General features: G+C 66.6%; 58 protein-coding genes and 1 pseudogene (2 of these 59 cut by a window edge). 11 read left to right on the plus strand and 48 right to left on the minus strand.

The window, feature by feature from the left end; genetic code table 11:
* The 3 genes in view from IEY14_RS05005 to IEY14_RS05015 are tightly spaced (at most 11 nt apart) and all read right to left on the minus strand, a layout consistent with a single transcriptional unit that may run on beyond the window.
* Nucleotides 1-153, minus strand: partial view of a hypothetical protein gene (locus tag IEY14_RS05005; protein ID WP_188907067.1) — the beginning only. The gene continues 243 nt to the left of window position 1, outside the view; the window shows 153 of its 396 coding nt (coding positions 1-153); its start codon is at nt 151-153; its stop codon lies beyond the left edge, outside the window.
* Nucleotides 132-545 (minus strand): HEPN domain-containing protein, encoded by a 414-nt coding sequence (locus IEY14_RS05010; RefSeq protein ID WP_188907068.1) that lies wholly within the window; start codon nt 543-545, stop codon nt 132-134. The genes IEY14_RS05005 and IEY14_RS05010 overlap by 22 nt, the downstream gene beginning before the upstream one ends.
* An 11-nt stretch (nt 546-556) precedes the next feature.
* Nucleotides 557-2,221: an electron transfer flavoprotein-ubiquinone oxidoreductase gene (locus tag IEY14_RS05015; RefSeq protein WP_188907069.1), complete on the minus strand. Its 1,665-nt coding sequence runs from the start codon at nt 2,219-2,221 to the stop codon at nt 557-559.
* Nucleotides 2,222-2,416: 195 nt separating this feature from the next.
* Here IEY14_RS05015 and IEY14_RS05020 point away from each other — a divergent pair, with 195 nt between their 5' ends.
* Entirely contained in the window at nt 2,417-3,289 is an 873-nt protein-coding gene (locus tag IEY14_RS05020) for a uracil-DNA glycosylase (RefSeq protein ID WP_188907070.1), read from the plus strand.
* 119 nt (nt 3,290-3,408) lie between these two features.
* On the plus strand, nt 3,409-4,656 hold the full coding sequence (locus tag IEY14_RS05025) for an MFS transporter (protein ID WP_188907071.1): 1,248 nt from the start codon (nt 3,409-3,411) through the stop codon (nt 4,654-4,656).
* Between the two features lie 51 nt (nt 4,657-4,707).
* Here the strand turns inward: IEY14_RS05025 and IEY14_RS05030 are convergent, their stop codons facing one another.
* Complete coding sequence (locus IEY14_RS05030; RefSeq protein WP_188907072.1) at nt 4,708-5,136, minus strand: GNAT family N-acetyltransferase; 429 nt, start codon at nt 5,134-5,136, stop codon at nt 4,708-4,710.
* 10 nt (nt 5,137-5,146) lie between these two features.
* The gene (locus IEY14_RS05035) at nt 5,147-6,100 is read right to left on the minus strand and encodes a DMT family transporter (RefSeq protein ID WP_188907073.1); all 954 of its coding nucleotides are present in this window, start codon (nt 6,098-6,100) and stop codon (nt 5,147-5,149) included.
* 193 nt (nt 6,101-6,293) lie between these two features.
* Between IEY14_RS05035 and pepN the strand changes: the two genes are divergently transcribed.
* Together pepN and IEY14_RS05045 are read left to right on the plus strand one after the other, a co-directional pair.
* Nucleotides 6,294-8,942 carry an aminopeptidase N gene (gene pepN / locus IEY14_RS05040; RefSeq protein ID WP_188907074.1) on the plus strand — a complete coding sequence of 883 codons (2,649 nt, stop codon included), beginning with the start codon at nt 6,294-6,296 and terminating at the stop codon, nt 8,940-8,942.
* A gap of 204 nt (nt 8,943-9,146) precedes the next feature.
* Nucleotides 9,147-11,438, plus strand: a complete 2,292-nt coding sequence (locus IEY14_RS05045; RefSeq protein WP_188907075.1) for a sensor histidine kinase — start codon at nt 9,147-9,149, stop codon at nt 11,436-11,438.
* Between the two features lie 4 nt (nt 11,439-11,442).
* Here IEY14_RS05045 and IEY14_RS05050 read toward each other — a convergent pair whose 3' ends face one another.
* The 18 genes and pseudogenes from IEY14_RS05050 to IEY14_RS05135 all read right to left on the minus strand — a co-directional run.
* Nucleotides 11,443-14,406: a bifunctional [glutamine synthetase] adenylyltransferase/[glutamine synthetase]-adenylyl-L-tyrosine phosphorylase gene (locus IEY14_RS05050; protein ID WP_188907076.1), complete on the minus strand. Its 2,964-nt coding sequence runs from the start codon at nt 14,404-14,406 to the stop codon at nt 11,443-11,445.
* The gene (locus IEY14_RS05055) at nt 14,369-15,823 is read right to left on the minus strand and encodes a sensor histidine kinase (RefSeq protein WP_188907077.1); all 1,455 of its coding nucleotides are present in this window, start codon (nt 15,821-15,823) and stop codon (nt 14,369-14,371) included. Before IEY14_RS05055 ends, IEY14_RS05050 begins: the two co-directional genes overlap by 38 nt.
* Nucleotides 15,824-15,840: 17 nt before the next feature.
* Entirely contained in the window at nt 15,841-16,554 is a 714-nt protein-coding gene (locus IEY14_RS05060; RefSeq protein WP_280515016.1) for a response regulator transcription factor, read from the minus strand.
* Nucleotides 16,555-16,667: 113 nt separating this feature from the next.
* A complete protein-coding gene (locus tag IEY14_RS05065) occupies nt 16,668-18,203 on the minus strand; it encodes a Do family serine endopeptidase (RefSeq protein ID WP_188907079.1) in 1,536 nt (511 codons plus the stop codon).
* Nucleotides 18,204-18,418: 215 nt separating this feature from the next.
* Nucleotides 18,419-18,847 carry a hypothetical protein gene (locus IEY14_RS05070; RefSeq protein WP_188907080.1) on the minus strand — a complete coding sequence of 143 codons (429 nt, stop codon included), beginning with the start codon at nt 18,845-18,847 and terminating at the stop codon, nt 18,419-18,421.
* A 166-nt stretch (nt 18,848-19,013) separates the two neighbouring features.
* On the minus strand, nt 19,014-19,460 hold the full coding sequence (locus IEY14_RS05075) for a hypothetical protein (protein WP_188907081.1): 447 nt from the start codon (nt 19,458-19,460) through the stop codon (nt 19,014-19,016).
* Nucleotides 19,461-19,862: 402 nt separating this feature from the next.
* Nucleotides 19,863-20,297 carry a hypothetical protein gene (locus IEY14_RS05080; protein WP_188907082.1) on the minus strand — a complete coding sequence of 145 codons (435 nt, stop codon included), beginning with the start codon at nt 20,295-20,297 and terminating at the stop codon, nt 19,863-19,865.
* A 121-nt stretch (nt 20,298-20,418) separates the two neighbouring features.
* On the minus strand, nt 20,419-21,252 hold the full coding sequence (locus tag IEY14_RS05085) for a hypothetical protein (protein ID WP_188907083.1): 834 nt from the start codon (nt 21,250-21,252) through the stop codon (nt 20,419-20,421).
* A gap of 100 nt (nt 21,253-21,352) precedes the next feature.
* Nucleotides 21,353-21,826, minus strand: a complete 474-nt coding sequence (locus tag IEY14_RS05090) for a cytochrome c-type biogenesis protein (protein ID WP_373288928.1) — start codon at nt 21,824-21,826, stop codon at nt 21,353-21,355.
* 44 nt (nt 21,827-21,870) lie between these two features.
* Nucleotides 21,871-23,850: a heme lyase CcmF/NrfE family subunit gene (locus IEY14_RS05095; protein ID WP_188907085.1), complete on the minus strand. Its 1,980-nt coding sequence runs from the start codon at nt 23,848-23,850 to the stop codon at nt 21,871-21,873.
* Nucleotides 23,847-24,323: a cytochrome c maturation protein CcmE gene (gene ccmE, locus IEY14_RS05100; RefSeq protein WP_188907086.1), complete on the minus strand. Its 477-nt coding sequence runs from the start codon at nt 24,321-24,323 to the stop codon at nt 23,847-23,849. Before ccmE ends, IEY14_RS05095 begins: the two co-directional genes overlap by 4 nt.
* Nucleotides 24,320-25,474, minus strand: a complete 1,155-nt coding sequence (gene ccmI, locus IEY14_RS05105; protein WP_188907087.1) for a c-type cytochrome biogenesis protein CcmI — start codon at nt 25,472-25,474, stop codon at nt 24,320-24,322. The genes ccmE and ccmI overlap by 4 nt, the downstream gene beginning before the upstream one ends.
* A 102-nt stretch (nt 25,475-25,576) precedes the next feature.
* Nucleotides 25,577-25,984, minus strand: coding sequence for an RT0821/Lpp0805 family surface protein (locus IEY14_RS05110; protein ID WP_188907088.1), 408 nt, complete (start codon nt 25,982-25,984; stop codon nt 25,577-25,579).
* 59 nt (nt 25,985-26,043) lie between these two features.
* The gene (locus IEY14_RS05115; RefSeq protein WP_188907089.1) at nt 26,044-27,432 is read right to left on the minus strand and encodes an ATP-binding protein; all 1,389 of its coding nucleotides are present in this window, start codon (nt 27,430-27,432) and stop codon (nt 26,044-26,046) included.
* On the minus strand, nt 27,419-28,090 hold the full coding sequence (locus IEY14_RS05120; RefSeq protein WP_188907090.1) for a response regulator transcription factor: 672 nt from the start codon (nt 28,088-28,090) through the stop codon (nt 27,419-27,421). The genes IEY14_RS05115 and IEY14_RS05120 overlap by 14 nt, the downstream gene beginning before the upstream one ends.
* A 40-nt stretch (nt 28,091-28,130) precedes the next feature.
* Complete coding sequence (locus tag IEY14_RS05125; protein WP_188907091.1) at nt 28,131-28,400, minus strand: hypothetical protein; 270 nt, start codon at nt 28,398-28,400, stop codon at nt 28,131-28,133.
* 96 nt (nt 28,401-28,496) lie between these two features.
* Nucleotides 28,497-28,703: a hypothetical protein gene (locus tag IEY14_RS05130; protein WP_188907092.1), complete on the minus strand. Its 207-nt coding sequence runs from the start codon at nt 28,701-28,703 to the stop codon at nt 28,497-28,499.
* A gap of 11 nt (nt 28,704-28,714) precedes the next feature.
* A pseudogene (locus IEY14_RS05135) lies at nt 28,715-32,206 on the minus strand (baseplate multidomain protein megatron); the annotation flags it as partial.
* 785 nt (nt 32,207-32,991) lie between these two features.
* Between IEY14_RS05135 and IEY14_RS05140 the strand changes: the two are divergent.
* The 3 genes from IEY14_RS05140 (at nt 32,992) to IEY14_RS05150 (ending at nt 34,559) form a co-directional block, all read left to right on the plus strand.
* Entirely contained in the window at nt 32,992-33,234 is a 243-nt protein-coding gene (locus IEY14_RS05140; protein ID WP_188907094.1) for a hypothetical protein, read from the plus strand.
* A gap of 489 nt (nt 33,235-33,723) precedes the next feature.
* Nucleotides 33,724-33,972: a hypothetical protein gene (locus IEY14_RS05145; RefSeq protein WP_188907095.1), complete on the plus strand. Its 249-nt coding sequence runs from the start codon at nt 33,724-33,726 to the stop codon at nt 33,970-33,972.
* On the plus strand, nt 33,972-34,559 hold the full coding sequence (locus tag IEY14_RS05150) for a hypothetical protein (RefSeq protein WP_188907096.1): 588 nt from the start codon (nt 33,972-33,974) through the stop codon (nt 34,557-34,559). Before IEY14_RS05145 ends, IEY14_RS05150 begins: the two co-directional genes overlap by 1 nt.
* A 114-nt stretch (nt 34,560-34,673) precedes the next feature.
* Here IEY14_RS05150 and IEY14_RS05155 read toward each other — a convergent pair whose 3' ends face one another.
* The 5 genes from IEY14_RS05155 to IEY14_RS05175 form a co-directional block, all read right to left on the minus strand.
* Nucleotides 34,674-35,171, minus strand: a complete 498-nt coding sequence (locus tag IEY14_RS05155) for an HGGxSTG domain-containing protein (RefSeq protein ID WP_188907097.1) — start codon at nt 35,169-35,171, stop codon at nt 34,674-34,676.
* Nucleotides 35,172-35,325: 154 nt separating this feature from the next.
* On the minus strand, nt 35,326-35,619 hold the full coding sequence (locus IEY14_RS05160; protein WP_188907098.1) for a helix-turn-helix domain-containing protein: 294 nt from the start codon (nt 35,617-35,619) through the stop codon (nt 35,326-35,328).
* Between the two features lie 11 nt (nt 35,620-35,630).
* Entirely contained in the window at nt 35,631-35,957 is a 327-nt protein-coding gene (locus IEY14_RS05165) for a hypothetical protein (protein ID WP_188907099.1), read from the minus strand.
* A gap of 246 nt (nt 35,958-36,203) precedes the next feature.
* Nucleotides 36,204-38,297 carry a hypothetical protein gene (locus tag IEY14_RS05170; protein ID WP_188907100.1) on the minus strand — a complete coding sequence of 698 codons (2,094 nt, stop codon included), beginning with the start codon at nt 38,295-38,297 and terminating at the stop codon, nt 36,204-36,206.
* Nucleotides 38,297-38,563 (minus strand): hypothetical protein, encoded by a 267-nt coding sequence (locus IEY14_RS05175; protein WP_188907101.1) that lies wholly within the window; start codon nt 38,561-38,563, stop codon nt 38,297-38,299. The genes IEY14_RS05170 and IEY14_RS05175 overlap by 1 nt, the downstream gene beginning before the upstream one ends.
* A gap of 186 nt (nt 38,564-38,749) precedes the next feature.
* On the opposite strand from IEY14_RS05175, the gene IEY14_RS05180 reads away from it, so the two are divergent.
* Nucleotides 38,750-39,799, plus strand: a complete 1,050-nt coding sequence (locus IEY14_RS05180; RefSeq protein WP_210318274.1) for an HWE histidine kinase domain-containing protein — start codon at nt 38,750-38,752, stop codon at nt 39,797-39,799.
* A gap of 19 nt (nt 39,800-39,818) precedes the next feature.
* Here IEY14_RS05180 and IEY14_RS05185 read toward each other — a convergent pair whose 3' ends face one another.
* The 19 genes from IEY14_RS05185 to IEY14_RS05270 all read right to left on the minus strand — a co-directional run bounded on the left by IEY14_RS05185 (nt 39,819) and on the right by IEY14_RS05270 (nt 51,681).
* On the minus strand, nt 39,819-40,214 hold the full coding sequence (locus tag IEY14_RS05185; RefSeq protein WP_188907398.1) for a response regulator: 396 nt from the start codon (nt 40,212-40,214) through the stop codon (nt 39,819-39,821).
* Nucleotides 40,215-40,219: 5 nt separating this feature from the next.
* Nucleotides 40,220-42,160: a GAF domain-containing protein gene (locus tag IEY14_RS05190; RefSeq protein ID WP_188907103.1), complete on the minus strand. Its 1,941-nt coding sequence runs from the start codon at nt 42,158-42,160 to the stop codon at nt 40,220-40,222.
* A gap of 212 nt (nt 42,161-42,372) precedes the next feature.
* Complete coding sequence (locus IEY14_RS05195) at nt 42,373-42,627, minus strand: hypothetical protein (RefSeq protein ID WP_188907104.1); 255 nt, start codon at nt 42,625-42,627, stop codon at nt 42,373-42,375.
* An 8-nt stretch (nt 42,628-42,635) separates the two neighbouring features.
* Entirely contained in the window at nt 42,636-43,262 is a 627-nt protein-coding gene (locus IEY14_RS05200) for a hypothetical protein (protein WP_188907105.1), read from the minus strand.
* A complete protein-coding gene (locus IEY14_RS05205) occupies nt 43,255-45,921 on the minus strand; it encodes a DUF927 domain-containing protein (protein ID WP_188907106.1) in 2,667 nt (888 codons plus the stop codon). The genes IEY14_RS05200 and IEY14_RS05205 overlap by 8 nt, the downstream gene beginning before the upstream one ends.
* Complete coding sequence (locus IEY14_RS05210; RefSeq protein WP_188907107.1) at nt 45,918-46,202, minus strand: hypothetical protein; 285 nt, start codon at nt 46,200-46,202, stop codon at nt 45,918-45,920. The genes IEY14_RS05205 and IEY14_RS05210 overlap by 4 nt, the downstream gene beginning before the upstream one ends.
* Complete coding sequence (locus IEY14_RS05215) at nt 46,199-46,495, minus strand: hypothetical protein (RefSeq protein ID WP_188907108.1); 297 nt, start codon at nt 46,493-46,495, stop codon at nt 46,199-46,201. The genes IEY14_RS05210 and IEY14_RS05215 overlap by 4 nt, the downstream gene beginning before the upstream one ends.
* Entirely contained in the window at nt 46,492-46,713 is a 222-nt protein-coding gene (locus IEY14_RS05220) for a hypothetical protein (RefSeq protein WP_188907109.1), read from the minus strand. Before IEY14_RS05220 ends, IEY14_RS05215 begins: the two co-directional genes overlap by 4 nt.
* Nucleotides 46,713-47,195 (minus strand): RuvC family protein, encoded by a 483-nt coding sequence (locus tag IEY14_RS05225; RefSeq protein ID WP_188907110.1) that lies wholly within the window; start codon nt 47,193-47,195, stop codon nt 46,713-46,715. The genes IEY14_RS05220 and IEY14_RS05225 overlap by 1 nt, the downstream gene beginning before the upstream one ends.
* Nucleotides 47,196-47,409: 214 nt before the next feature.
* Complete coding sequence (locus tag IEY14_RS05230; RefSeq protein WP_210318276.1) at nt 47,410-47,607, minus strand: hypothetical protein; 198 nt, start codon at nt 47,605-47,607, stop codon at nt 47,410-47,412.
* A gap of 5 nt (nt 47,608-47,612) precedes the next feature.
* Nucleotides 47,613-47,804: a helix-turn-helix transcriptional regulator gene (locus tag IEY14_RS05235; RefSeq protein WP_244639295.1), complete on the minus strand. Its 192-nt coding sequence runs from the start codon at nt 47,802-47,804 to the stop codon at nt 47,613-47,615.
* Nucleotides 47,805-47,887: 83 nt separating this feature from the next.
* Nucleotides 47,888-48,640, minus strand: coding sequence for a hypothetical protein (locus IEY14_RS05240; RefSeq protein ID WP_188907112.1), 753 nt, complete (start codon nt 48,638-48,640; stop codon nt 47,888-47,890).
* 619 nt (nt 48,641-49,259) lie between these two features.
* Nucleotides 49,260-49,424 carry a hypothetical protein gene (locus IEY14_RS05245; protein ID WP_188907113.1) on the minus strand — a complete coding sequence of 55 codons (165 nt, stop codon included), beginning with the start codon at nt 49,422-49,424 and terminating at the stop codon, nt 49,260-49,262.
* Complete coding sequence (locus tag IEY14_RS05250) at nt 49,421-49,693, minus strand: hypothetical protein (protein ID WP_188907114.1); 273 nt, start codon at nt 49,691-49,693, stop codon at nt 49,421-49,423. Before IEY14_RS05250 ends, IEY14_RS05245 begins: the two co-directional genes overlap by 4 nt.
* Entirely contained in the window at nt 49,690-50,253 is a 564-nt protein-coding gene (locus tag IEY14_RS05255; RefSeq protein WP_188907115.1) for a hypothetical protein, read from the minus strand. The genes IEY14_RS05250 and IEY14_RS05255 overlap by 4 nt, the downstream gene beginning before the upstream one ends.
* Nucleotides 50,253-50,813, minus strand: coding sequence for a twin-arginine translocation signal domain-containing protein (locus IEY14_RS05260; RefSeq protein ID WP_188907116.1), 561 nt, complete (start codon nt 50,811-50,813; stop codon nt 50,253-50,255). Before IEY14_RS05260 ends, IEY14_RS05255 begins: the two co-directional genes overlap by 1 nt.
* Before the next feature lie 77 nt (nt 50,814-50,890).
* Nucleotides 50,891-51,022, minus strand: coding sequence for a hypothetical protein (locus IEY14_RS26100; protein ID WP_280515017.1), 132 nt, complete (start codon nt 51,020-51,022; stop codon nt 50,891-50,893).
* An 18-nt stretch (nt 51,023-51,040) separates the two neighbouring features.
* A complete protein-coding gene (locus IEY14_RS05265; protein ID WP_188907117.1) occupies nt 51,041-51,235 on the minus strand; it encodes a hypothetical protein in 195 nt (64 codons plus the stop codon).
* An 11-nt stretch (nt 51,236-51,246) separates the two neighbouring features.
* Nucleotides 51,247-51,681 carry a hypothetical protein gene (locus IEY14_RS05270; protein WP_188907118.1) on the minus strand — a complete coding sequence of 145 codons (435 nt, stop codon included), beginning with the start codon at nt 51,679-51,681 and terminating at the stop codon, nt 51,247-51,249.
* Nucleotides 51,682-51,781: 100 nt separating this feature from the next.
* Here IEY14_RS05270 and IEY14_RS05275 point away from each other — a divergent pair, with 100 nt between their 5' ends.
* The 3 genes from IEY14_RS05275 to IEY14_RS05285 all read left to right on the plus strand — a co-directional run bounded on the left by IEY14_RS05275 (nt 51,782) and on the right by IEY14_RS05285 (nt 53,730).
* Nucleotides 51,782-52,018 carry a helix-turn-helix domain-containing protein gene (locus tag IEY14_RS05275; RefSeq protein ID WP_308421999.1) on the plus strand — a complete coding sequence of 79 codons (237 nt, stop codon included), beginning with the start codon at nt 51,782-51,784 and terminating at the stop codon, nt 52,016-52,018.
* Nucleotides 52,015-52,266, plus strand: coding sequence for a helix-turn-helix domain-containing protein (locus IEY14_RS05280; protein WP_188907120.1), 252 nt, complete (start codon nt 52,015-52,017; stop codon nt 52,264-52,266). Before IEY14_RS05275 ends, IEY14_RS05280 begins: the two co-directional genes overlap by 4 nt.
* Nucleotides 52,267-53,031: 765 nt before the next feature.
* Nucleotides 53,032-53,730 carry a response regulator transcription factor gene (locus IEY14_RS05285; RefSeq protein WP_188907121.1) on the plus strand — a complete coding sequence of 233 codons (699 nt, stop codon included), beginning with the start codon at nt 53,032-53,034 and terminating at the stop codon, nt 53,728-53,730.
* Between the two features lie 706 nt (nt 53,731-54,436).
* Here the strand turns inward: IEY14_RS05285 and IEY14_RS05290 are convergent.
* Nucleotides 54,437-54,723 carry the 3' end of a tyrosine-type recombinase/integrase gene (locus IEY14_RS05290; protein WP_188907122.1) on the minus strand. The gene runs 916 nt beyond the window's last position, so the window shows 287 of its 1,203 coding nt (coding positions 917-1,203); its start codon lies off the right edge, out of view; it ends in the stop codon at nt 54,437-54,439.

The raw sequence follows: 54,723 nt of genomic DNA on the forward strand, positions 1-54,723 counted from the left end.
CTTGTCGGGTTTCGGCACGGCCGGCACGACCCATAATCGCCAAGCGTCGAGATCCGTATCGTGGACCCAAAGCGCGGCATCCGGCCGGAACCTGGTCTTGTCGAGCTCGTCCAGGAAAAGATGGCCGTTCGTCACCAGTAAGCTTTTATCCACTCGAAAACTCCGTGTTCCGAGGAACCGACCGCCGCCAGCATCAGGCTCGCCATGTCCGCATCGATACTGGCATATCGAGCGTCGGGGTGCCATTCCGTGACGATGATCCAGTTCGAGCCGAAGTCGCTGTCGCCGTCGCACCGTCGCTTCAGTTCCGCCGTCAGCCCCGCGAGTCCGATCAGCTTGTCGAGATCGTGACTGAAGATGCCGTTGATGAACCCCCGTTCGGGAATGACCTCGGCCACGATCTGCCGTGCGATGCAGGCCTTGGGGCCGATCTCGATCGCATAGCCCGCCAGATAGTAGGCGTTCGCGAAACGTCCGTTGGCGAGAAGCAGTTGCGCGTCGGCGAGCTTGGCCTCCGCCGCTCGCCGCAGATCGTCGCGCCGCATCGTCGCCCGCCTCACATCGTCTGATAGACCGGTCCCTCGCCGCCCTGGGGCGGGACCCAGGTGATGTTCTGGTTCGGGTCCTTGATGTCGCAGGTCTTGCAGTGGACGCAGTTCTGCGCGTTGATCACGAAGCGCGGCTCGCCGCTCTCCTCCCGCCATTCGTAGACGCCGGCCGGGCAGTAGCGCTGCGACAGGCCGGCATAGACGTCGTGCTCGGAGCGCTTCTGCAGCTCCATGTCCTTCACCTTGAGATGGACCGGCTGGTCCTCCTCGTGATTGGTGTTGGAGAGGAAGACCGAGGACAGACGGTCGAAGGTGAGCACCCCGTCCGGCTTCGGATAGTCGATCACCCGGCATTCGGCGGCGGGCTTCGTCGCGGCATAGTCCGGCTTGCCGTGCTTCAGCGTGCCGAAGAAGGAGAAATTGCCGAGGAGCTGATTGCACCACATGTCGAAGGCGCCGAGCGCGACGCCCAGCGCCGTGCCGTAGCGCGACCAGAGCGGCTTGACGTTGCGCACCGGCTTCAGATCGCGGCCGATGGAGGATTGCCGCCAGCCGTTCTCGTAGTCGTGGAGCCGGTCGCGGCTGCGCCCCTCGCGGATCGCCGCCACCGCCGCCTGCGCGGCCTGCATGCCCGACGCCATCGCGTTGTGGACGCCCTTGATGCGCGGCACGTTGACGAAGCCGGCCGAGCAGCCGATCAGCGCGCCGCCCGGAAAGACCAGCTTCGGCACCGACTGCCAGCCGCCTTCGGTGATGGCGCGCGCGCCATAGGCGAGGCGCTTGCCGCCGGCGAGAAGCTCGGCGATGTCGGGATGCGTCTTATAGCGCTGGAATTCCTCGAAGGGCGAAAGATACGGGTTCTCGTAGTTCAGATGAACGACGAAGCCGACATAAACCTGGTTGCCTTCGAGGTGATAGAGGAAGGAGCCGCCGCCGGTCTTCATGTCGAGCGGCCAGCCGAAGGAATGCTGGACGAGGCCCGGCACCGCCTTTTTCGGATCGATCTCCCAGAGTTCCTTGATGCCGATGCCGAACTTGCCGGGCTCGCGGTCGTCGGAGAGGCCATAGGCGTGGATCGCCTGCTTGGCGAGCGAGCCGCGCACGCCCTCGCCGAGAAAGACATATTTGCCGAACAGCGCCATGCCGCGCTGATAGGCCGGCCCCGGCTCGCCGTCGCGGCCGATGCCCATGTCGCCCGTCGCGACGCCGATCACCGCGTTCGACTCGTCGAAGAGCAGCTCGGCCGCCGCGAAGCCCGGATAGATCTCGACGCCGAGCGCCTCCGCCTTCTCGGCCAGCCATTTGCAGACGAGGCCGAGCGAGACGACGTAATTGCCCTCGTTGTCCATGATCTTCGGCATGGCGAAGGTCGGCAGGCGGACGCGCCCCTGCGGCCCGTAGAAATAGAACCGGTCCTTCGTCACCTTCTGGCGGATCGGCGTCTCCTCCTCGCGCCATTCCGGCAGGAGCTCGTCGAGGGCGGAGGGATCGAGGACGCAGCCGGACAGGATGTGGATGCCGACCTCGGCGGCCTTTTCCAGGACGACGACCGAGAGATCGGGATCGAGCTGCTTCAGCCGGATCGCCGCCGCCAGCCCCGCCGGCCCCGCGCCGACGATCACCACGTCGAATTCCATCGACTCGCGTTCGGGCAGCGCCTCGTTGCCGTTCATCGCCCCTCCCTCTCCATCCACTCGCCACGCTTGGCGCCGGCCCGGCGCCTGCCCGCCTTGGAACATTTCCAACCCGATCCGCGAGACATAGACGGCTCCCCCGCCGGCATCAAATGTCCTGGATGAGACAGGCTTCATCCCTTTGGGAAAAAACCGCCATATCGCCGGCCGCCCCACTCGGGCTATGAAGGCGCCATGACGGACGGGAACAGTTCCGCGACGCCGCGCGAGGCGGCGGCCGCCCTCCTCGACTGGTACGCGCTGGCCGGGATCGACACGATCCTCGGCGAGGCGCCGCGCGACCGTTTCGCCGAGACGGCGGCGCTCCAGGCGGCGCGGGCGCGCCCGGCCCCGCCGCCCCCCGCCCCGCCGCCGGAAGAGCCGCCGCCGCGCGCCAGCGCCGCGGCCGCCGCCCGCCCGGCGGTCGCCGTGCCGGACGACGTCGCCGTCGCCCAGGCCCGCGACATAGCCGCCCGCGCCCAAAGCCTCGACGCGCTGCGCGCCGGCCTCATGACCTTCCAGGGCTGCAACCTGCGGCTGACGGCGAAGAACACGGTGTTCGGCGACGGCGATCCGGCGGCCCGCGTGATGCTGATCGGCGAGGCGCCGGGCCGCGAGGAGGACATCGCGGGCGTTCCCTTCGTCGGCCGCTCCGGCCAATTGCTCAATCGCATGCTGGCGGCGATCGGCATCGCCCGCGAGACGATGTGGATCACCAATACCGTGCCCTGGCGCCCGCCGGGCAACCGCCCGCCGACGCCGGCCGAGACGGAGATCTGCCTGCCCTTCGTCGCCCGCCAGATCGAGCTGGTGCGGCCGAAGCTCTTGATCTGCCTCGGCTCGCCGGCGACCAAGGCGATCCTGCGCAACGAGGAGGGCATTCTGCGCCTGCGCGGCAAATGGCTGAGCTATGCCTACGGGCCGCAGGACGCGGAGACACTGCCGGCGATCCCGATGCTGCACCCGGCCTATCTCCTGCGCCAGCCGGCGCAGAAGAAGCTCGCCTGGCGCGATCTCCTCGCGGTGCGGGCGAAGCTGGACGAGCTCGGCGAGACGCCCGGCGAATGACGGTTTCGGCCCGTCTTCTGTCGTCATCGCGGGCTGGCGGAGCGCCTTCCGCCTGCTAGAGGAGGCGGGCGGAGACGGCGCGACCGCGCGTCTTCGTCCGCTTCGCGTCCAGGCCCGCCATGTCCACCCTGCTTCCGATCGTCTCGCTGCTCCTGTCCGTCTTCTTCCTGATGTCGGGGGCGGGTCTCCTCGGTATCGTCCTGCCGGTGCGCGGCTCGATCGAGGGCTGGTCCACCTATGAGATCGGCCTTCTCGGCACCGGCTATGCCGTCGCCTTCACGGTCGGCTGCCTGCTCGTGCCGCGCCTGTTGCGGCGGGTCGGCCATGTGCGGACCTTTTCCAGCCTCTGCGCCCTCCTCGCCATCGCGGTGCTGCTCAACGCGCTGGTGGTGCACCCGATCGCCTGGATCGTCTTTCGCGGCACGGCGGGCTTTGCCCTCGCCGGCAGCTACATGGTGATCGAGAGCTGGCTGAACGAGCGCGTCAACAACGAGACGCGCGGCCGCATCTTCTCGATCTACATGATCGTCTCGATGTCGGCGATGATGAGCGGCCAGTTCATGATGCCGCTCGCCCGGCCGGAAACGCCCAATCCCTTCATGTTCTGCGCGATCCTCTTCGCGCTGGCGGTCATCCCGACCGCCCTGTCGCGGGCGCCGTCTCCCAAGCCGCTCGAAGCGGTGAAGCTCGACCTGCAGGTGATCTTCCGCAACTCGCCCGCTGCCGCCGTCGGCGTCTTCCTCGCCGGCATGATCTCGGGCTCGTGGAACAACATGGCCCCGGTCTTCGCCCAGCGCATCGGCTTCTCGACGGCCGAGATCGCGGCCCTGCTCGCCGTGACGCAGGCCGGCGGCATCGCCCTGCAATATCCGCTCGGCCGCGTTTCCGACCGGGTCGACCGCCGCCATGTGATGACCGGCATCGGGCTCCTCGGCCTCGCGGTCGCCCTGTTCGGCCTGTTCTTCCTGCGCCACGACGTCGTTCTGGTGCTCGCCACGGCCTTCGTGCTCGGCAGCGTCGCCTATCCGGCCTATTCGCTCGCCGTCGCCCATGCCAACGACTATGCGCGACCGGCCGATTTCGTGCGCCTGTCCGGCGGCCTCCTCATCCTTTACGGCTTCGGCACGATGGGCGGGCCGCTCTTCTCCGCCTGGCTGATGGAGCGGCTGGGTCCGAGCGGCATCTTCGCGGCGACGGGCGCCGGCCACGGCCTCTATGCCGCCTATGCCTTCTACCGCACCTTCCGCCGACAGGCGCCGCCCGTCTCGGCGCGGCCGGATTTCCGCTCCACCCCGCTCGCCCGGACGCAGACGCCGGCGGCGCTGCGCCTCGACCCGCGCTCGGAGGAAAAGCCGAGCGGCGCCTGACTGCCCACTGCCGGCGGAATTGCCGCTCGCGGCGCCGCTGAAGGTGGTCAATCACGGACCCGGGTGAAGCGCCTTCGACAGAAAGAAGCGCGTGCGCTCGCCGACGAAGCGCGGCAGGCTGCCGAAGACGGCATAGCCCGCCGCCTCGTAGGCCCGCTTCGCCACTGGGTTGAACGTATCGATCCAGGCGGAATGGCAGCCGCGCCGCAGCGCCTCCGCCTCGGCCTCGGCGAGGAGGCGCCCCGCCATGCCCTTGCCGCGCTCGGCTTCGGCCAGCCAGAGCTGGCCGGTGAAGAGCCAGTTCCAGGCGGTGAAGCCGACGAGGCCGCCCGTCACCGGCCCGCCCGCCTCCGGCCGCAGCAGGACGGCGAGCGGGCGCCGGTCAGGCTCGCCGACCTCGGCGGCGTTGAAGGCGGTCAGCTGCCGCAGCACGCGGTCGAGATCGGCGGGATCGGCCTGTTCCAGAACCTCGATCGGCATGAAGCCTCCGTCATGGCGAGGGCGGCGAGACCTTGCGCGCCTTGCGCCGCTCGATGCCGAGCTGGTGCTCGCGGAAGATGATGTAGATGCCCGCCGCGACGACGACGAGACCGCCGACGAGCGTCGAGGGCGTCACGATCTCCTCGAACAGAAAGGCGCCGAGGGCGATCGCGAGGACAAGCGAGGTATATTCGAAGGGCGCGATGGTCGAAGCGTCCGCGTAGCGATAGCAGCCGGTGAGGAGGAGCTGGCCGACACCGCCGCAGAGCCCGGCGCAGACGAGGAGGACGGCCTGGTCCGAGCGCGGCCAGACCCAGCCGAAGGGCAGGGAGACGAGCGCGATCGTGCTGGAGGTCAGCGTGAAATAGACGACGATCGTCGCGGTCTTCTCCGTCCTGACGAGGCGGCGGATCTGGATCATCGCGACCGCCGAGACGGCGGCGGCCCCGAGGGAAGCGAGAATGCCGACGCCCTCCGCCCGGTCGAAGCCTTCCGAGAAAAGCGTCAGCTTCGGCAGCGAGACGATGAGGATGCCCACCAGCCCGACCAGAACCGCCGACCAGCGATAGAGCCGCACCTTCTCCTTCAGGAACAGCGCGGCGAAGACGACGGTGAGCAGCGGGGCGCCGTAGGAGATCGAGATCCATTCGGGATAGGGCAGCCGCGTCAGCGCGAAGAAGCCGAGCCCCATGGAGGTGACGCCGATCAGGCCGCGAAAGAAATGGCCGGGAAGATCGTCGGTCCTCAGCGCCGTTGCGAGATCGCCCAGCCACCAGAGATAGAGGGCGACGGGGACGAGGGCGAAGAAGGACCGGAAGAACACGATCTCGCCGGCCGGAATGCCCTCGCCCGCCAGCTTGATCAGCGTCTGCATGGCGACGAAGACGATCACCGAGACGACCTTCAGCAGGATGCCGCGCAGGGGATCGCCACCGCGATCGACGGCTGCCGGGGAGAGGGTCATGGACTGCCTTTCGCGCGGGACGGCCGCGGCTCGCCGGCCCCCTCGCCTCGCTGGGGAGCGAGCGGCCCGGCAAGGGAGCCGCATCGCGCGGTCTGGATAGGCCTCGAAGTTCCGCCATGCAAGGCGGCGCGATCCGTTTGGCAAAGGCGGCGGGGAGGTCTATCCAAGGCGGGAGAAGACGCAGGACAAACCGATGCAGCGCAGCGACAACGCCCAGATCACCCGGCTCGAGGACTATACTCCGACCCCCTTCGCGGCGCAGCGGGTCGAGATGGTGTTTCGCCTCTTCTCCGACCGGACGGAGGTCGAGACGACGACGATCCTGGAGCGGCGCGCCGGCATCGACGCCGCCGAGCCGCTGCGCCTTGCCGGCGACGAGATCGCGCCGGTGCGCGTCGCGGTGGACGGCGCCGCCGTCCGGCCCGAGGCGATGGTCGTCGACGAGAACGGCCTCACCCTTTCGGACCTGCCGGCGAGCGGGTCCTTCGCGCTCACCATCGGCACGATCCTGGAGCCCGCCCGCAACACGAAGCTCATGGGCCTCTACCGGTCGAACGGCATCTGGTGCACCCAGTGCGAGGCGGAGGGCTTTCGGCGGATCACCTATTTCCTCGACCGGCCGGACGTGCTCGCCACCTATCTCGTGCGCATCGAGGCCGATCGGGATACGGCGCCCGTTCTCCTCTCCAACGGCAATCTTGTGGACAGCGGCGATCTCGGCGGCGGGCGGCACTATGCCGTCTGGGACGATCCCTTCCCGAAGCCCTCCTATCTCTTCGCCCTCGTCGCCGGCGCGCTGGACGAGCTTGCCGACAGCTTCACCACTGCGAGCGGCCGGCATGTGAAGCTCGGCATCTTCACCGAGCGCGGCCAGTCGGACGGCGCCATCTACGCGATGGACGCGCTGAAGCGCTCCATGGCCTGGGACGAGCGCCGCTTCGGGCGCGAATACGATCTCGACGTCTTCAATATCGTCGCCATCTCCGACTTCAACATGGGGGCGATGGAGAACAAGGGCCTCAACGTCTTCAACCACAAATACGTGCTGCTCGACCCGGACACGGCGACGGACGGCGACTATGCGGGCGTCGAGACGGTGATCGCCCACGAATATTTCCACAACTGGACAGGCAACCGCATCACCTGCCGCGACTGGTTCCAGCTCTGCCTCAAGGAAGGGCTGACCGTGTTCCGCGACCAGGAATTCTCGGCCGACGAGCGCTCGGCGCCGGTGAAGCGCATCGCCTCGGTGCGCGGGCTGAAGGCGCACCAGTTCCCAGAGGACCAGGGTCCGCTCCAGCATCCGGTGCGCCCGAGCCAGTATCGCGAGATCTCCAACTTCTACACCGCCACGATCTACGACAAGGGTGCCGAGCTGGTGCGGATGATCGAGACGATCCTCGGCCGCGAGCGCTTCCGCGCCGGCATGGATCTCTATTTCGAGCGGCATGACGGCGACGCCGCGACGATCGAGGACTTCATCCGCTGTTTCGAGGAGGCGGGCGACATCGACCTGTCGCAATTCTCGCGCTGGTATTTCCAGGCCGGCACGCCGACCCTGTCGGTCACGCAGGACTACGATGCCGGAGCGGGCCGCCTGACGCTGCGCCTCGCCCAGGCGCTGGCGCCCGGCGCCGCCGGAACGCCCATCCTACCCTTCCACATCCCGGTGCGCTTCGGCCTCGTCGGCTCGAACGGCCAGGACATGGAGGCGCGCCCCGCCGCCGGCGCTCCGGTGGAGCGCGACGTGATCCACTTGCGCGAGCCGGAGGCAGAAATCGTCTTCGAGGGTCTCGCCGAACGGCCCTATGTCTCGGTGCTGCGCGACTTCTCCGCGCCCGTGACGCTGAAGGACGACCAGACGCCGGCCGACCGGCTGGCCCTCGCCCGGCTCGACCCCAATCCCTTCAACCGCTGGCGGGCGCTGTCCGATCTCGTCGGCGCCACCCTGGTGCGGGCGGCGAGCGACGCGCGGCGCGGCAGCGAGCCGGAGGTCGATCCGGCCGTCGTCGAGGCGCTCGTCTCCTCGGCCGACGACGAGGGGCTCGACGCCGCCCTGCGCGCCCAGATGCTGTCGCTGCCGAGCGAATCCGACATCGCCCGTCTCATCGGCGAGGATGTCGATCCGGTCGCCATCCATCGCGGGCGCGAGGCGGTCTTCGTCGCGGTCGGCGCCAAGGGCGCCCAGCGCTTCGCCGCGCTCGGCGACCGGCTGGCGACGGCGGCAAGCTTCTCGCCGGATGCCGCCAGCGCCGGGCGCCGGGCGCTCGCCAACGCGCTGCTCGACTACCGGGCGGCCGCCGCCGGCGAGCCGGACCTCGCCTCCCGGCAATACGAGCGCGCGACCAACATGACCGACCGGCTCGCCGCGCTCGCCGTCCTCGCCCATCGCTTCCCCGGCACGCCGGCTTCGGAGGCGGCACTCGCGGCCTTCTACAGGCGCTACGAGACCAACGCCCTCGTCATCGACAAATGGTTCGCGCTCCAGGCGACGACCCCGCGCGAGGACGCGCTGGAGGTGGTGAAGTCGCTGGCCGACCATCCGAAATTCCGGCTCGCCAATCCGAACCGCGCCCGCTCGTTGGTCGGCTCCTTCGCCGCCGGCAACCAGCTCGCCTTCAACCGGGCGGATGGTGCCGGCTATCGGTTCGTTGCAGAAATGATTCACTCGATCGACCGTCTCAATCCGCAGATCGCCGCTCGAATCGCGACCGCTTTCCGGTCATGGCGAAGCTTCGACGCGAAGCGGCGCGGCCAAGCCCATGAGGCGCTTGCGGAACTCGCCGCGCGGCCGGATTTGTCCCCGGACCTTCGCGATATTGTGGATAGGTCGCTCGGCTGATTGACTCCCGGCGAGGCGCAAAATCCGCGCCTCGTCAAGCTATGGACAAGCCGATTCGGGTCTGATCAATTGGCGACGATTCGAATGTGCGGCGTTCAGAATCGTTACGAGGATCAATAGCTTAGAGCGATGCGGATGGGTTCGGACGCTTCATGCGTGCCGGCCGAGGCGAAACGTTTGCCGCGTTTCGTCCGGCCGCTGAATATGCAGACGTCCTTCTCCACGCGGCTGCGTCTCGTGCGCGGTCTCGGCCGGCGCTCGCTGATCGTCTCCGAGCCGCTGCTGCGCCGCGCCACCCCGATCTTCCTCATCGTCTTCCTGGCCGTGCTCGGCATCGCCGCCGCGATGATGCTGATCGAGGAGCGCCGCTTCGTGCGGGCCGACGCCTTCCAGGACCTGAAGGTCGGGGCGAGCCTGGTGCGCGCCGAGCGCGACGACGTGCTGGCCTCGGAAGGTCTCGACCCGGCCGCCCAGGCAAGCGCCCTGGTGACGAGCGCCCTGCCCGCCGAACTGATGACCAAGGGCCGCTTCGCCGTTGTCAGCGACGAGGACGGCACGGTGATCGCCGCGACGGCCGGCCATGACGCGCTGATCGGCGACCGGCTCGAAAACCTCTTCGCCGGCATCCAGCCGCTCCTGATGTTCGGCGAGCGGGCCGGCGTGATGGAAACCGACTTCCAGGGCGAATCCGTCCTCGTCTCGACGGCGCAGCTCGGCAATGCGCTCGGCTCGATCGTGCTGGTGCAGCCGAAGGCCGAGCTCTACGCCAAATGGCGGCGCCTGGTCTCCATCTGCGTCACCGTCTACGCCATGACGAGCCTGATCCTGCTCGTCATTCTCTACGCCTATTTCTGCCAGTCGATGCGCGCCCGCCTCGCCGACGCGGAGCTGAGCGACACGCATCGCCGGGTGGAGACCGCCCTGTCGCGCGGCCGCTGCGGCCTCTGGGACTGGGACCTCGCGCGCGGCCGCATGTTCTGGTCGCGCTCCATGCACGAGATCCTCGGCATGCGCAGCGAGAACGGCATCCTGTCCTTCGGCGACGTCTCGGCGCTGATCCATCCCGACGACGGCGACCTCTTCGCCGTGGCCCGCGTCGTCGCCGCCGGCAAGGTGCGCCATCTCGACCGCACCTTCCGCATGCGCCGCTCCGACGGCACCTATATCTGGCTGCGCGCCCGCGCCGAGGTGACGCGCAATGCCGAGAACGAGATCCATCTGATCGGCGTCGCGGTGGACGTGACCGAGCACCACGCCCTCGCCAAGCGGACGGACGAGGCCAATGCCCGTCTGAAGAACGCCGTCGAGAACATCTCGGAAAGCTTCGTCCTCTGGGACGCCGCGCATTGCCTCGTGCTCTGCAACCAGAAATACCAGAACGTCTTCGGCCTTGCCGGCCAGGACGTCCAGCCGGGCTCGCATTACAACGACGTGATGGCGAAGGCCCGCCGGCCGATCGAGACCCGCCCGCTGATCAGCCCCGGCGGCGCCAGCGGCGAAAGCGTCTACGAGGCGATGCTGGCCGACGGGCGCTGGCTTCAGATTTCCGAGCGCGGCACCAGCGACGGCGGCTTCGTCTCCATCGGCACGGACGTCACCCAGCTGAAGCTGCACCAGGAGCGGCTGAGCACCTCCGAACAGCGGCTCATCGCCACGATCAACGCCCTGTCCAACGCCCGCAGCGATGCCGAGGCGAAGGCGAAGGAGCTGGAGATCCTGAACGGCAGCTATATTGAGGAGAAGGAGCGCGCCGAGGGCGCGAGCCGCGCCAAGACGACCTTCCTCGCCAATATGAGCCACGAGCTGCGCACGCCGCTGAACGCCATCATCGGCTTCTCCGAGATCATGCGCGACGGCACCTTCGGCCCGGTCGGCTGCCAGAAATACGTGGAATATGCCTCGGACATCAACGCCAGCGGGCACTATCTCCTGAAGCTGATCAACGACATCCTCGACATGTCGAAGATCGAGGCCGGCCGGCTGATGCTCTCGCCGGAGCCGGTGGACCTCACCGAGATCGTCGGCGAGGCGCGCAAGATCGTCGAGGTCCAGGCGGCGCAGAAATCGCTCGACTTCGAGATGCGCATGGAAGGCGACCTGCATCTGACGGCCGATCGCCGGGCGACGAAGCAGATCCTTCTCAACCTTCTCGCCAATGCGGTGAAGTTCACCAATTGCGGCGGCCGGGTGGAACTGCGCGCCCGGCGTGTCGGCCGCCACGCCTTCATCAGCATCGCCGATACTGGCATCGGCATCTCGCGCAATGCGCTGAAGAACCTCGGCAAGCCCTTCGAGCAGGTCGAGAACGAGCTGACGCGCACCAACAAGGGCACCGGCCTCGGCCTCGCCATCGCCCGCTCGCTGATCGAACTGCATGGCGGCTCGATCCGCATCGCCTCCCATGCTGGGCGCGGCACCGTCGTGTCGCTGCGCATGCCGGTCGGCCTCGACGCCGCGCCGGACGGCAGTCGGCTGATGGCGGCGCGGGCCGCCTGACGGCTCAGCCCGCTCCCTCTCCCAGCAACCGCTCGAAGGCGGCGCGCACCTCGGCGGCGATCGCGCCGAGCTCCGCCTCGATCGACGAAGCCTCGCCGAGGCTCAGGCATTCCGTTAGACGTTCGGCGAGCCGCACCGGCAGCCGGTCGGCCGCGAAGGCGTCTTCGGGCCCGAGCCGGAGGAGTTGCAGGGCATCGCTCATGCGCCGCATCGCCGCGGCCAGACCGGCGGCGCCGGAAGACTCCTCCTCGCCGAGCCGCGCCAGCACCTCGACCGTCGGCCGGCCGACGAGGTCGAGCGGCGCCCGGCCGCTGAGCAGGGCATATTGCGCGGCAAATTCGAGGTCGATCACGCCGCCCGGCAGGAGCTTCAGGTCGAGCGGCCCGCGCGGCGGCTTCTCCCGCTCGATGAGCGCGCGCATCGACGCGATGTCCGAGCGCAGATCCGCCTCCGGCCGCCGCTCGCCGAGGATCGCCCGGATCGCCTCCGCGATCTCGGCGCCGAAACCGGCATCGCCGGCGACGAAGCGGGCGCGGGTCAGCGCCATCCGCTCCCAGGTCCGCGCCTCGCTCGCCTGATAGCGCCGGAAGGCGTCGAGATGGGTGGCGAGCGGTCCCTTGTTGCCGGAGGGGCGAAGGCGGAAATCCACCTCGTAAAGCACGCCCTCGCCCATCGGCGCGCTCAGCGCCGCAATGAGGCGCTGCGTCAGCCGCGAGTGGTAAAGGCTTGCCGCCAATGGCCTTTCGCCGTCCGATTCATCCTCTTCCAGAGGATGATCGTAGAAGAGGATCAGATCGACGTCGGAGCCCATGGTGAGTTCGCGGCTGCCGAGCCGGCCCATGCCGAACAGCGCCAGCCGCCCGCCCGGCACCCGCCCGTGGCGCTCGGCGAAATCGGCGGCGGTGCTCGCCAGCGCATGGCCGATCGCCGTATCGGCGATGTCCGAATAGGCGCGGCCGGCGCCAAGCCCGTCGAGCGTGCCCGACAGGAGCCGCGTGCCGACGAGGAAGCGCTGCTCGGCCGCGAAAAGGCGCAGGCGCAGAAGCCGGTCCTCGTGGCCCGACGCCTCGGCGAGGCTCGGCGCCAGACGCGCCTCCAGCACCGCCCGGCTCGGACTGTCGCGGAAGAAGCTCGGATCGAGCAGCGCGTCGAAGACATGCGGCCGCCGCGCGATCGTATCGGCGAGGCGCGGCGCGGCGCTGACGATCAGCGTCAGAAGATCGAGCACCTTGCGATTGGAGGCGAGCAGCGAGAAGAATTGCAGCCCCGAGGGCAGGCCGGCGAGGAAGCGGTCGAAGGCGGCGAGCGCCGCGTCGGGATCGGGCGCGGCGCCGAGCGAGCGCACGAGATCGGGCAGGATGTCGGCGAGATGGCGCCGCGCGCCTTCCGAGCGCATAGCGCGCAGGCGCCCGCTCGGCCAGCCCGCCAGGATGCGGGCGCTGGCCTCCGCCCGCGCGAAGCCCTCGCCGGCGAGCCAGGCGGCGAGCGGCTCGATCTCGCCGCGCTCGGCGAGAAGCGCGAGGCCGACCGCCTCCGCCTCGGGACCGGCATCGCCGAACAGCGCGTCGAAATGCGTTTCGACGAGCCGCAGGCGCCGAAGAAGAGCCTCGGCGAAGACCGGAAGATCGCCATAGCCGAGCAGGCCGGCGACGCGCCGCAGCCCGTCGCGATCATCCGGCAGGATATGGCTCTGCTCGTCCGCCACCATCTGGATCGCATGCTCGACGCGGCGCAGGAACCAATAGGCGGCGGTCAGCTCGGCCGCCGCTTCCGGCGCCAGCCAGCCGCCGGCGCCGAGCGCCGCAAGCGCCTCGTCCGTGCGGCGCAGCCGGAGCGCCGGCGTCCGGCCGCCGGCGATGAGCTGCTGGGCCTGGGCAAAGAACTCGACCTCGCGGATGCCGCCCGGCCCGAGCTTGATATTGTGACCTTCGACCCCGACGCCCTCGAAGCCGCGATGGCGGTCGATGCGCCGCTTCATCGCCTGGATCTCGGAGACGGCATGGAAGTCGAGATGCCGGCGCCAGACGAAGGGCGCGATCTCGTGCAGGAACTCCGCCGCCGCGGCCGCGTCGCCGGCGATGCAGCGCGCCTTGATCATCGCGGCGCGCTCCCAGTTGCGGCCGCTGCCCTCGTAGTAGATCAGCGCCGCCGGAACGGGGATCGCCAGCGGCATCGCGCCCGGATCGGGCCGCAGGCGCAAGTCGGTGCGGAAGACGTAACCGTCGCCGGTCCGGTCGTTGACGAGCCGCACCAGCCGGCGCACGAGGCGCGAGAAGGTCTCGACGCTCTCGTCGCGGTCGAGGATGGCCGGCGCTTCGGGATCGAAGAGGACGATAAGATCGATGTCGCTCGAATAGTTCAATTCGCGCGCGCCGAGCTTGCCCATGCCGAGAACGAAGAGGCCGCAGCCCTCTTCCGGCGCCTCCGCGCGGGGCGGGGCCAGCTTGCCGCGCGCGGCGAGATCGAGAAGGCAGAAGCGCAGCGCGGCGCGCACCGCCGCCTCGGCGAGCGCGGAAAGATCGGCCACCGTCCGGGCGGCATCGGCCGCGCCGAAGAGATCGCGCAGCGCGATCAGCAGGGCGGCTTCGAGCTTGGCCTCGCGCAGCGCCGTCATCAGCGCCGCCTCGCTTGCACCCGGCGCCGGCAGCGCCGCGACTTCGGCCAGAAGGGCAGCGAGCCGCGCCTCGGCGAATTCGGCGAAGAGGCGTTCCAGCCAGTCGGGACGCCGCAGCATCAGACCACCGAGATAGGTGGAGAGTTCCAGGACCGCCCCGAAGCGCTCGCGCCCCGGCCCGGCCCGGCAGAAGGTCGCGAGGCGCGGACAGTCGGCCGCCTCCGCCGCCTTCGCCAGATCCTCCAGCCAGAGGCGCGCCCGCGCCCCGTCGAGCGGGCATGGCGCGTGGTCGCCGCCGATCCGCGGCGCGTCCGCCTCAGCCTTCCGCGCCGCGCTCGCCTCCGTCCCGTCCATGCTTGTCCTCCCCTCCATCGGCCGGCAGGTCGATCACGACTCTAAGGCCGGGCTCGGCATCCTCAAGGGCGAGCGTGCCGCCATGAAGCCGCGCGATCGCCTGGACGAGAGACAGGCCGAGCCCCGATCCGGGCTTCGTCCGGCTTTCGTCCAGCCGGTAGAAGCGTTCCAGCACGCGCTCGCGCTTGTCGGCGGGAATGCCCGGACCATTGTCGGCGACGGCGATCCGGCACCGGTCTGCCTCCTCCGCGACGGTGATCGCGACGCGTCCGCCGCCCTCTTCCGAAACGGCGTATTTCAGCGCGTTGTCGATGAGGTTCGAGACGGCCTGGCTGACGAGCTCGCGGCTGACATGGGCCTCGACCGGCCCCGGCAGGGCGCAGTCGATCCGGGCGCCCGCCTCTTCGGCGAGCGGCTCGTAGAGCTCGACGAGATCGGCGACGAGCTGCGAGAGATCGACATCGCTCTTCGCCGCCGGGTGGAAGCCGGCCTCGACGCGGCTGATCATCAGAAGCGCGTCGAAGGTGCGGATCATGCCGTCCGCCTCCGCCAGATTGGCCTCCAGCGCCGCCTTCGGATTGCCGCCGGTCTCGGCCTCGGCCAGCGCGCTTTCGGCGCGGTTGCGCAGGCGCGTCAGCGGCGTCTTCAGGTCATGGGCGATATTGTCGGAGACCTGCTTCAGCCCTTCCTGCAACAGGGCGATGCGGCCGAGCAGCGTGTTGAGATTGGCGGAGAGCCGGTCGAACTCGTCATTGGCGCCGGAGACCGGCAGACGCTCGCCGAGATCGCCGGCGAGGATGCGGGCCGAGGCCGCCGACATCCGGTCGAGCCGTTGCAGGGCGCGCCGGCCGACGAAGAGCCAGGCGAAGAGCGCGCCGATGCCCATCAGCGCCAAAGCGAGGATCAGGGCGCGGCGCACCAGCGCGCGGAAGCGCTCCTGCTCCGTCTGGTCGCGGCCGACCAGCACCCGCATGCCGTTCGGCAGGCTGACGATCTCGGCCACCGCCCGGTGCAGGCTGCTCGCGTTCTCGTCCGAGAAGCGCATATAGGCGAAGGCTTCCTCGGTGAAGCCGCTGCGGTCCAGCGTGCCGGGCTCCAGCGCCTCGACATTGCCGGCAAGGATGCGGCCGGTCGGGTCGGTGACGAGATAGAGCGAGGCGCCCGGCTGGTTCGCCCGCTTCTCGATGGCGCGCACCAGACCGACGATGCCGCTGGAGCGGTAGATCGTGCCGAGATCGGCGATCTCGTCGCCGATCGCCTCGCGGCTCTGGCTCTGCAACAGGCTCGTGGCGCTCGCCGTGACATAGACGACGAGCACCACCGCGAAGACGGCGAAGAGCCCGAGATAGACCGCCGACAGGCGCACGGCCGTCATGCGCATCAGCGAGCGGAAGCGGAAGCGGTTCGGCGCTCGCATGGGCGGGGACGAAGCGCTCAGCCGTCGGCGCGCATGATATAGCCGGCGCCGCGCACGGTATGGAGCAGCGGCGAGCCGAAATCGCGCTCGATCTTGGAGCGCAGGCGCGAGATATGCACGTCGATGACATTGGTCTGGGGGTCGAAATGATAGTCCCAGACGTTTTCGAGTAGCATGGTGCGCGTCACCACCTGCCCGGCATGCTTCATCATATATTCGAGCAGGCGGAATTCGCGCGGCTGGAGGACGACGCTCTTTCCCGCCCGCTTCACCTCGTGCGACAGCCGGTCGAGCTCCAGATCGCCGACCCGGTAGACCGTCTCGACCTCCTTGGCGCCGCGCCGGCGGCCGAGCACCTCGACCCGGGCGAGCAGTTCGGAAAAGGCGTAGGGCTTGGCGAGATAGTCGTCGCCGCCGGCCCGAAGGCCGGTGACGCGATCGTCCACCTGGCCGAGGGCCGAAAGGATCAGGGCCGGCGTCTCGACGCCCTTCTGCCGCAGGCCGGAGATCACGGACAGGCCGTCGCGCTCCGGCAGCATGCGGTCGACCACCATCACGTCGTAGTCGTGCGTCTCGGCCATGTGGAAGCCGGTCTGGCCGTCGCCCGCATGGTCGGGCACGTGCCCCGCCTCCCGAAAGGCCTTCACGAGATAGCTCGCCGCTTCGCGGTCGTCTTCGATGATGAGGATGCGCATCGGCTCCGGCGCAGTGGATCTGGCTAGCGACATCATGTCGTTTCTCCGCTTCGCGGAAAGAGTCCAGGAAAAAGAAAGGGGCGGCGGTCGATGCGACACGCCGCCCCGTGGCCGATCGGGGCCGGGGCGCGGCCCCGGCCTTGTCCGCCTCAGCCCTTGGCGATGGGCAGGGCGACGAAGCGGTTCTGGTCGCCGTTGCGCAGCTGGAAGAGCGCGGCCTTGCGGCCGCTCTTCGAGGCCTCCTCCAGCGCCGTCTGCACGTCGCGGCGCGACTTCACTTCCTTGCCGTTGACCGAGACGATCACGTCGCCAGTCTGCAGGCCCTTGTCGGCGGCTGAGGAGTCCGGGTCGACATCGGTGACGACGACGCCCTTGCCGTCGTCGGACGGGGTCAGCGTCAAGCCGTAGCCGGACAGCGAGGAGGGATCGGTCGGCACCTTGTTGGCGTCGCTGCCGGCGGAGGAGGCTTCGTCCAGCGAGGCGAGATTGCCGAGCGTGACGGAGATGGTCTTCGCCCCGTTGTTGCGCCAGACGGTGATGTCGACCTTCGAGTTCGGCGCGAATTCGGCCACCTTGCGGGCGAGCTCCTTCGGATTGGTCACCGTCTCGCCGTTGACGGCGGTGATGACGTCGCCAGTCTGGATGCCGGCCTTGGCGGCGGGCGTGTCCGTTTCCGGCAGGGTCACGATCGCGCCGTTGGTATTGGCGAGACCCACCGCATCGGCGATGTCCTGCGACACGGGGCCGATCTGCACGCCGAGCCAGCCACGCTGCACGGAACCCTTCTCCTTCAGGGAGGCGATCACCGTCTTCGCCGTGGAGGCGGGGATGGCGAAGGCGATGCCGACGCTGCCGCCCGAGGGCGAGAAGATCGCGGTGTTGATGCCGACGACCTGGCCGTTCATGTTGAAGTCCGGGCCGCCGGAATTGCCGCGATTGACCGCGGCGTCGATCTGCAGGAAGTCGTCATAGGGGCCGGCGCCGATGTCGCGGCCACGGGCCGAGAGAATGCCGGCCGTCACCGTGCCGCCGAGGCCGAAGGGATTGCCCACCGCGACGACCCAGTCGCCGATGCGCATCTTCGCGTCGTCGGCGAATTCGACATAGGTGAACTTCACGCTCGGCGCGTCGACCTTCAGGAGGGCGAGATCGGTGCGCTTGTCGGTGCCGATCAGCTTGGCCGTATATTCCTTGCCGTCGTCCATGACGATCGTGAAGGTCTCGCCGCCGTCGACCACGTGGTTGTTGGTGACGAGATAGCCGTCTTCCGAGATGAAGAAGCCCGAGCCCTGCGCCATGGCGCGCGGCGTGTTGCGGGGCTTCAGGCTGCGCTGGCCTTCGCCATTGCCGCCGCGCGGATTGCCGAACTCGAAGAAGCGGCGCAGCGGATGGTCGCGCGGCAGGCTGTCGAGCGGGTTGGCCTGCTGCTGATCGCCGTCCTCGTCGGCGGAGGCGACGACATTCGCCTTCTCCTTGACGCGCACCGACACGACGGCGGGAGCGACCTTGGCCACCACGTCGGCGAAGCCGAAATTGGCCATGGGCGAGTCGACGCGCACCGGCTCGGCGAAGCTCGGCAGAACATTGGTCATGACGCCGCCGGCGACGACCGAGCCCGCGACGCCGGCCGCGAGCGCGGCGGCGAACATGCGGGAACGCCGGGACTTGGTCTGGTTGGGCTGCATGGAATTCGTCCTTCTCCTCGATCTCCGGCGTCGCCACCGGCCTCGTCGCAGAGATAGGTAGCGAGGGATGGATTACGGGAGCCCTTCCCCTCCATGAAATCTTGGTAAGAGGGCGATTTCGATGAGGCGCCGGACGGGCGGGCCGCCGTCGTTCCGGCCTTCCATCCTATCGTCCGCGTCGCGGGCGGATGGGGCCGGGGCGCGGGCGGCTTTCGTCAAAGCTCGTCCAGGTCGGGAAACAGTTCGCGGAGACGGGCCTCCCTCACCCGCCGCCATTCGGCGACATCATCGATCTCGAAATTCTCCGGGAAGCTGAAGGGATACTCGCCCCAGTCGAGGTCACCCCCACCCCGCGCCTGCCAGTCGGCGATGACGTTCTCCACGATCTCGTCGCGCTCAATGCCGAAACGATCGGTTGGACGGAACCGTGGCCAAGCCCATATCGTCGGCTCCACCGGCACCGCTCCGGCATCGAGAAGCGAGCGCAGGCAGCGGCGAATGAAATCCATTCGCGCCAAGCCCTCAAGCTCGAGCCCTCTTGCAAAGCCAAGCAAGTTCCAGAGAGAAACTCGGTCATCATCAATCTGTAGCGGGATGAAACGGACCCATTCCTCCTCCGTCAAATCGTGCAATGTCTTGCTCATTCGCGAAGCTCGCTTCCTGAAGAATTCGCATTCCCAGCAATCGCGAGATCGCCGCGAGTCCGAGTGAAGTATCCACCCGAAGAAGCTCCGTTTGTCGATGGCCGCTATGGTCTCTCTTGTATGGAGACGGAAGGGCGTCGGTCGAGAAGCCGACGTCCTTCAATGCTCAATCGAAATCGCGCTCGGGAAACAACCGGCGCAACCGTGCTTCATTCACGCGCCGCCATTCGGCGTCGTCCTCGATCTCGAAATTCTCCGGGAAGGTGAAGGCATATTGTCCCCAGTCGAGATCGCCGCCGCCCCGTGCCTGCCATTCGGCGATGACATTGTTCACGATCTCGTCTTGCTGTGTGCCAAAACGAGTGACCGGGCGGAACGGCGGCCAAGCCCAACCGGTAGGCTCAACGGGAACGGCGCCAGCGTCGAGCATTGAACGCAAACAAAGACGGATGAAGTCCATGCGCTCCGTTCCCTCAAAACGGTAATTTTTCGCCTTTGCAAGAATACCCCAAAGAGACTCCTGATCATTTTCAATTCGAAGAGGCAGCTTCCTCGCCCATTCGTCAGAAGTACATCCGTATGTTCGGATCTGATCTTCAATATCCATACCCATCAACGTCTCCCCCAATGGAATTTTATATTTTCATCCAATGGCGCCATTAAGCTTGTTTCGACAAATTCAAATGTCAATCCATTCTTTCTACTGCTGCGAACACCAATGACGCAACGATCTGGAAAATCATAGTATACGCCTGGATAACCATTTTCTGGCAGGCGAAATTCACGGCCACTAATCATACTTGCCAATGCATTCTCGAAATCGAGACGATTGAGTATCTGGATACCTCCCTCCGCACCTCTGACACGATATCCAATCAATCGGCCGTTCGGAGACAAGACTTCGATCGGCGAACCAGCCGGTTCGCGCGGATCAGTCAGCGGCGGACCGCCACTGTGGCCAATGCCGGGGGCGACAAAGGAGGGCGTCAGTCAGCAGCCAACGCCCTGCCGGATTTTAATCCCAGTCGAGTTCGGGAAACAGCCGACGCAACCGTGCTTCATTTACACACCGCCACTCGGCATTGTCTTGGATCTCGAAATTCTCCGGGAAGGTGAAAGGATACTCGCCCCATTCGAGGTCACCTCCGCCCCGCGCCTGCCAATCGGCGATGACATTCTCCACGATCTCGTCGCGCTTAGTGCCAAAGCGATCGGTGCGACGGAACGGCGGCCAAGCCCACATCGTCGGCTCCACCGGCACCGCTCCGGCATCGAGAAGCGAACGAAGGCAGTGGCTGATGAACTCGACTCGCGTTGCAGTATCGAGCCCAAGCCCTCCCGCTATGCCAAGCAAGTCCCAAAGAGAGACTCTATCATCCTCAATGTCTAGAGGAATTCGGCGGATCCATTCGCTTGCGGTCCAATCATGAAAATTTTCCACAACATCCACCTATTGCTCTTTATGAAACTTTAATCTTCTGATGAATGATCCCGCAGGCGTTTCGATTACATCGATTGTAATTCCGTTCCTGTCACTGATTCTAGCACCGATAACGCAACGATCTGGGAAGTCATAGTATAATCCGGGGTAACCATTTCGAGGAAGTCGAAAAAAATCGCATTCGAGTAATTCTGGCGAGCACAGCCTCGAACTCATTTTTCGACAGAGTACGAATGTGCGAACTTGCTCGACCAGCACGGTATCCAATGATACGGCCGCCGGGCGCCAACACATCAAGCGGTGTACGGATAGGGGGTTCGCGCGGATCTAGCGCCAACCCTTGGTCCTCGCCAATACCGGGAGTGCGGTTGCGCGGCGGCCGATCTTCCAGAAATTCCCTTCGAATACTGTTCAGGTAGGCTTCGGCCTCCCGCGTGATCGCATACTGTGTCCTCGTCGCGCCGCGAACCGTTTCGAAGAGCGATGTCTCGCGGGGCCGCGAGCTCGGGTCGGATTGGCGAACGAAACGAACGATCGCCTCGGCCTCGCCTCTCGCGGCCTCGTAGACGACCTCCTCCGCTGGCGAAGCCGGCATCATGCCGCGCGACGTTTGCACCATGCGGAAGGGTTGCGGCGGACCGCCTCGCGCCTGCGCCAGGATCACATTGCCGTCGAGCCCCTCGGCGCGGGGCTTCGCGACCGGCCGCGCGGAGGGCTTGCCGATGCTGCCCACCGGTTGCCAATCGATGCCGGGCGCGGCTTCCGATCCTGCGAAAGGGCCGCCGCCGATGCGCGTCCACCGGCCACCTTCGTGCTGGCCGCGCGGCACGCGCGGCTGGTTCGGATCGAAATTGGCCTTCAGCCGCAGCAGTTCGTGCCGTACGAGGGCGAGGAAGAAGCGGGTCGCGGCGAGGCGGACCCGCAACGCGGCGATGTCGCAGGCGATATCGTGGGACCAAGCCATCGGTGCTCCTATCGGGGATCGGAGCGCAGTCTAGGCATGGGCGGAGGGATTTAGGATAATATTCCTATATGTTGCGAGGTAAGCGCTTGATGCCGCGCGATTACAGGCCGCGATCGGCCAGAACCTTTTCCACGGCCCGTTCCTCGGCCTCGCTGAGACGCGGAGCGGCGGACGGCGATCGGCGCCGCGACAGGCCGAGCGCCAGCGCGGCGCCGCTGAGAAGAAGGACGAGCGGCGTGCCCCAGAGAACGAGCGTCACCGTCTCGAAGCGCGGCTTCAGGAGCACGAATTCGCCGTAGCGGGCGACGATATAGTCGACCGCCGCCCGGTCGCTGTCGCCCGCCTTCAGCCGCTCGCGCACCAGGAGGCGCAGGTCCCGCGCCAGATCGGCATCGGAATCGTCGATCGACTGGTTCTGGCAGACGAGGCAGCGCAGCCCGGCCGAAAGGGCGCGGGCCCGCGCCTCGAGCGCCGGATCGGCCAGCATCTCGTCCGGCTGGACGGCGAGCGCCATGCCGCCGAACGGATCGACATAGGGGCGCGGCAGCAGCGGCTGGGCGGCCAGCACCGGCATCAGCAGAAGAAACAGGGCGACCGACAGGATCTCGAAGGCGCGCTTCATGCCGGCACCGCATCCCCGCGGCGGAGCTTCGCCCGCGCCGGCGCGCCGATCCTGAGCCGCCGGTCGGCCAGCGACAGGGCGCCGCCCGCCGCCATGGCGAGGGCACCGAGCCAGATGAGCGTGATCAGCGGCTTGTACCAGATGCGCACGACGCGGCCGTCGCCGGAGGCATCGCCGAGCGCGATATAGAGCTGGCTCAGCCAATAGGTGCGGATGCCGGCTTCCGTCGTCGGCACCTGCCGGGCGGGATAGAAGCGCTTGGCGCTTTCCATCCGGTCCCGAACGGCGCCGTCGCGCAGCAGCGCGAAATTGCCGACCTCCTCGGTATAGTTCGGCCCCGCGCGCGACAGGATACCCTCGAAGCGCAGCTCGTAGCCGCCGGCCGCTTGCGTCTCGCCCGGGCGCATCACACGGATCGTCTCGGTGCTGAAGGCGGAGACCGTCACGACGCCGAGCAGCGTCAGGCCGAGGCCGAGATGGGCGAGCGCCGCGCCGAAGGCGGAGCTCGGCAGGCCGGCGAGGCGCCGCAGCGCGAGGCCGGGCGCCAGCCGGCCGAAGCCGGCGCGGCCGACGAGATCGACCAGCGAGCCGAGGAGGAGCCAGACCGAAAGGCCGAATCCGAGCGCCGCCAGGATCTTGGTGCCCGAGGTCAGCGCGAGCGCCAAGATGGTCGCCGCGAGCGCCGCGCCGGCCACGAGATAGAGACGCTCGGCGGCGGCGAGGAGATCGCCCCGCTTCCAGGCGAGCAGCGGTCCGAAGGGCACGGCGAAGAGGAGCGGCACCATCAGCGGGCCGAAGGTCAGGTCGAAGAACGGCGCGCCGACGGAAATCTTGCCCCCCGTCACGACTTCGAGAAGAAGCGGATAGAGCGTGCCGACGAGCACGGTGGCCGAGGCCGTCGTCAGGAAGAGGTTGTTGAAGACGAGCGCGCCCTCGCGGCTGATCGGCTGGAACAGGCCGCCCGGCTCCAGCGTCCCGGCGCGCCAGGCGAAGAGCGCCAGCGAGCCGCCGATGAAGGCGATGAGGATGCAGAGGATGAAGACGCCCCGCGCCGGATCGGTGGCGAAGGCATGGACCGAGGTGAGGACGCCCGAGCGCACGAGAAAGGTGCCGAGAAGCGACAGCGAGAAGGTCAGGATCGAGAGGAGGATCGTCCAGACCTTCAGGGCCAAGCGCTTTTCCATGACCAGCGCCGAATGCAGCAGCGCCGTGCCCGAAAGCCAAGGCATCAGCGAGGCGTTCTCGACCGGGTCCCAGAACCACCAGCCGCCCCAGCCGAGTTCGTAATAGGCCCAGTAGGAGCCCATCGCGATGCCGAGCGTCAGGAACAGCCAGGCGATCAGGATCCAGGGCCGCACCCAGCGCGCCCAGGCCGCGTCGATCCGTCCGTCGATCAGCGCCGCGACCGCGAAGGAAAAGGCGATCGAGAAGCCGACATAGCCGAGATAGAGCAGCGGCGGATGCACCGCGAGGCCGATATCCTGGAGGATCGGGTTGAGGTCCTGCCCTTCGATCGGCGCCGGCACGAGCCGGGCGAAGGGATTGGAGGTGGCGAGGATGAAGACGAGAAAGGCCGAGGTGATCCAGGCCTGGACGGCGAGCACCCGCGCCTTAAGGCTCGCCGGCACGTCGCGGCCGGTCAGCGCCAGCGCCGCGCCGAAGATCGCCAGGATCAGCACCCAGAGGAGCATCGAGCCCTCGTGGTTCCCCCAGACGCCGGTGATCTTGTAGAGAAGCGGCTTCTGCGAATGCGAGTTCTGGAAGACGTTGAGGACCGAGAAGTCCGACCAGACATGGGCGATGGCGAGCGCGGTGAAGGCGAGCGCCACCAGAACGAAGCCCATTCCGGCCGAGGAGACCGCGACATCCATCAGCCGCGCGTCGCCGCGCCGGGCACCGAGCATCGGCAGGACCGACTGCACCAGGGCGACGGCCAGAGCGAGGACGAGGGCGAAATGCCCGATCTCGACGATCACGGCGTCTCTCCCGCGGCGGCGACCGGCATGGGCTTCGGCTTGCCGTCCTCCCAGAGGCCGCGCTTCTTCAGGTCGTCCACCACTTCCTTCGGCATGTAGTTCTCGTCATGCTTGGCGAGCACCGCGTCGGCGGTGAAGACATGGTCGGGTCCGAGCGTGCCCTCGGCGATCACCCCCTGCTCCTCGCGGAACAGGTCCGGCAGGATGCCGCGATAGGCGACGGGCACGCTTTCCACCGTGTCGGTCACGCGGAAGCGCACGAGATCGCCCGTGCCGCGCTCCACCGATCCCTTTTCCACCAGCCCGCCGAGGCGGATGCGCTGGCCGGGGGCCGCCCCTTGGGCCGTCAGGTCGGTGGGCGAGAGAAACAGGCTGATGCTGCTCGAAAAGGCGAAGAGCACGAGGCCGAGGGCCGTGCCGACGACCGCCAGCATCGCACCGATGGTGAGGAGCCGCTTGCCCTTCCTGGTCATTCGATCGTCCCGCTGGCGCCGAGACCGAGCGTCGCGGCGAAGTCCTCGATGGCGCCCCGCTCCGCCGTGCCGTCGGCGAAGGCCTGCCGCGCCTGCCGATAGGCGTCGCGGGCAAGGTCCTGCTTGCCGAGCACGGCATAGGAGCGCATCAGCCGCTTCCAGCCTTCGGCATCGTTCGGGGCGGATTTCAGGCGATCGGCCAGCCCCGCCACCATTCCCTCGATCATCGCGGCGCGGTCCGCCGGCGCCATGTCCTCGGCGGCCGCGACATCCGCCGGCGCCGGGCCGGGCGCGGACGGCGGCGCGGGCGCGGTCCCGCCGCCGAGCTTCGCCTCGGCATCGGCATAGGCGAGCCGCGCCGTCGCCATCCAGGGCGCATCCGGCGGCCCCCGGTCGAGGATCTCCTTCCAGGCGGGCGCCGCCTCGGCGGGCTTGTCGGCCTGCGAGAGCTGCAGCGCCAGGAAGAACCGGGCCGACGGATTGTTCGGATCGAGCCGCAGCGCGGTCGCGAAGGCCCGCTGCGCCTCCACCGTGACCTCGCCGCCCGCGACTTGGGTCAGCGCCTCGCCGAGCATGGCCTCGCGTTCCGAGGTCGAGCCGAGGAGGCGGATCGCATGGGTGGCGGCGGTGACGGCGCGGTCCGCCCGGCCCGTCTGGAGATAGACCGGCAGGAGCATGTCCCAGCCCTTGCCGTCCTCGGGATGATCGCGAAGCCGCGCCTCCGCCTTGGCGACCAGCGTCTCGATGTCGAGATCCGGGCGGTGGAGATCGAGCCGGGCCGCGAGCGGCAGATCGGGCTCGTCCGGCGCGCCGAGGCGCGGATAGAGCGCCGCCGGCACGCCGACGAGAAGCAGGAAGCCGAGAAGGATCGCGAACCAGGGCCTCCGGGCCGGCGCCGGTGCGTTTCTCGACCGTTCGGCCTCGCCGACGGCCTTCAGCAGGCGGCGACCGATCTCGGCGCGGGCGCCCGCCTCCTCGTCGGGCGGGATCGCGCCGCGCTCGGCATCCTTGCGCAATTCGCGGAGCTGCGCGCCATAGACCTCGGCATCGTGCTCGGCACGCGACGGCGCCGCCCGCTCCCGGCCGAAGAGCGGCCAGAGGATCGCGGCGCCGACCAGCGCGAGAAGAAGAAACGCGACGAACCAGAACAATGCCTTGCGCCCATGTTCACCGCACGGACCAGGGCGCGGCGCCTCGTCTTATCCTATAGGAGGCGGCATGGCGCGCCCATTCAAAGCCGTGTCAGAAAGTCGCTAGACGACGATCCTCCAATTGCCGTCCTCGCCCCGGCAGGCCGTGCCGAGCTGCTTCCAGGATTTCGCCCCGTCGAGCAGCGTATGGGTGAAGCCGCGACAGTCCTGCGAGCCGATGCGATAGAGCTGGGTCGGCATGACCTGGCCGTGCCACCGCCCCTCGCTCCAGGCGATTTCGCGCCCGGCGGGCGAAAATTGCAAGGCCTGGAACTCGGCCTCGATCGCCTTCCGCCGCGCGTCGCCGCGCAGATGCACGTCCTTGATCTGGCCGACGAGGCCGTCGCCCAGCGCCAGCGCCCCTTCCGGCAGAGGCACGCTCGGCGCGCCGAGACCCAGCCCGAGCGAGGCGCAGCCCGAAAGGCCCGTCAGGAGGGCAAGGGAAAGACAAAGGCCGAACCTGTTCTGCATGGTCGCTTCAACCCGTGGCCCGCCGCGCCGCGGCGCGCCGCCGGCAGGTCACTCGACATCTAGGAGAGTCGGTCGCCAGACGCCAGCGGCAGACGGATCACAGCGCGGAGCCCGCCAAGCGGCGAGCGCGACAGCACCAGGGCGCCCCGGTATTCGGCGGCGAGATCCGACACGATCGAGAGGCCGAGCCCGCTGCCGGGCTTGCGCTCGTCGAGCCGCCGACCGCGCTTCACCGCCTCGGCCATCTGGTCCTCGGCGAGGCCCGCCCCGTCATCCTCGACGATCGTCTCGAAGAAGCCCGCCTCCGCCGAGGGCGCGAGACGGACGCCGACGCGGCTCGCCGCCCATTTCCCGGCATTCTCCAGAAGATTGCCGACCATCTCCTCATAGTCCTGCTGTTCGCCGGCGAAGACGGGACCGTCGCCTCCCCCACCCTCCTCCGGCCCCTCGATCGCGAGATCCGGATTGAGCTTGGCGACGACGCGCACGAGGCGGGTCAATGCAGGCCGCACCGCCGTGCGGAAGACCGCGCCCTCGCTCTGCGCCGCGACGCGGGCGCGATCGAGATAGTTCTGCACCTGCGCCTGCATGCGCTCGCTCTGCTCGGCGACGAGCCGTCCCGTCTCGCCGCCCATCGCCGCCGCCTCGTTCTTGAGGACGGCGAGCGGCGTCTTCAGCGAATGGGCGAGATTGCCGACCTGGGTGCGCGCCCGCTCCACGATGCGGCGATTGTTGTCGATGAGGGCGTTCACCTCCACCGTCAACGGCCGGATCTCCACCGGGAAGCGGCCGACCAGGCGCTCCGCCCGGCCCGCCCGCACCTCGCCCAGCGCCCGGCGCACGTTGCGAAGGGGACGCAGACCAAGAAGGATCGTCACGGCATTGATGACGATGGAGCCGAGTCCGAAGATGGCGAGATAGGAGGCGAGCGTCCGGTCGAAGCGCTGGATGTCGGCTTTCAGCAGGCTCGCATTGCCCATCACGCGGAAGCGCGCCGCGCGGTTGTCCTGGTCGAGCAGGATTTCCGTCTCGACGACGGTCAGCGCCTCGCCCTCGATGCCGCGCGCCGGATAGCTGCGGCGATAGGAGGTGTCGAAGGGCACGAGCGCCGGCGGCGGAGCGGGAATGTCGGCGGGCCCGAGCGAGATCGAGGCGAGCCGGCCCTTGAGATTGTCGCTCGCCGGCAGGACTTCCCAGTACCAGCCGGACAGCGGCTGCGAATAGCGCAGGTCCCCGAGATCGGGCGAGCCGGTGAGATTGCCCTCGGGCGAGACGGAGACGCTGCTGACGATGTTGTAGAGCTGGGCGACGAGCAGGTCCTCGAAGCCGCGCGAGGCGGTCTGCGCATAGAGCGCCGAGATCACGCCGCCGATCACCACCATGGCGGCGACGACCCAGAGACTGGAAAAGGCGATGACGCGGACGGCGAGCCGGTCAAATCCCGGCATCGTCGTCCCGCATGCGGTAGCCGAGGCCGCGCACCGTCTCGATGAGATCGAGGCCGATCTTCTTGCGCAACCGGCCGACGAAGACTTCGATCGTGTTGGAATCGCGGTCGAAATCCTGGTCGTAGAGATGCTCGATCAGTTCGGTGCGCGAGACGATCTGGCCCCGGTGATGCATCAGATAGGCGAGGAGCCGATATTCGTGCGAGGTAAGCTTCAGGAGCTGGCCGCCGACGCTCGCCTTCGAGGCGCGCGTGTCCAGGCTGAGCGGCCCGCAGCGGATCTCGGACGAGGCATGGCCGGCGGCGCGCCGGATCAGCGCCCGCACGCGCGCCATCACCTCCTCGATATGGAAGGGCTTGGTGACGTAGTCGTCGGCGCCCGCGTCGATGCCGGCGACCTTGTCGCTCCAGCGGTCGCGGGCGGTGAGGATCAGCACCGGCATGTTGCGCCCGTCGCGGCGCCAGGCTTCGAGCACGCTGATGCCGTCCTTCTTCGGCAGGCCGACATCGAGCACCACCGCGTCATAGGGTTCGGTATCGCCGAGGAAATGGCCCTCCTCGCCGTCGAAGGCCCGGTCGACCACGTAGCCGGCCTCCGCGACGGCGTCGCAGAGCTGGCGGTTGAGATTCGGGTCGTCCTCGACGATCAGAATGCGCATAAGGGGCTTCGCTTCCGTCCTGGCCGTTCCGGGTCGCCTGCTATTGCGGCAGAACGACGGTCTGCTTGCGCGGACGCCCGCCGCCATCGGCGGGGATCAGCACGGTGACGACGCAGACCGTCCGCCCGCCATCGTTGCGGCTGGACACGGTGAGGACGCGCCCGCCCGTCTTCGCCGCCGCGTCGGCGGCGGCCTGCGAGCAGTCGGCCGCCGCGGCGAAGCGCAGCGCCGCCTCGTCCTCGGCTCTCGTCGCGCCCGCCGGCGCCAAGAGGGCGGCGGCAAGACCGAGAATCAGCATCCGATACGTCATCTTGGTTCCGATCATAGGGTGCGGATCGGTTTTCGCCCATCCGCCGTGAACCCGGCATGAATGGAGGCGGAAGCGCTTGGCTCCGCCTCCCGTTCCTCAGGCGATGCGGCGATCGGCGGCGAGCCGGCCGAGGATCGCGACGACGGCGCCGAGTGCCGCGATCGCGTCCGGGATCGCGGCGGCGAGATCGCCGCCCGTCGCCGCGTCGATCCTCACGCCGAACATACCGGCCAGCGCCGCCCCCAAGGCGACGACGCCGCCCCAGATGGTCTTCGAGCGATACCAGGTCTTCTCGTCGAGCATGGGTTCTCCTTTCACGAAACGAAGGCGGCGGGCCTTGCGAAGACCTTCCGCCTTTCGCCGCCGGCACCATGCCGGAGGCTGAACTGGGCGACGCGGATGTCGAGACGCGCCGGCAGGGCGCCGAAAAAGGCGCGCTGGTCCGCCGCCGAAAGCGCGAGAGCGGGCGCGTCGGATTCGCGAACCATCTCGCGCCCCGTGCCATCCGCGATCGTGACGCGATAGCGCTCGATCTCCTCGCCGAGCGGCACGTCGAGCCCGTCCCAGCCGTCGCCGCCGATCCGCGTCCGGCGGATCCAGGCGATCACGGCCGCGCCGTCCGCCTGGAACGCGCAGCGCAGATGGACGGGCGAGAGCGGCCGCACGGCGCGACGTCCGAGACGCGCGCTCGACCGGACCACCGCCGGATCGTCCAGCGTATAGCCGGCCGGCGCGATACGCCATTCGATCGCCATGCCGATCTCAGCTGCCTTCAGGCCGATCGGCTCGGCCGCCCCGTCGAGCAGCACGAAGGGCGCGCCGGCCTCCGCGCCGGCCGCCATCGCGTCCTCCGTTCCGCCCTGGGCCCGGACGAGGCCGCGCAGCCGAAAGCGCATCGGCTCCCGTTCCTCGGCGCTTTCGAACTGGAGGAGTTCCCATTCGCCGTTCCGAGCCTGCACCGCCGCGAGATTGCCGCCGGCGAGAAGCGCCGCGCGGGTGATCGAGAACAGCGCGCCGCGATCGAGCCGCACCTCGAAGGCCGCACCGGCGGCGCGCAGGCCCTCCGCGCCGGCGGGCAGCGGGGCGACGAGGGCTCCCGTCATCGCCGGGCGGGTGACGATCCGCCGATCGGTGAAAGCCTCGCCGCCGATCGAGGCGTCGACGGCGAGCCGCGTGAAGGGTTCGGCGAAGCAGGCGATCCGGGCCGCCTCTTCCGGCTGCGCCGCCTCGCCGAGCGGCAGGTCGAGAAAGAGCACCTTCGGCCGCGAGGCGATGGCGGGAGCGTTCGCGGCGGGCAGCGAGGCCGGCACATCCTCGCCGGGCCGCGTGCCATAGGCCGCGCCACCCGCCGCCGGCAGCCGCCGCGCCTCGACGCGGCGCGTCTCTCCATCCTCGATCCGCGTCACCAGCCAGCGACCCGGCTGGCCGGAAAGCGCCACCACGTCGCCCGGCTCGACGGCGATCGCGGTGGGCGCTAGGGCGAAGCGGGCCGTCTCCTGCGCCGCCACCGCGAGATTCAGCATAGAACCGGCGAAATGGCGTGCCGCCTCCTCGTCGAGCACCACCGGCAGGTCGAGCATGTCTTTCATCGGAAACGGCCGACCGACGCGCAGCGCCTCGGCCGTCGCCGGCTGATAGGCGCGCGCCGGATCGAGAAAGCCGACCACGACCTCCTCCACCACCTCGCTCGCCTCCGCCCGCCGCAGCTCCAGCGGCGCGGCGTCGCCGCTGGCTTCAGCGAGAGCGTCAAGCCGGCCGTCGAGACCGCGCGAGGCGAGCGAGCGGAAGACGAGGCGACCGGCCTCGGCGCGCGCGACGAGGCCGCAAAGGCGCAGAAGCTCCTCGAGCTCGGATCGCGCCGAGCCCGCTCCGGTCGCGACATAGCCGCCGATCAGCGCGTCGACGCCCTCGACGTCGAGGGCGGTGACGCCATGGTCGCGCAGAAGGGCCGCGATGAGCCCATCCATGGGCGCCGAACCGAGACGCCCCGTCAGCCAATGGCCCCGGCGCCAGTTGCCGCCGTCGCTCCAGATCGCCCCACGGGCCGGAAAGGCCGGATAGGGCCGCGCGTCCCAGGTCCAGAGATGGATGGCGGAAGGCTCGACCATCCGCCCGCCATAGATCGGCGAGACCGGGTTGGCGGCCTCCACAAAGCCGCGCGCCGCCGGGTCCCAATAGCCGAGATGGGCGTCCAGGACACGCCGCTGGATCAGGTCGTCGCGTCGCCCCTCGGAGAAATACGGCAGTTCGCTTTCCGACGATTTCGGATCGACGAAGACGTTCGGCTGGTTGGCGCCCTTGTCGACCGCCGGGCAACCGAGCTCGGTGAACCAGATCGGCTTGCCGCGCGGCTGCCAGGGCGTCGGCCGGGCCTGTTCCACCCCGCCGCGCCGCTCGAAATGCGCGTTCTCCCACCAGGAGCGGATATCCTTCGGGCGGAAGAGCCAGGGCTTGCCGAGCCCGTCGGTGATCGGCCTGCGTCGGCCGGCCCGCCGGTCGGCATCGCTCTCGTAGAACCAGTCGAAATATTCGCCGCCCGCGATGGCCTGGCGCAGCGCCGCCGGCTCGTAGGCGCCGGGCTCGCCGTCCCGCGCATCGGCCAGCGGCAAGTAGTTGTCGATGCCGACCATGCCGATCGCCGGATGCGCCCAGAGCGGATCGAGATTGAAGAAGATGTCGCCGGATCCGTCATCCGGCTGGTAGCCGAAATATTCGCTCCAGTCGGCGCCATAGGTCAGCTTCGCCTCCGGCAGCACCGCCGCCACGTCGGCGGCGAGCGCGCAGAGCGCGTCGACGAAGGGAAAGCGCCCGGCAGCGTCCCGGATGCGCGTCAGGCCCCGCAGCTCCGAGCCGATCAGAAAGGCGTCGACCCCGCCCGCGAGCTTCGCGAGATGCGCCTGATGCAGGACCATCCGGCGATAGGACCATTCCACCGGGCCGGCATAGGCGACCTCGCCTCCCTCGATCGAGAAGTCCTCTGGCCGCGCCGTGCCGACGAAGCGGGCGATGGCGGCGCCGGCCGGCGCCGTGCCGTCCGGCGTTCCCAGCCGGCCCGTCGCGATGTCGAGCGTGATCCGCCCGCGCCAGGGATAGGCGGCCTGCCGTTCCGCGCCATAGGGGTCGGGAAGGTCGTTCTCCGCCGGCACGTCCATGAGGATGAAGGGATAGTAGGTTACCTTCAGCCCGCGCGATTTCAGGTCGCGGATGGCGCGGACGGTGCCCGCGTCGCTCGGCGTCCCGCCATAGGCCGGGCCGCCGCCATGCCGGCTGACGAGATGGGCCGCCTCGCGCCCGGTCGGCCCGACGTGCCAGGGCACCGTCTCGTCGCGCGCGGCCGTCTCGACGCCGGGGCGGATCGCGCAGGAACCGGCGCGCAGATCCGTGCCGAACCAGGAGACGACGAGCGCCGCCCGTTCCAATCGCGGACAGAGCGCCGTCAGCTCGTCCAGCGAGGCCGCGAAGTCGCTGGCCCCGTGCAGGATGTTGCGGTTGAGCAGCCGGTCCTCGCCAGGGCGAAGGCGCTCGCGCACCGGTTCGGGATCGAGCCCGTGTTCGCTCGCGCCGGGAATGATCGTCACGGCCCGGATCGCCCGTTCCAGCTCGCCGACCGGCCGCAGCACCTCGCAGGAGAATTGCGGAATGCGGTTGCCCCAGGTCTCCAGCGGCAGGTGCTCGAAGACGAGATAGGCGAGACCGCGATAGGCGGGCGCATTGCCGATCCCCTGCTTCGCCTCGATCAAGGGATCGGGCCGCTGCGCCTCGTCGCCGACATGGAGGCGGAAGACGAGGTTCGAAAGATCGAGTTCCTCGCCATCCGCCTATTCAAGCCAATAACGCGTTGTTTTACCGCACAATTTAGCTAGGACGGCAGAACCTTCCCCACTTCTCTCCCCACTCTTGTGCGGCGCTGCGCTTGGCTTCGAGGTCAAAAGGGCGGGCTGGAGTTTGCATTAAGGAGGTACGGGTTCTGAAATCTCTTGCGCGAATTTCTATTTTTTAGGTGTACCGGGTGTACCGGTGTACCAAAGGCGTTCAAACCCTTGTGACAAAGGGGTTTGCGCCATCTGAATAGCGGTACACCTTTCTGTTCCCTGAGGTGTACCGGGTGTACCAGTTCAGATCCCATGTACGCCTGTCCAAATTTCCTCGCCCTTTTGGCTTCTCAGGTGTCGGAGGACTGGGCCGGTTGGCGGCCTGAGGCTTCCTTGGCAGCGAGCTCTTCGAGATACAGTCTGCGCTCGTTCTCCCAAAACTTCGTGGCGCCTGGGGGCCAGGTCGTCGGGTCCGTGATGCAGATCACGTAATCCATCCGCCCTCGGTGCGGCGGCGGCACAATCCGCTTCGGCCTCTCGCCATTCGATATCTGCTTGAAATTCGGCCGCTGCATGCCCCGACACCTCGCGCGGATCTCCAGCCGTGAAGTCGCGGCGGAGATCCCTTCGAAGGATAACCGAGAGTACCTTTCCTGAGCACTGCCGTTTGGGCATGCGTGGCGAGCTTCAGCGCCTCGCATCGGCCTGCGACGGATTGGCATTTGCCATCCTTCCGGCCGGCGTCCAGACAGCGCCACCCAATTCCTGCCGAGCCATTCATGCCGCTTCGCCTCGCCGATCTCTCCCCCATGCAGATCCGCACCCTTGCGCATCTCGATGACGGCCATCCTCATGCGGACAGCGTGGGCCTCCAACTCGGCCAGGAGGACGGGGCCTGGCTTGAGGCGGCCGACAGTCTTCAGACGCTCGGGCTCGCGGAACTGTCCTTCGGCTGGCAGGGGGTATTCTGGCTGCGCCTCACGCCGGCCGGCCGGTCGATGCTGATGGGGCGATCCGCCTGAGCCTCGCGCGCGATACGGCTTCCAAAAACTCAGCGGCCCGTCCTCTCGGCGACGGCCCCGGAGCGCTGGGACCTCACGGTTCGACAATTACACTCCATGACGCGCAGGCACACGCATGCGCGTACTGGTCGCAGAACTCGGGCTCTATCCGCTCATTCCCGCTCATCGAGCCCTGGCGAGAAATAGACCCCATGACGCGCGGGCGGGCGTCGCGTGGGCGCGCCGCTGCGGCGTGAGAGTGTCGACACGCTGCGCCAGCACGGCGAGGTCGGCAAGGAGTTCCTGGAGGAACAAATTTCGGTGTTCGCAGACACAATGCGCCTACTTTTCAAACGAAATTTCAACGCTTAAGAACGCTAATCAACCTGACAATGCAGAGCATGGGACAGGTCAGCTTTTGAGGGCCTGAAACTGCTTCTCGGCGAAGGGACGTTCAAGGAGATCGCACGCGGTCTCAAAGGGCATGCCGAGGGCCTCGGGCTCTTGGGAATGCTCGTTGCGATCGTTGCGATGTGTGCGCTCAAAGTTCACCCGCTATGGGCAATGGGCGGACCCATCGTTATCTATGGGATGTACCTTGTCCGAATGATCGGTGCCGAACGGCACGGCGTGAAACTGAAGGAGCTCGAACTGCGAGACATGGAACGCCAAACGGCGCGACGTGTTGAGCGAAAGGCGAAGGCCAAGGCGATCCCAAATTCTAAGGATGGCGATCAATCGAATAAGCTGGCGAAGTGATGGCGATGCTCGGGGTTGAACAATATTGGTTCCAGGTCTCCATGATCGGCGTTCCGGCCGTGTTTGTCATCGCGTACCTGCATATCAAGCTGTCGTACTATCGGCGACGTAATCGGCAGCTCGGCCTCGCCGCCCGCGCAATGCACGATCATGTAACTGCTCGTGATCGCTTTCTCGAAGATCCCGCCCCCAGCGAATTCCTGAAGAGTTTCTTGCTGGATTATAGCGATGCGATTTCGAATGAAGCGACGGCAACGGCTTTTGCGGCATTCTACGTCCAGGGTAAGGTTTCCCCGAGGGATCATGACCCTGACCTGAAGAAGCTTGTCCGTGAAGAAATGACCGAACTCAAGGCTCGCCCTGATCTGCGGAAGGCTCTTGATACGGCTGTGATGAGTGGCTTCGTTGTCTTATGCATGCGCTGGCCCGGTCCTGCGCGTGTGTTCGACGTGCTGATGGCGAACGTCGCGCTGGACAGGAAGAAGGGGGCAGCAGCGGCTATGGATCTTTCGCGGCGTGCTCGTGACAGGCGCAAAGATAACGACCAGAGCCCTACGCCTCCTGGAATTCAGTTGGCTGCTTGCTAAATCTTGCCCCGCTCCGGCGGGGCTTCTCATTTTAGCGTCCCGCCAGCCCCGCATCCAAGCCCCGCTGCGGCCGATCGCTATCGAGGCGTTGCGTCAGGACGGCGACCGTCGTGTTCAGCGAGCCGAGGGCGAAGTTGATCTCGGCCGGCCGGGCGCGATGTTCGCAAGCGAGGCCTCGGAATGGACGTTGGTGGCATTCAGCGCCCATCGCCTCGCGAAGTCCTCGAAAGCGAAGAGGGTGCGCAGATCGGCTGGGGGCGCCTCCTCCGCGCGAAGATCTGGCTCGGCCGGCCGTCGCCATGCCCAGCGCCGTAGCTGCGCCTGCCGGATACGCTCGATGCCCTCCGGCGTCTTCGGGCCGGTGGATAGCCCGCCATGCAGCCGGCAGCGCTTCTTGCCCGGTTCTGTCCGCATCGCGCACGAGCCGCCGGCCCGCGTCTTGGCTCCGCAGAGGGGCCGATCCTTCTTCGAGCCCTTACCGAGCTTCGATCGCTCTTCGCGCTCGCGTTGGCGAGCCGCCTCCCTCATGCGCTCGTTCGCCCGCTTCTGCTCCAGGCGAGCCGCCTCTTGGGCCATTCGCCGTCGCACTTCGCGCTCCAGGATCTCTTCCACGGCAAGGTATCCCATTACCGCATCCCCCAGCCTGGTATTATACCCCATGACGCGGGCGCCTGCGCTCGTGTGGACTGGTGTGAAAACCGTTCCCACGGTCTATCGCTCGCGCTCTGCCTGCGATCCGATCTCAGAGAAACCATCCCCTGGTCCATCAATTCGCGGCCGGCCGGCGCCGCTGGTACTTCGGCGGGGGTGCGGTGGTAGTGAACCGGACGATCGGTTGCCCGTCGATCAGATCGCAGATGACGCCGCGTGCCTCGATCGCCTTTTCGATGAGGCTGACGCTGTGCCCCCCGCCCGTATGCGGCGCGCGGCGGATGCGCTTCTTCGCCTCCACCGTGAGCACGCTGTTCTTGTGGAGCCCGGCCGCGTCCGCGAGCTCCTGAACCGTCATCCCCAGGATAGCTCGCGCGGCTCGGATCTGCCGGCCGTCATCGATCCGCATCGCGCCGCTCCTCAGTTGACGTTGCGAGCCGCACCAGAGAAGCCATCAGCGGCATAGCCCGTCACGACCTCCAACGTCTCGACCGCGCGCGAAAGCAGCCTCACGACTGTCGCAAGAGGCGTGGCCGCCTCCCCAATCGCCATATCGGCAGGGAGGATGGCTGTTGCGGCGGCCAAGCTCTCCGCCAGCGACACGAAGGCAAGGGCGTCGAGCGCCGTTCGACCCTGCGCTGCCAGAAGGTCGTCGATGAGGCGGATGATTTCGGCGTCATCGGGGGCCGCCGATCGAGCCTGGATATGCCGTGTCAGCGCCGCGCCGATATCTGCTGCCGTGTTCATCGTTCGCCTCTTAACCTGCTTCCGATGGCCGGCCGGCAACGGTATGGTGCGGCCATGCTGACGCTCTGGATCGAGATTGCCCGACGAGCACGACCGCCGTCTTTCTCTGGCGGGTGGCTGCGCTCGTGCTGTTCGCCGCCGTCATGGGCGCAGTCTCGTGGTTCATGGGATGGTTTGTGGACGCGCTTCCGCCGCTTCTCTTGGCGTTCCTGGTCGGGGCCGGCTGCGGCATCTGCGCCGGCATCCTCATTGGTGAAGCTGCGGAGCGACGGCGAGCGCGCCGCCCCTGAGCAAGGCTTCAGCGATGGCTTTCCGCTTCTGCGCCTCGCGCGCCACGGCATCCCGGTTCGCCCCAACGCCCAGGGCTTCCATGATGCGCTGTTCCCGCGTTTGCCCGGTGGCCGTCAGGAACGGACCGAGCTCGCGAGCCATGGCGTCCGCGCTCCGGCGCTCCAGCGCATCCTTGCCGTACTCCACGCCACGGAAGACGGCATCGCCGAACTTCAGGTTCGCCAAGCTGCGGACGATGCCCGGAACGGCCTTATCCTGCTCGGTGCGCTGCTGGACGCGGAACGGATTGTCCATGCGCCGCGAGGTCGCCGAGTTGCCGAGCGCTTGGCCCACCGTCTCGGCCATCGCCTGTTCGCCCTGAAGCGCATTGATCAGGCGCCGGCCGTCGTCTTCGCCCAGGACGGCCAGGATCTTGCGCTCATTCCAATCCGCGTCGAGAAGCTGACGCCCCTTCAGCGAGCCGTTGCGCACCGAGCCCATGGCCTGGTCGACGGCGGCGCGCGTGCCGAGGCGCAGGGCATTGCGCTCCGCCTCGCTCATGTCGGCGACCTCGGCCGCGAGGAAGTCGGGATGCGTCTTACGGGCGAAGATGCTCTGCCCCTTCTCGAAGGCATCTTGCACCGCCGCATCGTCGGCGAAGGTCTCGCGCGCCTGCTTGTAGACCGGGCTGCTCGCCTTCATCTGGTCGCGCAGGATGCGTCCGACATTCGCCAGGGCCGATCCGGTATCGCTGTGCCCGGTCTTGAACTCCGCACTGGCCTTGGCGCGAACACGGCGCTCCAGCTTGTCCAGCTTGTCGATGCCCGTCCGCTGCACGTCGCCGTTCGACAGATGCGAGCGAACCCAACGCAGCGAGGCGTCTACCGCGTCGTCCGGCAGGTCCGGCGCGCCCGCGATCCGCTCGGCCGGCGTGAGAAGCTGATCATCGATCGCCTTCAGCACGGGCGACACGTCCACCGGAGCGTTCTCGGCACGCGCCTGCCCATAGAGGGCATCGGCGCGCGTCTTTTGCTCGCTCGACATGCGGTCGAGCTCGGCCTTGACGTTTGGGCGCTGGCCGAGCACGTCGTCATAGGCGGAGTTAATCCGGTCGCCGGCCGTCGCGCTGCGATCCCGCAATGCACCGATGACGCTGGAGCGCCCCGGATTGTCGCTCTGCGCGATCTGCTCGGCACGATACCGAAGCCCGTCCGTCGTATCCGCGAGCATGGCGTCCGGCCCCATGACGCTCGCTCGGCGCCCGGCTTCCTCCAACGTGAGGCCTTCGTCGGCCAGGGTTCGGCGAAGCAGGTCCTGCGACGAGCGCCCAAGCGTCGAGCCGCGCGACGCGATGAGATCGGCCGCCGCGTTCAGTCCCTTGCCGATCGCCGCGCCGGCAGGGATGGCGGCAGCGCCCATTCCCAACCCCCAGCCGGCGCCCTTTAGGGCTTCCCAGCTACGGTTCTCAAGACCGCCCTCGCCCGATCCAAACCCTTGCACCGCTCCGGCCGCCGCGCCTGTACCGCTGGAGATCGCGAGCCGCGCCGGCAGGGAGCGAGCCGCACCGCCGACGATGCCGGCCCCGGCGATCGGCGCAGCCGCTGCGAGCCCGCCCCCAATCTGGCCGGCCGTGTAGACGTAAGGGTGCTCCTCTTCCGCCTGCTTCTGCGCGCCGCGCGCGGTGGACAGCAGCTCGTCATAGGATCGACCGCGCTCGCCCGGCAGCTTGTCCAGCAGATAGCCGAGACCGGCGGCTATCTCGTCGCCAAAGCCGAAGGTGGCGCCGTCCGTCGCGCCGAGAATTGCCGCGCGGCCCGTTTCCAGGCCGCCGTCATCATGACCGGGAGCGCGCTGCTGCCCGTCTATGACGAAGCCCGGCGGCGGAGGCGGAATGGCGCCATTCGCCTGATGATCGAGGACGAAGCCGGGAGGCGGAGGCGGGATAGCTCCACCAGCCCCATTCTCCTCGCCGGCCTGGAATTTCTGGAAGGCGGAAATTGCCGACGTTTGATCCGGCGCGTCCACCTCGAAACGCCGGCCGCTCGGGTCCTGAAGCTCGAAGGTCGGCATCAGGCTGACCTCACGTTGCGGGCGGCCGGCGCCACCACGTCACGCGTGTCGAAGTCGTTCGCCTGGAAAACGCCTGAAAAGCGTCGGCCGCCCGCAATCAGTTTCTCAGCGGCAGCAGTGATGCAGAATTCGTTGGGCGTGACGCCGGCCCGGTTCGCTGCGTCGAGGAGAGCGGCATGGAAGTCGCGATTGACCCTTGCGCCGCGTAGAAAGAGTTGAGCTGAAGCCATGGAGGTGCCCCCGTTCGATCGGAGGCAGTCGATCATGGATCAGCGGCTTCGAGGATTAGGCACGTTTATGCAAGGATGGGCATGTTTCGACGCATGTTGATCGTGTTTGATGATGTCGGAGCTGCCCGAAAGGTGGACAATCGACACCATTGACGCCGCGTCCAGTTGTGCCGCCATCGAAGCGGTTCTACGGCTAACCAGCCATCCGGTTTGGAGATCGCTGTGCAAGACGACGAACGAACGCGCCTGCACGACGAACTCAGCCAGCAGACGGGACGCACCTCCGACCCTTTCGCTTCAGCCGTTCGCACAACGCGCATGCCCATGGTGATCACCGACCCCCGGCAGCGCGACAACCCGATCGTCTTCTGCAACGACGCCTTCTGCGCCCTGACGGGGTACGAGCGGGACGAGATCATCGGCAACAACTGCCGTTTTCTCCAAGGGGAAGCGACCCGTGCGGATGACGTAGCCAAGGTCCGCCGTGCGATCGCCTCGCAGGAGCCGGCCCAAGTGGACCTTCTGAACTATCGCAAGGACGGCACCACATTCTGGAACGCCCTTCTCGTGTCGCCGGTCTTCGACGGGGATGAACTGACGTTCTTTTTCGCCTCGCAGATGGACGTGACGGACCGCAAGCGCGCCGAAGAGCACCGCTTCCTGTTGAACCGCGAGCTGGATCATCGCGTGAAGAACACGCTCGCTACCGTGCAAAGCGTCGTCCTCCAAACTTTGCGGGACGCCACTGTCCCGCAGCATGTCGCATCAGCGGTCGCGGGACGCCTTCAGGCCCTTTCACGCAGCCATGATGTTCTTACGGTTGAGGCCTGGGCCAGCGCTGATCTCATGGATGTCATCAAAGGTGCGCTGGAGCCGTTGCATGCGCGTGTTGGGGATCGCATTGGGGTCGAGGGGCCGCCACTGCGGATCAAGCCACGCATTGCGACCATGCTGTCGCTCGCCATGCACGAAATGGGCGACAACGCAGCCCGGTACGGCAGCCTGTCTGTGCCGGGAGGAACCGTCGACATCAAATGGGCGATCACGGACGGAGAGATCCGTCTGAACTGGACCGAGAACGATGGACCGCCGGTCTCGCCTCCTTCGCGTCAGGGTTATGGGACGCGGATCATCGAACGTGTCGTCGCCGCAGAGTTCGAGGCGACTGTTTCTCTCCACTTCCCGCCTGAGGGTGTCCGCCTGACGGTCGTTGCGCCAACCGACCGGATCGGCCAGGAAGCTACCGAGTGGCGCATGGTATCGAAGGACTAAGGGCACAGACCAGCACCCTCTAGGCCTGCCCTACGAACCCTCGCACCACATCGATCACCCGTGGACGGTCGATCGGCTTGGCTAGGAACTTTGCTCGCACGGGAAGCTGCACCCGCGAGCCGTCCACACGGGAGGCCGTCAGGATCATTTCGATTGGCGGCCAGCGGTCGCGGATCGCGGCGGCGATCTTCACCCCGTCCACTCCTTTCGGCATGTCGAGATCCATGTAGACGACGCGGATGTCGGGGCGGCTCTCAAGAATGTGGATCGCATTCTCGACGCCGGTCGCCTCAACGACTTCGAAGCCGTTCTCTTCCAGAAGATCGCAGATGTCGATGCGCAGCACGGGTTCATCCTCAATGACGAGGACGACGTGCTTCCCCGAGCTTGGGGCGCGGTATGAACTCGATGCCATGTCGGTCACGCCTGCTGCATCTGCGACAACGATGCACTCATCGTGGCCTGGAAGCCTTCGGGTTCGTAACTGAGTTTTACTCCGCCCGTTCCAATAAGTCCCATGCGAATGATGCGCGACCCAAAGCCACGTCCAGTCGGCTGAGACGGGGCTGGGCCTCCGAGCTCACGCCAAGCGAGATGGAAGATATCCTCGCCTTCCTGACGCTGGATGTTCCATTCGATCTCGACATGCCCCTCAGGGACCGACAAGGCCCCATACTTCAGAGCGTTGGTCGCGAGTTCATGCAGGAGAAGCGATAGGGACAGGGTCGCTCGCGGACCGATGTCGGTGTCGCGTCCCATCAGCACGAAGCGATCGCCAACTTCGAAAACATGTAGGACGGCGTTCACGACATCGCGGAGACGAGCTGCCGACCAGTTCTGTTGCATTAGGACATCGTGAGCATGCGACAGGGCACGCAGACGCTGGTTCAACGCTTCGACCGCCCCCCGCTCGGTGACGGTCTTCAGGGTCTGGGTGGCAACTGCCTGCACCATGGCGAAGGAGTTCTTCAACCGGTGCGATAGCTCGCCGTTGAGAACGGCTTGCGTTTCCTCGGACCGGATACGGGCGATGGCCGCATGGGCGCGATCCCCGACCTGCCGCAGGAACTGAAGCTCGTCCGTCGACCAGACACGTGGCGTGCGAGCGTGAGCGAATACGATCAGGACGAGGCGTCCGTGCTCCATGATGGGAAGGTTGAGCAGGGAGCGGGTCTGGATCGCCTCGAAGGCACCGGGGCTCGCGGCTGTCCTCGGGTCCGTCTCGACATCCGTGACCTCGACGGTCTCACCACGCTTCAGGTTCTCGATGTAGGAGCCGAAGGAACGGAAGTCGTGGTGGCCGGCGACGCTGACGATGCCGGATGCGCACCAGTCGGGCGGGACTTCGATCGTCTCCGACAATTCGTCGACGGACCCGAAGCCGACGCGGTCCACCACCAGGCCGGAAGCAACGCATTGCGCCGCGGCTCGCGAGATGTCCGGCACCGTGCGGGCGTCGCGCAGCGTGTCTCCCAGTTGCAGGAGAGCGGCCTGCCGCCGCTCGTGCGCGATGCGGTTCGTGACCTCCAAGAAGATGACGGTGAACCGATCGGCGCCGATCGACTGCGCGACGCCGTCGTACCAGCGGTCGAGAACGCCAACCTGTCGGGTGAAGCGCACCGTTTCGCCTGTCTCGACAACATTGGCGAATTCGTTGACCCACTCGTCCTCGATGCCGGGAAACACCTCGCGGATCGTGCGCCCGATCGCTGAACCCTTCGGCACGCCGACGAGCTCGTACCAAGCGGCGTTCACTTCCTCGTAGCGCCAGTCGACGATCCGGCCCGCATCGTCACGCACCACCCGCCCTTGGATGAAGCCTTCCTGCAAGCTTTCGAACAGCGTTCGCCAGCGACTTTCGGAGATGCGCACGTCCATCTCCTTCTCGACGGTGCGGCCGATCGAGCGTAGGCGGCGCATGTCGGCGTCGGACCACGTGCGGGCATCGTTGTCAATGGCGGCCAGCGCACCGACGATCTCGCCGTCAGGCAAGGCAAGCGGCACGCCGAGATACGCGACGACGCCGATATCGCCGATTGCCTGGTTGTCCTTCAGGGCCGGATCGAGGCGTGCGTCCGGTACCACGAGCGGCGCGTGCTGATCGACGACGTACTGGCAGAACGAATGCGTCATCGGCGTTTCGCCGAGATCGGCCCATGGAGCCGGCAGGCCGCTGTGCCCGGCGAAGACCTGCCGTTCTTCGTCGACCAGCGTCACGATGGCCACGGGAACGTCCAGAACGTCACGGACGTGGTCGGTGAGGTGACCGAACTCTTCTCGTGCGGTGCGAGCAAGAAGGCCGCTCTGACGAAGCGCCCGTATTCGCGCAGACTTCTCTGCGACGACATCGAGAGGATGCATGGGAGGTCCGGGATATTCCGGCACGGGCCAGCCGTGCATCGAGGTAGGTTTATATTCCAGATCGCTTTAGCCGAAGAATTCGAACTCGTCACGGAGACAATCTCATATCTGTCGGAAACGCTTTGGTTTCCGCAGCAGCCCCCCTTCACTCCTTTGTCCGCTTTTACGAGTGCGCAAACCGAAGGCGGGACGTCGCAAAAACCCCGGAACACTCACATTAGCGCGAGATATCTGCTCACCCGCTCGTTTTCGCGTTGTCCATTCCTTAGCAGTTCCAGAGCCGCCAGATCGCCATGCTGCAGCATGAGAAGCGCCAGGAACGAGACCTCGATCGGCGAACGCGGCGCCATTTGCCGGCCAATACCGTGACGCTTGTGTAGGCGGCGGATGGTGTCGACCGAGAGGCCCGACCGACGCGCGGCTTCCTTTAACGGGACGGCCTCTTCGCGTGTCATCAGGAACGGCATGTGATCAGTCAAAGCCGGCCCCGGACGAATATCCGCTCCCCGCCCCGATCCACGACCCATCCTTTCTTCTTCGCCATCAGGAGCCGATACGCCTCGGCCGAGCCAACGGGCTGCGCGGCGATCAGTGCATCGAGATGGCGATCGTATTCCGCATATCCGACCTCGATCGCGGGCGCTGTGAGCGTGATGCCAGGACCAGGCTCAGGCCTCCAGCCGGCCGGCCGCAACTGGAAGCGGTCCGGCGATCTCCTCTGTTCGAGGTCACCGCCCCCAAAGCCCGTTGCGGCTGGGGTTTGAGGCTGATTTTCTGCCGTTTGCGCACCGGCCCTATACGCTTCCGGCGCCGGCTCGCCGTGGATCGCTACACGCTTCTCGCGCTCGAAGCGGTCATCGAGAAACGCCGCACGTTGCGGCGTTTTCTCCTCAGCGAATTTAGCCGCAGCGTCTTGCGGCACCTCAATTCGGCGGTCCGCAGTGCGGGCCTCCGCGCGCTCAAGCTGATCCTGGTCGAGTGGGGCGAACTCTCGCCATGCATCCATGTCGTCGGCCGGCGCAGGCGCCGCGCCGGTAGCAGCCTCAGGCAAGACAGCCGGCGCCGGAAAGCGACGGCGGATGGAGCCGAAATGGTCACGCATCGGCGCCCTCCATGAGGGTTGAGGTCAGGACATGAAGGCGGATCTGGCCTTTTGGGAACCCCGGCACCCTGCGGGGAATGGTGAACTTCCCTCCCCGATCGCGCTGGATCATGCCTCGATCGGCCAGGGCGCGGAGAACCGCAGCGCTGTCCAAGCCGGCGCAGATCTCAGATTTCCAGGCCTCCGGCAGGACGAGATATTCCGTCGAGCCATCCTCAATTCGATTGCGGAACCCCACGCGATTGATCGTGCGCTGTTCCACCGGCCAGCCGTCTCGATCCTTCGGAACGAGATCGCCCATCGGTTCGAAGCGGGACGTGCCGTGAAGCTCAATGAAGCGACGCACCGCCGCAACGGCTTGGCGATCCTCCGCCGGCTCAACCCCACCACGGAGGCCGAGCCAATCCTTGAAGCACCGAGCCGCGCCGGCTTCCGCTTCGCCCTCAGGCCACGGCAAAATACCGAGCTTCGCCGCGAGCTCGCCGCCGGCAGCTACCAGAGCGAAACGGCCGGCCACCCGCTTCACCTGGCCGTCCGCCTTCGCCGGGCAGTGGGTGTCCACGAACTCAGTGCAGAAGCCCTTCACGAGTGGAGCGAGGTTGTCGAAATCCTCAGTGATGGCCGATAGGAATTCGCGCGACGGGATGCCGTAATTCTCGCCGGTCGCCCGCTTCAAATGCTCGGCGAATGCGGTGGCTGACGGGAAACCGTGGATGTTCTCGAAGAGGCCCAACCCCGCTCCGGCATCTGCGGCAATGTCCACGACGCGGACTTCCTGCCCGGCCGCCGCTCGCCGGCCGCGCCCATCTTCCGTCATCTTGTCGGAAAGCCCGATCTCGCCCGTCGAGAGAAAGATCAGCCGCCATTCGGCTGACGCACGAGCTTCGCCGGACCTGCCGGCGCGGGTCTTCCCTTGGCCATTCGCCAGCATGTAGGCGACCTGCCCCGCCTCCGACGCGCTCACCTGCCCCATCTCGTCCAAGCAGAGAAGCGCGTCCGAATGTGTCGCCGCCGTTCCTTCCAGGCCATTCGCGGTGCCGCGCCACGTCTTCAGGAAGCCATGGAGGCCGCCACCGCCCCATACCGAACCGGCAGCGATGAGGGTCGTGCTCTTGCCCGTCGAAGACGCTCCACGGAAATGGAAACCACCGCCCTCGGCGCTCACCGGATACAGCAGCGGTCCAGCGAAGGCGGCGGAGAGCGCGAGAACCAGCCGGCTGTTGCCGATCGCCAATCGGGCGACGTTCTCCTGCCAGCCGGCAAGAGTGCCACGCTGCCGAAAAGCATGGGTGAAGGACGACGCCTCGGGCCGCTGGACAATGACGCGCTCGCGGTTCTCGCCGAACGTGCCATCCATCGTGACATAGGCGCGATCGTGCCAGCCCGTGCGCGAGACGCACTGCGCCCGGTCGGCCGGCCGCGACATGCTGATATACTCGTGCAGAGCTTCGCGGGCGAAGCGGCCCGGCGCCATGATCAGCCCTGCGGACAGGCATCGTTCGCGATAGGGGTTCCCGTCTCCCGCCAACATAGACATGGGCATGGCGACGAGCTTCGTGCGTTTGTCGCGGTCCACGATCTCCAGGAGGCGCCCCCACTCTTCGCCATCGAGGTTGCGGGTGTCGGCGACGATCCGCAGCGGCGAGAACACCCACCGCCATTCGACGGTCGTGATGCCGCTTTCCTTGTCCGTCCGCTCGATCCGCTTCTCGATACCAGCTTCCGTCTCGCGGAACGGCCAGGACCTGTCCTCGCCATCCTCCTCCAGGACGTGCAAGCCTTGGGCGCGCGCCTCCGTCTTCGCGCGGCCCTGCGCATCAAGATATGGCATCAGGAAGTCGGGGCCGACGCGCGCCTCTTCCACTCGCTGCGGCGTCCATCCCTCCTCGATCGCGTCGGCGAGATCCCACCCATCTGGCAGCGGGTCCGGTCGCGTGTGCTTGTCGTCGCCAGACCACACCCATGCGCCAAGACGGTTCGAGTGCAGGTGAAGGACTTCCGCTGCCCCAGCCTTCACCGCGAGCTCGTATACGGCGTCGGTGAAGTCGCGGCCCGGATGGAGCGGCTTGCCCTTCTTGTCCTTTCGGCCCGGCTCGTCATGATCGCCGGCCAGCACGACGACGCGGCCGGCGAGCGCGGACCATTCGGCGAGCTGCGGGCTCTTCGCGCCGTGCGGTGGCGTCGTCGCCACCATGTCAGGAAACAAGGCCGCGCCGGCATCTCGCGTCTTCTCGCCTTCGCAGACGAGAACCATGGCGTCGGGCCGGCCAGCGATCTCCGACAGGCCGAACAGAGGGCGGGGAGCCGGGAAGCCCTTCGCCCGCCAGTCACGCTTGCCGTTCCCGAGATCGCAGAACGTCACCGGCAGGAAGTGCTTTGCGCGCTCCCCGGCTTCGTCCTTGAAATCCCATCGGCAGACATAGCCGACAAGGTTGCCGGCGGCGTCATGGTACGGCCAGGAACGCGTTGGAGAGCCGCTTGCCTTCCCATCCTTGCGGGGAAGCTTGAACTGCATCGGCGGGGCGTCGGCGGGCACCGGGACGATGGGCGTCCGGTCAGCCGGCGCCGTGCCCCTGCCGTTTCCATCGTCGCCGCCGGCCGCCGCGACCTCCTCGTCCGTCAGCGGAGCGAACATCGACTGCGATTGATCCTCCATCATTTTGCCCCCCGCGTCGCAACTTCCACGGCAAGGTTCTCGTGATGATGGGCAAGGCTCCCGACAGCCCAGGCGAGGCCTTTGACGGCTTCGGCCAGTTGCCAGAGAGGGTTCGTCTCCAAGATCACGTCACATTCGGCGGCAACCCGCTCGGCCGCCTCTTCCGCGCTCTTCTGGACGCGATCGATCACGTCCAGGACGTCGGCGATCTCCTGCTCGATCTCGGCGAGCGAGCCTATCGGGACGGGCTTGTCGAAGCGGCTATTCCGGCGAACCATCGTCATGTCCGCACTCCCAGCATGTCGGCGAGGCTGCGAGCGGCTTCACCCTGCGACGTGCCGGCGAGGTATGCCGCGAGGCTCACCACATCGCCGCCCTTGTCGCCCGTCGCGAAGGCGGCCCACTTGCCCGAATTGAGGTTGATGCAGAAGGACCCCGGCCGGCGATCGGCACGGCGCGGGTTTCGCGCGACGTATTCGTGACCTTCACGCCGGCCGTCAGGAAGCCAGCGAGCGAGAAGGGATGGAAGCGCCGTCAGGGCGGCCCGATTGATGCCATCGAAGTCGAGCCGGCTCATGCGCAGCCCTCCTGCGAGACCCCCGCTGGCGCTTGATCGGGACCCGCGAGGATGACCACGGTGCCGTAGTCTTCAGCCGCCGCACGCGCCACGCGGCGCGCGGCCGGCCGATCGGGATAGACCCTGCTGCCATCGAGGCTGTCACCCCGCCAGATCTCGACATTCCACCGGGAGCGCTTGCCCTGACGGATCTCGCGAAGTCGTATGAGCGCGCGCATCAAAACGGCCCTCCCGCTGCGGCGATCGTCTCGGCGGCGTACCGGGCCAGAAGTGCAGCTTCCGCCCTGCCGTGATCTTTCTTGCGCTCGAAATGCGGGCTCTGCGGCCAGAGGCGTACCGCCAGCGCACGAGCCTCTTCCTTGTCGGCAGACAGTCGGAAATGGCGCTTCCACTTCCCAGGTGTCACCAGATGGCAGGGGATGCCCATGGCGGAGATCACGCCGCGCGCCACGCCGTAGCTCGTGCCGAAGCGGAACATCGAACTGACGCCCTGCCCAGGACGGGCGGCGACTTGCTCCACGATGCCGAGCGTCGGGCTCATCTGGCCGATGATGCGGGCGAGCGCGGCGGCATCTACCTCCGAGCCGGCCAGCGGCATGTCATAAACTGAAATCAAGCCGAGGCGGTTCGAGATGAGGATCGCGACGGCTCCGCTCAGGCCCGGATCGATGGCGACGATGCAGGTTTCGGGCGCGCTCATTCCGCTCCCCCTTTCGAATGCTGGAGCCGGATCGCGATGCAGGCTTCCAAGGCGCTCAAGCCGAAGCGCTGGCGCAGCGCGGGGATGACAGGGCTTGGGCGCAGGGGCTGCCGGCGGAGCCAGTCAACGGCCTCCAGTACGGCCGGGGAATACCCTGCAACGGGCACAGTAGAAGACAGGGAGCCTGCATCATGCAGGCGCTCATGGGGGCGGCTCATCGCAGCTTCCCCTGCGCGAAAGCCAGCTCGGCGACAGCGCGAGCAAGGGCATCGCTCATGGCGAAGCGGGCGGCAATGACGGCAGCTTGTCGCGAAAGAAGCGGTGCGGTATCTTCCTCGATGTTCCGGCAAAGAACGATCTTGGAAGCCCGCTTGCGCTGCCCGGCGCGGCGGGTTTCTTTCATGTGAGCCATGGTTCTTACGCGGCCTCCGGCAGTGCGTTGAGCCACGCAACCGCATCGGACATGACGACGACGCTCTTGCGTCCAATCTTCCGAAGCTTGATCCTTCCAGCATTGCGCTCGCGGTAAAACTTGGCGCGCGAGATGGACGCCCAAGCGCAGAACTCGTCTACGCTCATGGCCCCGCGCTCCGGTGCGGTGTTCGACATATTCGCTCTCCATCGCCCGCCGTCTTTCGGCGTTGCGTTGGAAGATGCGCTCGGCTGTTCAGGCCGTCACAGTGACAGCCGGTTCAGTTTTCGCGGCCTTTGTCACCTGAACGTCGCCTGGCTCGCATCCACGCTTGCTTGACCGCGCTGGCGGTGATCGGGTGGCCCGCTGATTGGCGCACCGCCTGAACGAACGCCACGAATGGCCCTTCGGGCTCTCCATCTTCGCTCGTCATGATCTTCGGCTCGCCGAAAAACTCACGAAAAGCGTCCCCAAGCGCAATGATGAAGCTCCCGCCTGCCGTGCCGGGGTCGTCGCGGTTGCGGCCATTCTCAGATGGAAGGAGGTTCAAAGGCGCCATATCATGAAGGCCGGCATCGCAGAGCCGCCGCCTTTCCTTTTCGACAGCCTCCGGCAGCGCTCGGATAGCGTCGACGGCGTCATAGGCGGAAACGCCTGCGCCAAGTCTCGGAAAATGCCTGCTCAACGCCGATCTGGCTTCGCCATCGTTCTTCATCAGCAAGCCGGCGAGCTTTTCAGCAAGCTCCCCGATCTCGGCGAGGCGATCATACTTGGCCTTCGCACGACGATCGTCCCACCAATCAGAGTGAGCATCGCGGAACGTGAACGCCCAAGAACAGGCTTGGTAGAGGGCGATGCGGCGCTCTCTGGCAATGCCATACCGATCGCCTAGAAAGTCGGGGGCATACACCGGGTAGAAGTCCACCGGAACGTTGCCGCCAGCATCCCGCACGATGTCGAGTATGCGCCCCATTTCAAAGAAGTCGTACCGAAAGCCTGCCGCCTCCGGTTCGCTATCGCGCTGATCTTCCATTTATCTTACCGTCGCCCGTCGAGAGGTGACGCGGGGCAAGCATCCTGACGGTGAAAGGATGCGACGGCTGGCCGGCCGGCCCCGCGCCTCAGGAAGGTAGGTTCGAAAACCTACCGTAGTCGAGATGGCCGAGGCCGATTGTTCAATTGAACCTGCCAGGTAAGCGGCGGCGGACGGGGCTGGCCGCCGTTGCGTCTCATTTAAGAGGCTGCACAGCTTTCGTGTAATGGCTTCTGTGCCCCTAGCATCAATGTCTTTGACCAGGACAGGCAGAGCAGAGCGAATTCCGGGGAGCCTCATGGCGTCCCCTTCCCGCTCAGCATTTGCAGTGGTCGACCTCTTCTGAACTGGCTAATATTTGCCCAGCGTCGGATGAGATCGACGTGGCATCCATTCACACATGGAGGCGCAAATGGACGACTATTCGCCCTATGCCCGGCACATACGTCTGAGGGACCTATACGACATCGAAAAACTGCGGGATGCCCAAGCCTCCCGGAACGAAAGCAGCTTCCGACAGACGACAGAGGCTCTTCATCGCAGCGAAGAGGCGCTAACCTTAGCTCGCAAGGTCCTTGCCCAAACGAAGCACCTTGTTCGCGGTAGTGAGAAAACAGGTTCATGGCTCGCGTCTCCGCCGCCGCGTGGTGATCCGGCCGGCCTCTGGCACGATCCACATGGTGAGCCGATCCAGGGCGCCGACAGAAGCGTCTAGGACGAGCGCCAGCGCCATGACGTTGAGCGCCAGGATGCCGCGCAGGAGGAGTGGAACGGCGGGGATCATGCCTGCCCTTCCATCGTCTCGGCATCGTCCAGCACGGCGCCGACAAGATCGTCTTCGAGGATGGTTTCGAGGACGCGGCGAAGCAGTTGTTCCAGCGTCAGGCCGCGCCGGGCGGCATGGGCGCGAGCAAGCGCCCACGCCTCGGGATGGTTCGGCAGAAGGTCGCAGAGAGCCCGGATGTCCGTCCGCGCGCTCGCGGCCAGATGCCGAGCCGGACCAGTCGCCTGCCGGCGCGGAGCCTTGGCTTCAGACAAGCGGGGGCGGCTCATGCTTGCCCTCCCCGCAGGAGGCCGGCCGCCTGATGGATGGCGAGGCGGCGATCGAAGACGGTAGCGGCGACGTTCTGTAGGAGGTTGCGGCTCCCCTCCGGCATCGCGCTCCAGTCCTCGAACATCTCCGGCATGCCTTCGGCGAGGCTGTCGGCGAAGACCTGGCGGAGGCTCGGCGGGATGTCGGAGAACATCAACACGGCCATGTCGGCGAGCTGGCGGCCGATGTCGCCGGCCGCCTCGATGTGGCGCATATACTTAGGGACAACGGCCGGCGACGCCGGCTGGGGCACGAATGAGCTGAGAAGCGCGCGGATATGGCGCTCCTCCTGGAAGTAGTCGCACAGATCGTCGTGAATGGCCTCCAGCAGATAGCCGGCCTTTGCGCTCGCGCTCGCCGGATCGGTTGCCGGCGCCGCGAACAGCTCGAACAGGATGGCATGGGCCTCCGCATCGGCCGCCTTTTGCGCGGCGTCGTCCACCGGCTTCGCATGAAGCAGGGCATTGAACTCGGCGAAGGCAGCGCGGTGCGCGGCGATCAGGGAAAGTACGCCGGCCATCAGACCGGCCCTCCGCCAATCTCCTGTATCCCGCGGATGAAGCTTTCCAGGCAGAAGTCGTCCCAATCCCATTCGCTCATCGGCTCGGGATCGTCGCCCCACTTGCATAGGTCATAGCGAAGGGTTCGGGCCTTCACTGCAACGCCAGCAAGGGTCTTTGCCGGGATCGATCGGATGCGGATAGCGAGCTTGTCGGCGACGCGGGCGGCGTCATCGCTTGCGACGATGGCCGGGTCCACGTCTCGGCCGTAGGCTGCAGCATAGGCGTTGTGCCGCTGTTCGGCTTTACGAGGCCAAGTGCCGTTCTTCGCGTGGAAGGCATCGGCGAGGTTGCTCGCGTGGACTGCCGCAATCTTATACGCGGCGAAGGCGCGATCGAACTCGGCGCCCAACGCCAGCAATTCGGCGTCGGGATGGCCGGCGGCGTGAGAAGGTGTGGCCATGATGGCCATACCCCCTGCGGCGACGGACGCGCCTGCGGTGGCAGCGGTGCGCAGAAAGGCGCGGCGGGTGGGAGCGGGCACGGCTTCGCCGGTCGCCCCATTCGGGTCGTTCTGCATTGTCGGGTACTCCGAGGGTCAGGGGTGCGCTGTGGCGCGGATCAGATGCTCTTAGGCAAAAGGACGAACTTCGTACTTTAGCGGCCGGCGGTGAGCGTCACGGCATTGTCGATGCGGGCGGTGCGGATGGCATCAGAGCCGTGGGTGGCGAGGACGTAGAAGGCCGTTAGAAAGATGCCAATGGCGAGAAGGGCGGCGAGGTCACGCATGCGAAATGCCTTTCTGTCTCAGGGGTGAGTGGAGGCCATGACGCGCCAGTTGGCGGCGCTCTGGCGGTCGAGGTCGGCGCGGTGCAGGGCGAGCACGGCGACGGGATCGGAAGCGCCGCGACGGGCGGCGATCTGGGCGGCGTTGCGGGCACCTCGTGCGGCCCTCGCCTCGGCCTTCGCCGCCAGCCGCAGGCATTCGGCTTGGGTGGTCATCGCGGCCGGCATTAGACGTGAGCCGCGAAGCGAGCGCGGATCGAGGCAGAGACGCGGGCGGCCGACATATGCGCCGGCAGGTACTTCACCGCATCCAGAGCCTCTTCCAGGGCCGCCAGCGGGCGAGCGGCAAGGGCCTTCGGGCGGGCAGCGTGGCGGTCGCTGTCGGCTCGCTCCTGAGCGGCGCGGGCGTTGATCCAGGCCATCCGCAGGACGCGGCCGAACAGGCGGAGGTCGAAGCGGGCTACTTCCATCTGAGCCGCGATCTCGCGGTAGCGCGTCCAGGCAGCGGCCATGATGCCAGCGCGGCCGGCGAGGAGCCGTGTGGCGAACCAGCGAGCGCGGAGGATGCGGGCGAAGGTCTCGCGGCAGAACCGGACGAGCGAACGAGCGGCGCGGCGGTACTCGGCCCAGGCGGCTTTCATGATGGCGGTGCGGTTGAGCATATGGTTTGCCCGGGCGTTTCTTATGCGATAGGTATAAGTTGCAGCCAGAGGTATCGTCAATACCTTTAGCATAATTTTATGTGAAAGGGATCGATTTTTGATGACGAGTGAGCAGATGAGGGCGGCGCGATCCCTAATCCGGTGGGATCAGAAGCAGCTTGCGGAGGCATCGAAGGTGTCAGTGCCGACCATCAAGCGCTTGGAAGGCATCCCTGGTCCGCTCGCTGCGCAAGAGCGGACGGTCGCAGCGTTGCAATCAGCCCTCGAAGCGGCCGGCGTGATCTTCATCGCGGAGAACGGCGAGGGCGCTGGCGTTCGTCTCAGGAAGGGGGAATGAAGATGCGCAAGTCAGAAGACATCGCGTTCGGCCGGGTTATCCGGGAGCTTCGCCTTGCCAGAGGCCTGACCCAACAGCAGCTCGGCAACGCGGTTAGCATGAGCTATCAGCAGATCCAGAAATACGAGACTGGAGCCAATCGTGTTGCGATTAGCACCCTGTTCGGGCTCGCGAATTGTCTCGGGATGACGCCGAGCGATCTCCTACTCAAGGTCGAACATCAACTGAACGGAACGGTCGGTGAATAGCACAGGGCTGCAGCGCGCCGATCTTTCCTCTGGGATGACCAAATCATCCGTGCTGACGATGCTGCTATGCATATCATCTTACAGGAATGCGTCATTAGGCCTACCCCGTGCTGCGTAGTCACTGAACAGCGGGTTTGATATCGCTCGCGCCGGCTCTACGTCGCCTTCAACGCGATGAAAAACGATTTTACAGCCGTCAACCCAAGGTCGGTCCTCTAGCTAGATGTCCTCGAACGATATTGCTCGTCTCACGAAGGCTGCGGCGCAGTACATGCAGAAACAGCATGGCGATGACGCCATCCTCGAAGCGCGCGTCGGGAAGCGGTACGCGGAGGTCATGGGAGACCAGGACGCAGTTGAAGCCTTTAACGCAATCCTAGATTACCTCGAAGCTCATCCATCCGGCGATGAGAAAGGGGAGCGCGACAGGCCATGGAAATCGATGGGGGACGCATAAGTCCGCGCCTGACGACGATCGAGTTGAACTGCATCCTCCTCCTGGCAGAGGGTCACTCGAAAGCGAGCATTGCGGCTAAGCTCCGTTTGAATGACGTAGAGGCGGCAGATCATTTTCATACCGCGTTTCAAAAGCTCGGCACTCAGAACCCGACCCATGCCGTAGCGCTCGCTCTTTATTTTGGCTTAATCGAGCCGAGTAATGACGACTAAGCTCTTATGCAAAATAGGGAATACCCACGATGAGGCAGAGGTGTTATCTGCGTTAGCTAACACACCAGCTCAGTTAGAAACGCCTAAGCCTTTGCCATGAAAAGACCACGCATTCTCGTCGTTGAAGATGTTGATGTACAACGCGAGGCGATTGCGGAGTATCTAGCTCGGAACGGGTTTGACGTAACCCAAGCGCCTGACGGCAATACTTTTAGGTCATTAGCAGTTCAGGTTGCGTTCGATCTTGCGATCATTGACCTACACTTGCCAGATGAGGACGGACTGAACATTGTGCGTGACCTACGAGCGCGTGATCGATGTGGCATCATCGTTCTGACCGCAAACGATGATCAGACTGACAAAATCGTTGGCCTTGAACTCGGTGCCGACGATTTCTTGACCAAGCCCGTCCCACTGCGCGAACTGTTGGCACGCATTCGGACGATCTTACGTCGGGTGTCGACAAGCCAACTGGATGCCGTACCTCCGGCAATCCCGGTGGCTTTGCAGTTCGGCAACTGGATCTTGGACGATCAGCAACGTGCGCTCCGCAATGACACAGGCGATCGCTTGCCGCTGACTGCGGCGGAATACATCCTGCTGAGGGAGTTGATGCAGAAGGCAGGCGTCGTTCTCGACCGTGAGCATCTGATGAAGGCGGTCTTCCACCGCTCGTGGCAATACGAAGATCGTAGCCTCGACGTACTGGTGACGCGCCTTCGTCGCAAGCTCGAACCGACTGGCGAGAACGAGCGCATCAAGGCCGTTCGCGGAGTGGGGTACATCCTGAACTGAGGTTCTACGCTAAGCGCAAACTGCGACCGTCACCTCTTGCTTCATCCGCCGAAGCAGCATGTCCGTCGCCGCAACCGACAGCGGCTTATCTGCTGGTTTGCCGGAGGCGGCCGGAGCGGAGCGCCCCGGCAGGAGAAACCGGCGGCGCGCGACGACTACAGCATGGATGACGAGATCCCGTTCTGACAGGTGGGGCACAGCGCCGGGCGCATGAACAGACCCGATTAGATCGGGTTAGTTGATCCCGCTCGCAGCCTACCGCATAATCCGCCTGTTCCCGCGCCCTGAGGGCCGCCCGAGGCGAAGCCAACATCCATCCGAGGATCGGACGAGAGCCAAGCTGGAGGAGAGTGGAAGCAGCCCCGCCGAAGCGCGGGGTTTGCTTTTGGCGCTGGCAGGCGACTTCCCCGTCCCGATTTTCAGGACACGCCCGGTTCGGCAAGCCAGCGTTCGGCTTGCACTTCGGCAAGCAGAACATCAGACCGCCTGGAACGCCCGGCGATAAGGGCACCCGGCGCGGAGCGGCGTCCACTACCTGCCGAGCATACCTCCGTCTGCGGCCGGTACACCCGGTACACCCGATAAAGCGGACGGGTGTACCGCCTATATGCCGAATTAAGTCTCTGTAAGAATTAGATTTTTCTCGTCTGGTACACCCGGTACACCTGTTACACCCTAAATCGGATTATGTCGGTGCGAGTTTGCTTCATGCGCGTAGGCGAGTGACCGTGGGCGCTTCGGCCGGCGCGAGGTAGGCGGACCATGCCTCCATCAGTTGGCGACGTTTCTCCAAGGCATCGCCACGGCGGTAGGCGCGTTCGACCTCATTCCCCACGCTATGAGCGAGGGCCTGCTCTGCCACCTCGCGCGGATAATCCGTTTCGTTTCCGCACCAGTCACGGAACGTCGAACGGAAGCCATGCACCGTGCAGTCGGCTTTCAGCGTATCGAGCAGACCGTCCATCGCCATTTTCGAGATCGATTTCCCCTCGA

It is taken from the genome of Aureimonas endophytica (assembly GCF_014642635.1).
GTDB lineage: Bacteria > Pseudomonadota > Alphaproteobacteria > Rhizobiales > Rhizobiaceae > Plantimonas > Plantimonas endophytica.

Excerpts from the sequence above, each read along its gene's own strand:
- IEY14_RS05240 (WP_188907112.1), bottom strand. The coding sequence starts at position 48,640 with ATGGAAGATCAGCGCGATAGCGAACCGGAGGCGGCAGGCTTTCGGTAC.
- IEY14_RS05145 (WP_188907095.1), top strand. The coding sequence starts at position 33,724 with ATGCTCGTTGCGATCGTTGCGATGTGTGCGCTCAAAGTTCACCCGCTA.
- IEY14_RS05025 (WP_188907071.1), top strand. The coding sequence starts at position 3,409 with ATGTCCACCCTGCTTCCGATCGTCTCGCTGCTCCTGTCCGTCTTCTTC.
- IEY14_RS05200 (WP_188907105.1), bottom strand. The coding sequence starts at position 43,262 with ATGCGTGACCATTTCGGCTCCATCCGCCGTCGCTTTCCGGCGCCGGCT.
- IEY14_RS05075 (WP_188907081.1), bottom strand. The coding sequence starts at position 19,460 with ATGGGTATGGATATTGAAGATCAGATCCGAACATACGGATGTACTTCT.
- IEY14_RS05235 (WP_244639295.1), bottom strand. The coding sequence starts at position 47,804 with ATGTCGAACACCGCACCGGAGCGCGGGGCCATGAGCGTAGACGAGTTC.
- IEY14_RS05255 (WP_188907115.1), bottom strand. The coding sequence starts at position 50,253 with ATGGCCGGCGTACTTTCCCTGATCGCCGCGCACCGCGCTGCCTTCGCC.
- IEY14_RS05035 (WP_188907073.1), bottom strand. The coding sequence starts at position 6,100 with ATGACCCTCTCCCCGGCAGCCGTCGATCGCGGTGGCGATCCCCTGCGC.
- IEY14_RS05205 (WP_188907106.1), bottom strand. The coding sequence starts at position 45,921 with ATGATGGAGGATCAATCGCAGTCGATGTTCGCTCCGCTGACGGACGAG.
- IEY14_RS05250 (WP_188907114.1), bottom strand. The coding sequence starts at position 49,693 with ATGAGCCGCCCCCGCTTGTCTGAAGCCAAGGCTCCGCGCCGGCAGGCG.
- IEY14_RS05045 (WP_188907075.1), top strand. The coding sequence starts at position 9,147 with ATGCAGACGTCCTTCTCCACGCGGCTGCGTCTCGTGCGCGGTCTCGGC.
- IEY14_RS26100 (WP_280515017.1), bottom strand. The coding sequence starts at position 51,022 with ATGCGTGACCTCGCCGCCCTTCTCGCCATTGGCATCTTTCTAACGGCC.
- IEY14_RS05140 (WP_188907094.1), top strand. The coding sequence starts at position 32,992 with ATGCCGCTTCGCCTCGCCGATCTCTCCCCCATGCAGATCCGCACCCTT.
- IEY14_RS05015 (WP_188907069.1), bottom strand. The coding sequence starts at position 2,221 with ATGAACGGCAACGAGGCGCTGCCCGAACGCGAGTCGATGGAATTCGAC.
- IEY14_RS05160 (WP_188907098.1), bottom strand. The coding sequence starts at position 35,619 with ATGCGGATCGATGACGGCCGGCAGATCCGAGCCGCGCGAGCTATCCTG.
- IEY14_RS05130 (WP_188907092.1), bottom strand. The coding sequence starts at position 28,703 with ATGCTCGACGAGAAGACCTGGTATCGCTCGAAGACCATCTGGGGCGGC.
- IEY14_RS05270 (WP_188907118.1), bottom strand. The coding sequence starts at position 51,681 with ATGCTCAACCGCACCGCCATCATGAAAGCCGCCTGGGCCGAGTACCGC.
- IEY14_RS05030 (WP_188907072.1), bottom strand. The coding sequence starts at position 5,136 with ATGCCGATCGAGGTTCTGGAACAGGCCGATCCCGCCGATCTCGACCGC.
- IEY14_RS05215 (WP_188907108.1), bottom strand. The coding sequence starts at position 46,495 with ATGAGCCGGCTCGACTTCGATGGCATCAATCGGGCCGCCCTGACGGCG.
- IEY14_RS05060 (WP_280515016.1), bottom strand. The coding sequence starts at position 16,554 with ATGATGTCGCTAGCCAGATCCACTGCGCCGGAGCCGATGCGCATCCTC.
- IEY14_RS05010 (WP_188907068.1), bottom strand. The coding sequence starts at position 545 with ATGCGGCGCGACGATCTGCGGCGAGCGGCGGAGGCCAAGCTCGCCGAC.
- IEY14_RS05125 (WP_188907091.1), bottom strand. The coding sequence starts at position 28,400 with ATGACGTATCGGATGCTGATTCTCGGTCTTGCCGCCGCCCTCTTGGCG.
- IEY14_RS05085 (WP_188907083.1), bottom strand. The coding sequence starts at position 21,252 with ATGGCTTGGTCCCACGATATCGCCTGCGACATCGCCGCGTTGCGGGTC.
- IEY14_RS05050 (WP_188907076.1), bottom strand. The coding sequence starts at position 14,406 with ATGGACGGGACGGAGGCGAGCGCGGCGCGGAAGGCTGAGGCGGACGCG.
- IEY14_RS05280 (WP_188907120.1), top strand. The coding sequence starts at position 52,015 with ATGAAGATGCGCAAGTCAGAAGACATCGCGTTCGGCCGGGTTATCCGG.
- IEY14_RS05230 (WP_210318276.1), bottom strand. The coding sequence starts at position 47,607 with ATGGCTCACATGAAAGAAACCCGCCGCGCCGGGCAGCGCAAGCGGGCT.
- IEY14_RS05260 (WP_188907116.1), bottom strand. The coding sequence starts at position 50,813 with ATGCAGAACGACCCGAATGGGGCGACCGGCGAAGCCGTGCCCGCTCCC.
- IEY14_RS05165 (WP_188907099.1), bottom strand. The coding sequence starts at position 35,957 with ATGAACACGGCAGCAGATATCGGCGCGGCGCTGACACGGCATATCCAG.
- IEY14_RS05190 (WP_188907103.1), bottom strand. The coding sequence starts at position 42,160 with ATGCATCCTCTCGATGTCGTCGCAGAGAAGTCTGCGCGAATACGGGCG.
- IEY14_RS05055 (WP_188907077.1), bottom strand. The coding sequence starts at position 15,823 with ATGCGAGCGCCGAACCGCTTCCGCTTCCGCTCGCTGATGCGCATGACG.
- IEY14_RS05090 (WP_373288928.1), bottom strand. The coding sequence starts at position 21,826 with ATGCCGGTGCTGGCCGCCCAGCCGCTGCTGCCGCGCCCCTATGTCGAT.
- IEY14_RS05065 (WP_188907079.1), bottom strand. The coding sequence starts at position 18,203 with ATGCAGCCCAACCAGACCAAGTCCCGGCGTTCCCGCATGTTCGCCGCC.
- IEY14_RS05265 (WP_188907117.1), bottom strand. The coding sequence starts at position 51,235 with ATGACCACCCAAGCCGAATGCCTGCGGCTGGCGGCGAAGGCCGAGGCG.
- IEY14_RS05225 (WP_188907110.1), bottom strand. The coding sequence starts at position 47,195 with ATGAGCGCGCCCGAAACCTGCATCGTCGCCATCGATCCGGGCCTGAGC.
- IEY14_RS05210 (WP_188907107.1), bottom strand. The coding sequence starts at position 46,202 with ATGACGATGGTTCGCCGGAATAGCCGCTTCGACAAGCCCGTCCCGATA.
- IEY14_RS05245 (WP_188907113.1), bottom strand. The coding sequence starts at position 49,424 with ATGATCCCCGCCGTTCCACTCCTCCTGCGCGGCATCCTGGCGCTCAAC.
- IEY14_RS05285 (WP_188907121.1), top strand. The coding sequence starts at position 53,032 with ATGAAAAGACCACGCATTCTCGTCGTTGAAGATGTTGATGTACAACGC.
- IEY14_RS05020 (WP_188907070.1), top strand. The coding sequence starts at position 2,417 with ATGACGGACGGGAACAGTTCCGCGACGCCGCGCGAGGCGGCGGCCGCC.
- IEY14_RS05120 (WP_188907090.1), bottom strand. The coding sequence starts at position 28,090 with ATGCGCATTCTGATCGTCGAGGACGACCCGAATCTCAACCGCCAGCTC.
- IEY14_RS05195 (WP_188907104.1), bottom strand. The coding sequence starts at position 42,627 with ATGCCGTTCCTGATGACACGCGAAGAGGCCGTCCCGTTAAAGGAAGCC.
- IEY14_RS05175 (WP_188907101.1), bottom strand. The coding sequence starts at position 38,563 with ATGATCGACTGCCTCCGATCGAACGGGGGCACCTCCATGGCTTCAGCT.
- IEY14_RS05070 (WP_188907080.1), bottom strand. The coding sequence starts at position 18,847 with ATGAGCAAGACATTGCACGATTTGACGGAGGAGGAATGGGTCCGTTTC.
- pepN (WP_188907074.1), top strand. The coding sequence starts at position 6,294 with ATGCAGCGCAGCGACAACGCCCAGATCACCCGGCTCGAGGACTATACT.
- IEY14_RS05170 (WP_188907100.1), bottom strand. The coding sequence starts at position 38,297 with ATGCCGACCTTCGAGCTTCAGGACCCGAGCGGCCGGCGTTTCGAGGTG.
- IEY14_RS05185 (WP_188907398.1), bottom strand. The coding sequence starts at position 40,214 with ATGGCATCGAGTTCATACCGCGCCCCAAGCTCGGGGAAGCACGTCGTC.
- IEY14_RS05275 (WP_308421999.1), top strand. The coding sequence starts at position 51,782 with ATGACGAGTGAGCAGATGAGGGCGGCGCGATCCCTAATCCGGTGGGAT.
- IEY14_RS05220 (WP_188907109.1), bottom strand. The coding sequence starts at position 46,713 with ATGCGCGCGCTCATACGACTTCGCGAGATCCGTCAGGGCAAGCGCTCC.
- ccmE (WP_188907086.1), bottom strand. The coding sequence starts at position 24,323 with ATGACCAGGAAGGGCAAGCGGCTCCTCACCATCGGTGCGATGCTGGCG.
- IEY14_RS05115 (WP_188907089.1), bottom strand. The coding sequence starts at position 27,432 with ATGCCGGGATTTGACCGGCTCGCCGTCCGCGTCATCGCCTTTTCCAGT.
- IEY14_RS05110 (WP_188907088.1), bottom strand. The coding sequence starts at position 25,984 with ATGCAGAACAGGTTCGGCCTTTGTCTTTCCCTTGCCCTCCTGACGGGC.
- IEY14_RS05150 (WP_188907096.1), top strand. The coding sequence starts at position 33,972 with ATGGCGATGCTCGGGGTTGAACAATATTGGTTCCAGGTCTCCATGATC.